This is a genomic window from Nocardia sp. alder85J (assembly GCF_020176955.2).
GTDB lineage: Bacteria > Actinomycetota > Actinomycetes > Mycobacteriales > Mycobacteriaceae > Nocardia.
In genome coordinates, this window is sequence record NZ_JAIUCZ020000010.1 from 226,188 (window position 1) to 282,408 (window position 56,221).

Below are 56,221 nucleotides of genomic sequence, written 5' to 3' on the forward strand. Positions count from 1 at the left end.
TTCCGGCCGGTCCGTGGGCGGCGACCAGGGATATTCGGTGATCCGCCGCCCGGTCAGGCTCTCGACCCGGGCGCGGCGCGGGGGCTTGCTCTCACCCGGGAGCGCCGGGATGTCCGCGTCCAGGCCCACCGCCCGGAACAGCTCCAGGGTGCGGGTGGTGTAGCCGAGCGCCCGCGGATGCGTGGCACTGCCGACATGCTTCTCCACCACCACGACCGGCACACCGTGCCAGGCCAGGAACACCGCGGCGGACAGCCCCACCAGGCTGCCGCCGACGATCAGTACCGAGGTCGTCTCGAGGTCGTTCGTCGAGGTCATCGCGATCACGTCCGTTCCGTCGAAGCCGTGTTGCACGGCTGGGCGCCGTAGTGCGCCCGCTTCGAGAAAACCATGACTCGGTAAAAAAGACAACTCAGTAAAGAAATTTTCTTGGTTAAGAAATATGCTATGCTGCGGCCCATGACCACCCCGACCATGGGCCGCCGGGAGCGCAAGAACGCCCAGACCCGCCGGGCGCTGTCCGAGGCCGCCGTGCGGCTGTTCCTGGAGAAGGGCTACGACCAGGTCAGCGTGAAGGAGATCGCCGACGCCGTGGATGTCTCGGTGCCGACGGTGTTCAAGCACGTCCCCGACGGTAAGGAGGCGCTGATGTTCGACGACGGCGTCGAGCGCCGCGAGAGCCTGCTCGCCGCCGTGCGCGACCGCCCACCGGGCCGATCGGTGATGGGCGCACTCCGTGAATTCATGTCCGGCCGTGGACCTTTCATCGCCGACCCACCCCCGGAACTCCGGGCGCGCACCGCCTTGATCATGAACACCCCCGCGCTGCGCGACTATTCGCGCAAGCTCTGGATCCGCTGCGAGGCCGACCTCGCCGCGGCGATCGCCACCGAACTCGGCCGCCCGGCCGACGATGTCACCGCCCGCGCGGCCGCCCGCTACGTGCTGGAGATCCCCGAATTCGCCGGCGCCCAGCCCGACCCCCGCCCCGCCCTCACCGCCGTCTTCGACCTGCTCGAACACGGACTTCCCCCGAGTCATGCTGCGGCAGAGGGTGGTTCGCCTCGTTCAGCGCAGTAGTGGCTGCTGTGGCGACTTCCCGCTCCCGCTCGCCGGTGGCTGCTGCATCGACGGGTTCGCCGGCCGGCGCGGCACGAGAATGCGCACGTTGTGGGCTCGTCACGGCCGGCCGCGCAGACGCAGGCCGCGTGGGGTGGCGGCGAAACCGGCGGCGGTGAGCAGCGGGGCGAACGAGCTGCCGTGGACGGATTCGCCGTCGATGCGGTCGATGACCAGCGAGTCGACGCGGCGGTCGTGGACCAGGGCGGCGACGGCGGTGGCGGCGTCGGTGCGGGCCTGCTCGTCCTCGGTGAAGGTGAGCAGGGTTTTGCCGCCGCGTTCCAGGTAGAGGGTCAGTTCGCCGCCGACCAGGACGACGATCGCCCCGGCCTTGCGGCCGGGGCGGTGGCCCGCGGATTCGGAGGCGCCCTTCGGCCAGGGCAGGGCGGCGCCGTACGGGTTGGCCGGATCGCAGGCGGCCAGGGCGAGGACCGGCGCCGGGGCCTGCTCGGATCGTTCGGTGTCGAAAGAACGCAGCCGGTCGACCACGTCGGTGGTGGAGAACTGCGCGCCGCCCAGCGAATCCACGAAATAGCCGCGGCGGCATCGGCCGCGGTCCTCGAATTCCGTGAGTACCCGGTACATCAGGGCGAAGCCACCCGGGACGCCCTCGCTCTGCACCGGGCCGCGGGTGAGCACGCCGTAGCGTTCGAGCAACAGATCGGCGGTGGCGTGCGCGCGAATCGTGTTGTCCGCCAATCGTTCCGGGAGCAGAGACCAGCGGCCCGACGCTGTCGGGGGACCGGTGCGGGTCGGCATGGTGGCGCGGGGCAGATAGGCCCGGCCGCGTGGGGCGCGCCGGGGTGCGCGGTGGGCGGTGGTACTGCGGGTGGTGCCGGACAGCAGGGCCCGGACCGGCGCGAAGGTGTCGCCGGATACGTATCCGGCCCAGACCAGCTCCCACAGCGCGGCCGCCACCGCGGTGTCGTCGAGTACTCCGGTCGCATCGGACAACTGCCGGAAGAAGTAGGCTCCCGCCGACATCGGCACGACCTGCCGCCCGCCGCCTGTCGCCACGGTCCGGTCCGGGTCCGGATTCGCATCCGGCGGGTGCATCGGACCTTCCGGGACGACGGTGGCGCCCAGCGCCAGCAGCAGGGCGAGGTGGAGTTCGGTGAAGTCGAGGTCGTCCGGCGGCGGCAGGGTGAACCCGGCCTGATCGGCCGGGTGCAGGGCGACCCAGCCGTCCTTGGCGGTGATCGACCCGTGCCCGGACCAGATCACCTCGCCGGTGGCGGTCAGCTCGTCGAGCATGGCGGGCGAGTAGTCGCGCACCCTGGCCGGCAGGATCAGCGATTCCCAGGCCGAGGCCGGAATCGGCACGCCCGCGAGCTGTTCCACCACCGCCGCGACACCGTCGACGCCGCGCAGCTCACCGGTGCCGATGTGCTGCCACACCGGCAGGAACCGGGCCAGCGCCGCCGTCGGGACCGGCTCGACCTCCTTGCGGGCGGCGGCCAGCGAGCGTCGCCGCAGCCGCCGCAGCACCTGGGTGTCGCACCATTCGCCCCCGCTCGCCCCCGGCGTGAATTCTCCCTCCACCACCCGCTTCTCGGCCGCCAGCCGATGCAGCGCGGTGGCGGCGACCGCCGGGCCGAGCCCGAATCGCTGTGCCACCGCGACCGTCCCGAACGGGCCGTGCGTGCGGGCATACCGGCCGATCAGATCGCCGAGTGGGTCGGCGACCGGCTCGATGAACGCCGCCGGGGTGCCGATCGGCAACGGCACCCCGAGCGCGTCGCGCAGCCGGGCCGCGTCCTCCACCGCGGCCCACCAGCGCCGGCCCGCGAACGAAACCTCCAGTGCCCGGCGGGCTCTGGACAATTCGTCGAACCACGGGCCCGGATCGCCGGTGCAGCGTAGCGCCGCCTCGCCCGCGGTGAGCGGGCCCAGCAGCCGCAGCAGGTCGGCGAGCCCTTCGGCATCGCGGGCCTGCCGCTCGGGAGTGAGCCGCTGCAACTCGTTCTCGGTGAGCTCCAGCACCGCCGGATCGAGCAGTTCCCGCAGTTCCACCCGCCCGAGCAGTTCGGCGAGCAATCCGGAGTCCAGCGACAGCGCGGCGGCCCGGCGTTCGGCCAGCGGGCTGTCGCCCTCGTACATGAACTGCCCGATGTAGTCGAACAGCAGCGAATTGGCGAATGGGGAGGGCGCGGCCGTCTCCACGGCCACCAGCCGTAACTTGCGGCGCGCGATACCGACCAGCAACTCGCGCAAGGCCGGCAGGTCGTACACGTCCTGAAGGCACTCCCGCACCGTCTCCAGCAGCATCGGGAAGTCCGGGAACTTCCGTGCCACATCGAGCAACTGCGCCGCGCGTTGCCGCTGCTGCCACAGCGGCGCCCGCCGCCCGGGATCGCGGCGGGGCAGCAGCAACGCGCGCGCCGCGCATTCCCGGAACCGCGAGGCGAACAGCGCCGAGGCGCCGACCTGTTCGGTGACGACCTCATCGATCTCGTCGGGTTCGAAGACGAACAGCTCCGGCCCCGGCGGCTCGTCGGTGGTATCCGGCAGCCGCACCACGATCCCGTCGTCGGCGGCGGTCGGCGCGGCATCCACCCCGAACCGCTCCCGCAACCGCGCCCCGACCGCCAGCGCCCACGGCGCGTGCACCGGCAACCCGTACGGCGAATGCAGCACCAGCCGCCAATCGCCCAACTCGTCCCGGAACCGCTCCACCACCAGCGTCCGATCGGTCGGCAACTGCCCCGTCGCCGCCTGCTGTTCCCGCAACAGCGCCACCAGATTGGCGGTGGCGAACGCGTCCAGCCCTGCCGCGCGAACAACCCGCTCCAACGCGTCGAGCCCCGCAGCCCCGGCCTCCGCGGGAGTACCCGCGCGGGGGCGCTCTCGCTCCGGGGAACCATCATCGACCCCGGAGTCGCTGCCCTGCCTCGGAGCGGCGCTCGGCCCGGAACGGCTGCCCGTCGCCGGGCTGCGGCCCACTCCGGAACCTTTTCTCGTCGCCGAGGTCGGATTCGAACCCGGGCCGTTGCTCGTCGCGTGGTCATGGACCACACTCGAACCGTCGCCCGAGGTGGAAACGGTGACAGGGTTGTCGTCCGCCGCGGCGGTGCCGAACGTCGTAACAGTATGTGGCGCAGACTTTTTCGCGTCCGTGGTGATTCGGTCGACCAGGGCGTCGAGGTCGGTGGGGCGGGCCCGTTCCACCGCCTGGCCTGCCGTGCGCACGAATTCGCCGAGGGCGGCACCCAATTCGGCCGGGCGGCCGAGGGAATCGCCGTGCCAGAACGGGAGTCGGCCGGGCTGGCCGAAGGCGGGGGAGACCAGGACCCGGTCGTGGGTGATCTCCTCGATGCGCCAGCTGGTGGCGCCGAGGGCGAACACATCGCCGACCCGGGACTCGTACACCATCTCCTCGTCGAGTTCGCCGACACGGGAGGCGCGCTCGCCGACCATGAACACCGGGAACAGCCCGCGGTCGGGGATCGCGCCGCCGGAGGTGACGGCCAGGCGTTGCGCACCGGGGCGCCCGGTCAGGGTGCCCGCGTCGCGGTCCCACACCACGCGCGGCCGCAGTTCGGCGAACTCGTCGGAGGGATAGCGGCCGGACAGCAGGTCCAGCACTGATTCGTAGGCCGAGCGCGGCAGTGTCGCATAGCTGCCGGTGCCGCGTACGGTGTCGAACCAGGCGTCGACATCGATCGGTTCCAGCGCGCAGGCGGCCACGGTCTGCTGGGCCAGGATGTCCAGGGGGTGCGCGGGTACCCGGAGGCGTTCGATCTGCCCGGCCGTCATCCGCATCGACGCCACCGCGCAGTGCACGACGTCGGTGCGATGCTTCGGGAAGATCACGCCGCGGGAGATCTCGCCGACCTGGTGCCCGGCCCGCCCGACCCGTTGCAGGCCGCTGGCCACCGACGGCGGCGCCTCCACCTGCACCACGAGATCGACTGCGCCCATATCGATTCCGAGCTCCAGGCTGCTGGTCGCCACCACACAGCGCAACCGGCCGGTCTTGAGATCGTCCTCGATGATCGCCCGCTGCTCCTTGCTGACCGAGCCGTGATGGGCACGGGCCAGCAACGGGGCGGCGCCGTGCGACACCTCGGTCGGGGCGCCGAGCTGGGCCGGCGGCGCGTGGGTGCGGTCGACGGGGCCGGGGGCATCCGGCAGGACCGGCTCGCCCAGCCGATCGGCGTAGAACTCGTTCAGCCGGGCGGTCAGCCGTTCGGCCAGGCGGCGGGAATTGGCGAACACGATCGACGACCGGTGCGCGAGCACCAGTTCGACGATCGCCGAATCCACATGTGGCCAGATGGATCCCGGCTGGGTGGAATCGGCCTCGGTATCCGGTTCGGTCATGTCGGGCACCGGCACCCGCACCGACAGGTCGAAGGTCTTCGGCGCCGGGGGTGCGACGATCGTGAGCGGGGCCGGGCCCACCAGGAATCGCCCCACCTCCTCCGGCGGCCGCACGGTCGCCGACAGCCCGATCCGCTGGGCCGGCCGCTCGGTGAGCAGATCCAGCCGGGCCAGCGACAACGCCAGGTGCGCACCGCGTTTCGACCCCGCGATGGCGTGCACCTCGTCGACGATCACGGTGCGCACCGTGGCGAGGGTGCTGCGGGCCGCGGAGGTCAGCATGAGATACAGCGACTCCGGGGTGGTGATGAGAATGTCCGGCGGGGTGCGTTGCAGGGCGCGCCGCGCGGTTGCCGTCGTGTCGCCGGAGCGCACCCCCACCCGGATCTCCGGGGCCGGTACCCCGAGCCGCTTCGCCGTCTGGGTGACGCCGACCAGCGGAGCGCGCAGATTGCGCTCCACATCCACCGCCAGCGCCTTCAACGGGGAGATGTACAGCACCGAGGTGCCCGCCGGCCCCTCCGCCGCCGGGCGGACGGCCAGCCGGTCGATCGCCCACAGGAAGGCCGACAGCGTTTTCCCGGACCCGGTGGGTGCGATGACCAGGGTGTGCTCACCTGCGGCGATGGCCTGCCACGCCCCCAGCTGAGCGGCCGTCGGCGCGGGAAACGCGCCGTCGAACCACTCCTGGGTGGCGCGGGAGAACTGCTGCATGCCCCCAGTCTGCACCGGGGTACCGACAGAAATATCCCGGCCCGGACACGGTGTCGAGCGAAGCCTGGGCAATCGCCGGACGAGTCCCGGTGTCGGGTCGTACGCTTCCCTGCGTGGAGAAGGTGCTCCGAGTCGACTTGGTCAGTCACGGGATGACCGAGGCGATGCGCACAGCACGATTTCCGGTCGACGAGCCGCTGACCGAGTCCGGTCGCCGCGCCGTCGCCGCGTGCGGCCGTCTGCACGCGGCCCGGGTGCTCACCGCCCCGGAGCGCCGCACGGTCGAGACCGCGGCCCTGCTGGGCCTGCTCGGCGACTCCGACGACCGGCTGCGCGACCTGGACGCCGGCGCATGGCGCGGCGGTGAGCTGCTGTCGGTGCCCCGGGGCGAGCTCTACGCCTGGCTCACCAACCCGAAGTTCCGCGGGCACGGCGGCGAGGCGGTCGTCGACGTGATCGAACGAACCCGGGACTGGCTCACCGACATCGCCTCGGAGGGCCTGCCGACCATCGCCGTCACCCATCCCGCGGTGATCCGCGCGGCCCTGCTGGTGGGCCTGGATGCGCCGCCGAAATCGTTCTGGCGCATCGACATTCCCCCGATCTGTGTCACCCGGTTGCACTATCGGCACGACTGGACGCTGCACCTCCGGGCGACGACCTGAGCGGTCACCCGAACGTGATGCCCTGGGCCAGTGGCAGATCGGCGGAGTAGTTGATCGTGTTGGTGGCCCGGCGCATGTACGCCTTCCAGGAGTCGGATCCGGATTCGCGGCCGCCGCCGGTGTGCTTCTCACCGCCGAAGGCGCCGCCGATCTCGGCGCCGGAGGTGCCGATGTTCACGTTGGCGATACCGCAGTCGGAGCCGTCGGCGGCGAGGAAACGCTCCGCCTCGCGCTGGTCCCCGGTGAAGATCGACGACGAGAGCCCCTGCGGCACACCGTTGTGCACGGCGATCGCGGTGTCCAGGTCGGTATAGGTCAGCAGGTACAGGATCGGCGCGAAGGTCTCCTCGCGCACGATCGCCGTCTGCGCGGGCATCCGGACGATCGCCGGGCGCAGATAGTAGGACTGCTCGCCCGCCACCTCGACTCGCTCACCGCCGCAGAGCAGTTCGCCGCCGTCGCGCTGCGCCCGGTCGAGGGCGTGCTGCGCGGCGGCGTACGCCCGGCCGTCGATCAGCGGCCCCACCAGCGTGCGCGGATCGAACGGATCACCCACGGGCAGTTGTCGATACGCGGTCACCAGGCGGTCGGCGAGCCGGTCCGCCACGTCCCGGTGCACGATCAGCCGCCGCAGTGTGGTGCAGCGCTGCCCGGCGGTGCCGGCGGCGGCGAAAACCACTGCGCGGGTGGCCAACTCGAGATCGGCGGACGCGGTGACGACGGCGGCGTTGTTGCCGCCGAGCTCCAGCAGGCAGCGACCGAACCGGGCCGCCACCCGTGGCGCCACCGCCCGGCCCATCCGCACCGATCCGGTGGCGCTGACCAGGGCCACCCGCTCGTCGTCCACCAGCCGCTCGCCCACCTCGGCGGTGCCGAGCACCAGCTGATGGATCTGCGGATCGGCGCCGGCGGCGGCCGCGGCCCGGCGCAGCAGCGCGTGGCAGGCGATCGCGGTCAGCGAGGTCGTCTCGGACGGCTTCCAGACCACGGTGTCACCGCAGACCAGGGCGATCGCGGTGTTCCACGACCACACCGCGACCGGGAAGTTGAACGCCGAGATCACCCCGACCACGCCCAGCGGATGCCAGGTCTCCTGCAACCGGTGCCCGGGCCGCTCCGACGGCATGGTGTACCCGTACAACTGCCGGGACAGGCCCAGCGCGAACTCGCAGACGTCGATCATCTCCTGCACCTCGCCGCGGGCCTCGGCGCCGATCTTGCCCGCCTCCAGCGTCACCAGTTCGGCGAGATCGTCGAGATGGTCGGTGAGCAGCCGGCTCAGCTGCCGCACCACCGCCGCGCGCTGCGGTGCGGGCACCGTGCGCCAGGACCGAAAGGCATTGGCGGCCTTCTCGATTGCCGCATCGACCTGATCCGGGGAGTGGGCCGCCGGCGCGGCCAGCTCGCCGCCGGTGATCGGCGTGCGGGCCGACAGTGTTCCGGCGGTTGGCAATTCGGCGCCGATGGCGCGCAACGCCCGCTGCGCGCGAGCGCGCAGCGCGGCGGTGTCCGCCACTGTCGTGGCGGGCGAGGTGGTGGCGTGGGTCATGCCTGCTCCTGGGGGTCGCTGGAATATTTCCGGCCACGATCCGGGCCGTCTGAGCTAGCCTTCGCTGATGGCTGACGTGCCGGGGAAACCCGTTCTGGACGACATCGACCGACTATTGATCCGCGAACTGATGGCCGACGGCCGCGCGACCCTCTCCAACCTCGCGGAAAAGGCCACGTTGTCGGTCTCGGCGGTGCAGTCGCGGGTACGGCGGCTCGAGGCACGCGGTGTGATCCGAGGGTATACGGCGAAGGTCGATCCCGAGGCGCTCGGACAGCTCCTGTCGGCATACGTCGCCATCACTCCTCTCGACCCCTCTCAGCCCGACGACGCTCCGGCGTTGTTGCAACACATCCCCGGCATCGAGGAATGCCATTCGGTGGCCGGTGACGAGAGCTACATGCTGCTGGTGCGGGTGGCCTCGCCGCGGCATCTGGAACAGCTGCTGCAGGAGATCCGCGCCACCGCGAACGTCCGGACCCGGAGCACGATCATCCTGCAGACATTCTATGACAGATGATGCATATTCGTAATTTATACGAAAATCCGTAGCGATAGCGTAAAAATTTGCGTAGTCTGCGGGTGTGACCATCGAACTGGAACGACCCGGGGTGGTTACCGACGAGCAGTTGGTCACCCCCGATCGGGTTCACGAGATCCTGTCCGCGAACATCCTGGCCGACGGGTTCGATCTGGTGCTGGATCTGCGCGCCTCGCGCGGTCGGCGCCTGGTCGACGCCCGGGACGGCGGCGAGTATCTGGACATGTTCGGTTTCTTCGCGTCGTCCGCGCTGGGTATGAATCATCCGGCGCTGCTCGACGACGAGGAGTTCCGCGACGAACTGTCGGTCGCGGCGCTGAACAAGCCCAGCAACTCCGACATCTACACCGTCGAGATGGCCCGGTTCGTCGACACTTTCGCGCGCGTGCTCGGTGATCCCCGGCTGCCGCATCTGTTCTTCGTCGACGGCGGCGCGCTCGCGGTCGAGAACGCGCTCAAGGCGGCCTTCGACTGGAAGAGCCGGCACAACGAAATGCACGGCCGCCCAGCCGAACTCGGCACCAAGGTGCTGCACCTGACCGGCGCGTTCCACGGCCGCTCCGGGTACACCATGTCGCTCACCAACACCGATCCGGTGAAGACCGCCCGCTTCCCGAAGTTCGCCTGGCCGCGCATCGACACCCCGTTCGTGGGCGAGGGGGTCGACATCGAGGCCGCCGAACGGCACGCGCTGACCCAGGCGCGCGTCGCGTTCACCGAAAACCCGCACGACATAGCGTGTTTCATCGCCGAGCCGATCCAGGGCGAGGGCGGCGACCGGCATCTGCGCCCGCAGTTCCTGCTGGCCATGCAGGAGCTGTGCCGGGAGTTCGACGCCCTGTTCGTGCTCGACGAGGTGCAGACCGGCGTCGCGGCCACCGGCTCCACGTGGGCGTACCAGCAACTGGGGCTGGCGCCCGATCTGGTCGCCTTCGGCAAGAAGACCCAGGTGTGCGGCGTGATGGCGGGCGGGCGCGTCGACGAGGTGCCCGACAATGTGTTCGCCGTCAGTTCGCGGCTGAACTCCACCTGGGGCGGCAATCTGACCGATATGGTCCGGGCCCGCCGGATCCTCGAGGTGATCGAGCGCGAGGAGCTCGCCGACCGGGCCGCCCGGCTCGGTGAACACCTGCTGCATCGGCTGGTCGGGCTCGCGGCCTCGCACGCCATGGTCAGTGAACCGCGCGGGCGGGGGCTGCTCTGTGCGGTCACCCTGCCCTCGGCCACCCAGCGGGATGTGGTGCTGACCGATCTGTGGCAGCGCGAGCGGGTGCTGCTGGTGGGCACCGGTCCGCGCGGCATCCGGTTCCGCCCGCCGCTGACCGTCACCACGGACGAACTGGACGAGGCGGTCGACGCCCTCGATCGGGTATTGCACGCCCTGTCGCACTGACCGCCGTGCGCTGTCGTACCTACTCGCACCTGTCGCACCGAGCCGGACCGCCGAACCCGGGCCGTGCGCGGCCGCGCCGGGCGCCACGGCCCGGCCCGCGAAATTGAGATTTGTCCCAATTTCCGGGTCGGCCCGGCAGCCGGTCGCGGGGCCGTCGTTCCGCCGCAATACGCTGGCGATCATCGGGTTTCACCAGCCGTTTTCTACTGGCGGGTAGCCAATAGCGGTACTCGTGAGTAGCCCCTACTGGAATTCCACGCGTCCGCGACGATGGTTACACTCCGGGACATGACGAGTGTCCAGCAGCAGTCTTCGCCGGATTCGGCGGGCGCCCCCGATATCCACACCACCGCAGGGAAGCTCGCCGATCTGCGGAACCGTCTGGAAGAGGCCAAGCACCCGATGGGTGAGGCCGCCGTCGACAAGGTGCACGCCAAGGGCAAGATGACCGCCCGGGAGCGCATCCTGGCGCTGCTGGACGAGGGCTCGTTCGTGGAGCTGGACGCGCTGGCGCGGCACCGCAGCGTCAATTTCGGCCTGGAGAGCAACCGCCCGCTCGGCGACGGTGTGGTGACCGGTTACGGCACCATCGACGGCCGGGACGTGTGCATCTTCTCGCAGGACGTCACCGTCTTCGGCGGCTCGCTCGGTGAGGTCTACGGCGAGAAGATCGTCAAGGTCATGGATCTGGCGCTGAAGACCGGCCGCCCGCTGGTCGGCATCAACGAGGGCGCCGGCGCTCGCATCCAGGAAGGCGTGGTCTCGCTCGGCCTGTACGGCGAGATCTTCCACCGCAACATCCAGGCCTCCGGCGTGATCCCGCAGATCTCGCTGATCATGGGCCCGGCCGCGGGTGGCCACGTGTACTCCCCGGCGCTGACCGACTTCGTCGTCATGGTCGACCAGACCAGCCAGATGTTCGTCACCGGCCCCGACGTGATCAAGACCGTCACCGGTGAAGAGGTCTCCATGGAGGAGCTGGGCGGCGCCCACACCCACATGGTGAAGTCGGGCGTCGCGCACTACGTCGCCTCCGGCGAGCAGGACGCGCTGGACTACGTCAAGGACCTGCTGAGCTACCTGCCCAGCAACAACCGCGCCGAGGCCCCGCGTTTCCCGGCCACCGACCCGATCACCGGTGCCATCGAGGACTCGCTCACCGACGAGGACCTCGAGCTCGACACGATCATCCCGGACTCGCCGAACCAGCCGTACGACATGCACGAGGTGATCCGCCGGCTGGTCGACGACGACGAGTTCCTGGAGGTGCAGGCCGAGCGCGCGATGAACGTCATCGTCGGCTTCGCCCGCATCGACGGCCGCAGCATCGGCATCGTGGCCAACCAGCCCACCCAGTTCGCGGGCTGCCTGGACATCGACGCCTCGGAGAAGGCCGCGCGCTTCGTGCGCACCTGTGACGCCTTCAACATCCCGATCATCACCCTGGTGGACGTGCCGGGCTTCCTGCCGGGCACCGGCCAGGAGTACAACGGCATCATCCGCCGCGGCGCCAAGCTGCTGTACGCCTACGGCGAGGCCACTGTGGGGAAGATCACAATCATCACCCGCAAGGCGTACGGCGGCGCCTACGACGTCATGGGCTCCAAGCACATGGGCGCCGACGTCAACCTGGCCTGGCCCACCGCGCAGATCGCGGTCATGGGCGCCTCGGGCGCGGTCGGCTTCGTCTACCGCAAGCAGTTGCAGACGGCCGCCAAGGAGGGCTCCGACGTCGACGCGCTGCGCCTGGAGCTCCAGAACGAGTACGAGGACACTCTGGTGAACCCGTATGTGGCCGCCGAGCGTGGGTATGTCGATGCCGTGATCCCGCCGTCGCACACGCGCGGACAGATCGTCTCCGCGCTGCGGCTGCTGGAGCGCAAGATGGTGTCCCTGCCGCCCAAGAAGCACGGAAACATCCCACTGTGATTTGAGCGATATGCGTAGGTGTGGTGTGGCGTCTTCTGAGAAGATCATGAGAAGCTTGAGAAGACAGTGAAACCGTACCGCGCAGAATTGCCTCATCCGCACCGAGATGGTAAGAACGGCTACTCGCCATCGAGGGTCGTGACGAATACCCGGGAGGCGGGCTCGGAGCATCCGGTCCCGCAGACCGCAAGTCGTCGGGGATCGAATCCCGGCGACGCCTGAACAGGAGGAACTGGCGCTGTGACGACTGTATCCGACGAAGAGGTGTTGAGCGCCGCCGAATTGGACCTGTCTGTCGACGAGCTCGTCGATACGATCGAGTCGGTGGTTTCCGAAACCGAATCGCCCGGGGGGCCCGTTATCCGGATTCTCAAGGGCTGGCCGAGCGCGGACGAGATCGCCGCCGTGGTGTGCGTGCTGTCCGCCGCGGCCGCCGGCACCGGCGTGGCCGCCGAGGCGGGTCCGGTCGATCTGTGGGGCCGCCCCTCGTACATGCATCGCGGTACCACGAGCTTCTCTCCCTACGCCTATCCATTTGTCTCGCATCTGCGCGACTGACGCGTGGGCGTCTTCGTACTCGCGTCCGCGTCTCCGGCGCGGTTGCAGGTGCTGCGTGCGGCCGGTCTGAACCCGCTGGTCCGCGTCTCGGACGTGGACGAGGACGCGGTGGCCGCCGCGTTGCCCGTCGGCACCGGCCCGGAACAGGTCGTGGTGGCGCTGGCGCGGGCCAAGGCGGAGGCCGTGGTCGCCGCCTACGCCCGCGAGGGCGCCGACCTCCTGACCGACTGTGTCGTCGTCGGCTGTGACTCCATGCTGCTGGTCGACGGCGTGCTGCAAGGTAAGCCGCTGACCGCCGACGTGGCCCGGTCACGCTGGGCGGTGATGGCCGGTCGCAGCGCTGATCTGCTGACCGGTCACTGCGTCCTGCGGATCGGTGCGGGCGCCGTCGTCGCGGCTTCCGACGATTGCAGCAGCACCACCGTGCACTTCACCAAGCCCGAACCGGAGGAGCTGGAGGCCTACATCGCCACCGGCGAGCCGTTGCAGGTGGCCGGTGCCTTCACCCTCGACGGTCTGGGCGGCTGGTTCGTCGACCGCATCGAGGGCGATCCGTCGAGCGTCATCGGGATCGGGTTGCCGCTACTGCGTCGGCTGCTGCGCGACGTGGGTGTCGGCGTTGCGCAGCTGTGGGTCGGCGGCCGCTGACTTCGGATCGTTGCCGCGCAACTGCGGGCCGACCCGGGATCCGGCCGGCGCCGCGATGCGTGGCTCGGCGGCCGGCATGGCCGCGTCGGGGACCAGCGAGCTGCCCAGCGCCTCCAGCCGGGCTACGCACAGCTCCGGCTCCACGAACGGATGCAGCCGGACATTCACCACGTCGCGGCCGCCGTTGCGGTCGAGGACCTCGCGCATGAGGCCCAGATGCACCCCGCACACCACCTCGGAGTGGGTGCGGGCCAGCTCCCGCAGCGGGCAGGCGGTGAGCCGGATCATGACCTGCTGGTCGGATTCGTTGCCGGGATCGCGCTCCGGCGCGAATCCGAGTTCCGACATGACGGTGACGGTCACGTCCTTGGCGTCGTCGAGGTTCTCGATGCCCTCCTCGATGGCGTCGAGTTTGGCGCCCCATACCCGACCGGCCGATACCGCCGCGTCCGAGCGGCGGCGTGGATCGCTACCGAGCTGGTCGGCCAGTACCTGGGCCAAATCCTGATAGCCCACCGATCGCTGTACCGCGGTATAACCGATACGCGGGCGGCCTCGTCCGCGCGGAGGTTGCTGGAACTGTCGTACCAGCGACTCGCGTGTGAGAACATCCAGATGAAAGCGGACCGTGGTGACGTGCTGTCCGGTAACTCGAGCCAGTTCCTGGGCGTCGAGAGGCTCGCTGGCGCCGCGCAGGATCGCGAGCAGGCGCCGTCGTGGCCAAGAATCGGACATAGCTCACCCCTCCTCCCGAGAGACTTTATCGGATGAAGCTGCGACTTATTCGCTCATTCACTCGATTCCTCGTGTGAAACAAGTTCTCGTATTTGTACGGACCTACCATCGGTGGGAACAACCGGCCAAATCGCCCATAGCGTCGGAAGGACCCGACATCGTGCCCGTAGCACCGGACTCTCATCCTTCCTTCGGTCTGTACGCACATCCTCACCGACTAGTAACCACACAGTGGCTGTCGGCAAACATCGGCGCGCCGGGATTACGGATCGTCGAATCCGATGAGGACGGTCTGCTCTACGACATCGGTCACGTACCCGGTGCCATCAAGATCGACTGGCGTGCCGAGCTTACCGAGCCCGGGACCCGCGATGTCGTGGATGGCGTACGTTTTGCCGAACTGATGCGGGAGAAGGGCATCGGCCGCGAGGACACCGTGGTGGTCTACGGGGACAAGGCCAACGGCACCGCCGCGGCGGTGCTCTGGGTGTTCGAACTGTTCGGCCATCCGGACGTGCGGCTGCTCGACGGCGGCCGCGAGGCCTGGATCTCCGAGGGACGCGACACCACCTTCGAGGTGCCGCGGGCGGGACTGGACGAATATCCCGTGCTCGAGCGCGATGACGCGGGCGCACGGGCATTCCTGTCCGAGATCCGCGAACGGCTGACGCGGGACGGCGACGAGCCGGGCGTGCTGCTGGATGTCCGCGCGGCCGGGGAGTACAGCGGCGATTTGGATCGGATCACCGACCGGCCCGAGGAACAGTCGCTGCGCGCCGGGCACATTCCGACCGCGATCAACATTCCGTGGACGGCCGCGGCCGGTCCGGACGGACGATTCCGGCCGCGGGCCGAACTCGATCGCCGATACGCCGCACTGGCCGCGGGTGGCGGGTCCGGCGCGATCGTCTACTGCCGCATCGGCGAGCGCTCAGCGCACACGCGCTTCGTGTTGACGGCGCTGCTCGGTCTGGACGATGTGCGGGTCTATGACGGGTCCTGGACCGAGTGGGCCAACGCGGTGCGCGCGCCGATCGTGCGCGGCGCCGAACCCGGTGTCCTACCGGCCGTCATGCGGCCCGCGGCACGGATTGTGTAGGAGCGCTGCACGTCGCGCTCCTTGTGACTACTCCTCAGTAGCCCCTAGTCGGGTTACGGCTTTGTTGGCAGACTGCCTACACTCGCCGGAAGACGAAAGATGTCCACAGCACAGGAGGCTCAGTGCCCAGCCATGCCAGCGCGCAGATCACGAAGGTCCTCGTAGCCAACCGGGGTGAGATCGCGGTGCGTGTGATCCGGGCAGCGAAGGATGCCGGGATCGCCAGCGTCGCGGTGTATGCCGAGCCCGATGCCGAGGCGCCGTTCGTGCGTCTGGCCGACGAGGCGTTCGCGCTCGGTGGGCAGACCTCGGCGGAGTCGTATCTGGTGTTCGACAAGATTCTCCAGGCGGCGGCGAAGTCGGGTGCGGACGCGATCCATCCGGGGTACGGGTTTCTGTCGGAGAACGCGGATTTCGCGCAGGCGGTGCTCGATGCGGGTCTGATCTGGATCGGCCCGTCGCCGCAGTCGATTCGGGATCTGGGTGACAAGGTGACCGCGCGGCACATCGCCGAGCGGGCGAGCGCGCCGATGGCGGCGGGTACCAAGGATCCGGTGAAGGATGCGACCGAGGTGGTCGAGTTCGCGGAGGAATTCGGTGTTCCGGTGGCGATCAAGGCGGCGTTCGGTGGTGGTGGTCGTGGCATGAAGGTCGCGCATACCATCGAGGAGATTCCGGAGTTGTTCGAGTCGGCGACGCGTGAGGCGACCGCGGCGTTCGGCCGGGGTGAGTGTTTCGTGGAGCAGTATCTGGACAAGGCCCGCCATGTGGAGGCGCAGGTGCTGGCCGATCAGCACGGCAACGTGATCGTGGTCGGTACTCGGGACTGCTCGTTGCAGCGCCGGTTCCAGAAGCTGGTCGAGGAGGCGCCCGCGCCGTTCCTGAGCGATGAGGTCCGGGCCGAGATCCACGAGTCGGCGAAGCGGATCTGCCGGGAGGCCGGTTATTACGGCGCGGGCACCGTGGAATATCTGGTGCAGGGCGAGACGGTGTCGTTCCTCGAGGTCAACACCCGCCTCCAGGTGGAGCACCCGGTCACCGAGGAGACCGCGGGCATCGACCTGGTGCGGCAGCAGTTCCGGATCGCCAACGGCGAGGAGCTGGAGATCAAGGAAGACCCGACCCCGCGCGGGCACGCCATCGAGTTCCGGATCAACGGTGAGGACGCCGGCCGCAACTTCCTGCCCGCGCCCGGCCCGGTGAAGGAGTACCGCGAACCGTCGGGTCCGGGTGTGCGCGTGGATTCCGGTGTGGTCGAGGGCAGCGTCATCGGCGGCCAGTTCGACTCCATGCTGGCCAAGCTGATCGTGTGGGGCGAGACCCGCACCCAGGCGCTGGAGCGGTCGCGTCGCGCCCTGGCCGAGTACCACATCGAGGGTCTGGCCACCGTGCTGCCGTTCCATCGGCACATCGTCGAGAACCCGGCCTACATCGGTGACGGCACCAAGTTCGATGTCTACACCAAGTGGATCGAGACCGACTGGGACAACCCGATCCCGCCCTATGCCGGCGCCGTGCCGATCGAGGAGGACGAGGAGTCGGCTCGGCAGACCGTCGTGGTCGAGGTCGGCGGCCGCCGCCTCGAGGTGTCGCTGCCGTCCCAGTTCAGCGTGGGCACCGGCGGTGGTGGCGCCGCCGCCAACGGTGGTGGCGTGATCCGCAAGAAGCCGAAGCCCCGCAAGCGCGGTGGCGGCGGCATGGGCACCGCGTCCGGTGACGCGGTCACCGCGCCGATGCAGGGCACCGTGGTGAAGGTCGCCGTCGAGGAGGGCCAGGCCGTCGAGGCCGGCGACCTGATCGTGGTGCTCGAGGCCATGAAGATGGAGAACCCGGTCAACGCGCACAAGGCCGGTGTGGTCACCGGTCTCGCGGTGCAGGCCGGCGCCGCCATCACCCAGGGCACCGTGCTGGCCGAGATCAAGTAGGTCCGCACGAAACACGTTCGCAGGCCCGCGCACTCGCTCGAGTGCGCGGGCCTGCGTCGTTTCGTCGCCGACCGGCGTCGGGATCGCCTCGTCCGATGCGTCGGCTAATTGCCTTGATTGTCGGGCGAATCGGAGCCGTGGGTGGGGGCGGCCCGGCCGGGGATGTGGAACTGGGTGGGGAATCCGGGCGGAATCGGGATCTGTAGCGGCGAGGGCAGTGGGAACGGCCTCGGAGCAGTGGTCGGCGGAATGGTCGCCGGGCTCGCCGCCGGACTCGTCACCGGAACGGATGCCGGAGAATCGGGCGCGGTGGTGGAGGACTGCCCGTGCCCGCCCGTGCTCGAGACCAGCGCCGTCACGACGGCGATCAGCGCCAGCGTCAGCACCAGGGCACCGAGGCCGACGGCCGCGACCTTGATGGACCGCCGCGCAGGCCGGACCTCGTCGGAGGTGGCGTGAGTCGGCCCGGTACGGACCGCGAGCAGGGCCGGATCGGAAGCGGGCAGCACCTGGGTCGGCAGCGGCCCGGTCTGCGGCCGCCCTGCCACGACCGGACCACCCCGAGGAGAACGAACTGCGGCTGGATCGGCCGGCCCTGGTTGTCGTGGGGGAGCCCCACGGTCGGGTTGTCCCGATGCCATCCCGTTGGGCCGCACCGGCCCCGTGCCGTACGGGCCCGGCGGCATCCCTGCACCGGACTGTCTCGAGGGGACCGAACCGTGCTGCCCCCATGGTGGTGCCAGGCCCGGTTGTCCTGACGACGGCGAGCCGTGCGGTCCCGGTAGCGCCCCTGAAGGGGGCTCTCCCGGCTGTGGTGTGGAACCTCTCGGCGGCCGCACCTCGGAGCCGACCGACTGCGGTGCCGGCCCGACCGGCTGTGCCTCACGTCCGTGGTCCGCCGGTGGCGTCGAGTTGTGCGGTCTCGGTGCGACTCCCGGGCTGTGTTGCACCGGCTGTGACCGCGGGCCGGGGGGACCCGAGGGCGATGCGGCCGGACCGGAGGTCGGTGTCGGCCGGTCGGGCGCGGACAGTCGCAGATCTCCGGTCGGAGGCCGGGTGGTCGCGGGCCGGTTGCGCGGTGCGGCCGCGCGGTCCAGGTCGGGTGGGGTGCGGGGGACCGGCCGGGTGAGGCCGACGGCCGTGAGGGCGGCCGTGGCCAGCGCGCCCGCCGTGGGATAGCGGTCCTCCGGTTTCTTCGCCATCCCGCGCGCGATGACCTCGTCCAGCGCGGCCGGAAGCGCGGGGTCCAGGGTGTGCACGGCGGGTGGCTGCTGGTGCAGGTGGGAGTGCAGTTGCCGGGCGGGGTCGGTGTCGCCGAAAGGTCTTTGGGCCGTGAGACATTCGTACAGCACGCAGGTCAGGGCGTAGATGTCGGAGCGCGCCTCGGCGTGCCCGGTGAAGCGTTCCGGCGCCATGTAGGCCAGCGTGCCGACCGTGAAACCCGTTGCGGTGATGGTGGTCTGGTCGGAGGCGCGGGCGATGCCGAAATCGATCAGGTATGCGAAACCGCTCGCATGCACGATGATGTTGGCGGGCTTCACATCTCGATGGATCAGGCCGGCGGCGTGCGCGGCGTCGAGGGCCTCGGCGACCTGGGACACCAGGTCCGCCGCCTCGGGCGCGCCCAGCGGGCCGACGTGCAGCCGCGCCGACAGGTCGATGCCGGGGATGTGCGTCATCGCGAGGAACAACCGGCCCTGGTGTTCGCCGAATGCCCGGATCGGCACCACATGGGGATTGCTCAGCCGGGCGCCGATCCGGGCCTCCCGCTCGAACCGGCGCCGATAGTCCTGATCCTCCGCGGCGGTGACGGAGAGGATCTTGAGGGCGACGGCCCGGTCCTCGGCGTCGCGGGCGAGCCAGACCTCGCCCGCCGAGCCGCGGCCGATCAACCGCTCCAGCCGATAGTCCCCGAACTGCCGTGTCGCCATCGTCACCCCCTGGTCCCGATGCCGCGGCGCCCCACACGAACTGCGGGAAGACCGATGCCACGGTGCCGGAACATGGCCCCGACAGTAGTCCGGCGGTACCGGGGCGAACCAGTGTGTCCCCGCCGACAGTGGGCCGGTGGCGGCACCTTTCGCGGGGGAAATCTCGGGGACGGGCGGTAACCTCGTCGTATGGCTGCAGATTCACCCGATATCCGCGTCGGCACGGCGGAGCGCGAGCAGGCCATGGCGCGTTTGTCGGACCATTTCGCGGCCGGGCGGCTGTCGATGGCCGAGTTCGACGAGCGCAGCGGTGTGGTCGCGGGCGCGGTCACCCGGGGTGATCTGGCGAAGGTGTTCGTCGATCTGCCCGAACCGGTCGTCGCGGCGCCGGTGCCCGCCGCGCCCGTGCAGCGGCCGGGTCCGCCGTCCGGGCTGGTGTTTCCGGCGATCGGCGTCGCGGTGGCGCTGGCGGTGGTGTTGTTCCTCGCCACCCATCTGTGGTTCTGGTTCCTGCTGATCCCGGTGATCGCGCTGGCCCGGGTCGGGCGCAGCCCGAACGAACGGGAGCGGCGCCGCCAGGCGCGCCGCGGACGGCGGCGGGGACACTGATCGGGTGGAACCCATCGAGATCAACGCCGGATCCTGGTACCTGCGCGCCCTCCGGGCCGACGACCGCGTCGACGACCGGCCCGCTCTGGCCGACGGCGGCATCACCGATCCGGACTACGTGGACCGGCGTACCCGGGAGTGGGCGGCCGAGTCACATCTGTCCTGGGCGGTCTGCGTCCCGACCACCGCGGAACTGGTCGCCGAGATCGGCGCCACCCCGCAGCCGGGCGACACCGTGACGATCTCCGGCTGGGCCCGGCCGGGTTACGACGACGCCTTGGCCGAGGGGCTCGCGGCGGTCCGCCGCTTCGCCGCGGGCGCACTCGGTTTGCAGCCGGTCTGAATTCGTGCTTCTCTCCTTCACATCTCTTGTGGCTGAGCGGCTTTCGATGGCAGGGGGTGGAAATTCGCTGTCTCCCTGCCGGGGTGGTCCGCTACCCTCGGTACGTCCGGCATACAGCGCTTGGGGAGGGTGCGAGATGTGGCAGTGGAGCACATTGTGCGCGGAACGCGCTGCGGCGGCCACCTGGCAGAGCCGGCGTGCCGCCGAACCGCGGCCGACGATCACCGATCCGCGGCCCTGGGACACCTACGACGGGGAGGACGAGCAGACCGACCGGGCCTCCGACTATCTGCTGATCGCTGATCCGTCTCGGCATCCGGTGTCGCCACGGCGGCACCGGATGGGAGCCGGGTAGCCTGCGGGGGTGCAGAGGCCCCCGTTGGATGTCGACCGGCTGCGGCGCGAGGTCGCCGAATCGCCGGACTTGGAGTTCTTCGCCCGGGTCGAGGTCGTGGAGTCGACCGGGTCGACGAATGCCGACCTGGTCGTCCGGGCCGCCGATCCGGCCGTCGACCGTCAGGTGCTGATCGCCGAGGAGCAGCGGGCCGGTCGCGGGCGGCACGAGCGCGTCTGGGTGAGTCCGCCGCGGGCACAGATCTCGATGTCGGCGGTGCTGCGACTCGGCGGCATCGATCCGGAGGTGCTGGGCTGGCTGCCGCTGCTCACCGGGATCGCGGTGGTCGACGCGGTCCGCGCGGTCACCGGACTGGATGCGAACCTCAAGTGGCCCAACGATGTTCTGATCGGCGGCCGGAAGGTGGCGGGCATCCTCGCCGAAATCGCCACCGGCACGGCCACTCCCGCGGTAGTGGTCGGCATCGGCCTCAACGTGAGCCTGACCGAGGCGGAACTGCCTGTCCCGCATGCCACCTCGCTCACCCTGGCCGGGGCGCCCGATGCCGACCGGACCGCGGTGATACTGGGCATCCTGACCGAATTCGCGCGGCGCTTCACGGCGTGGCGGGCCCGGGAGTGGAAAACCACCGACCTCGCGGCCGCGTACCGCGAACGCTGTGCCACTCTCGGCGCCACCGTGCGTGCCGAGTTGCCCGGCGGCGAGGTGCTCACCGGAGTCGCCACCGATGTCGACGAGCACGGCCGCCTGCGCATCGGCGACCGCGCCGTCTCCGCGGGCGACGTGACCCACCTGCGCGCCGGGTACTGAGCCGCGACCGGCGCGGTGCTGAGCCGCGACCGGCGCAGTGTGCACTGAGCCCGCGACCAGCGCAGCGGCTACCGAGCGCATGCCGCGCAGCGGCTACCGAGCGCGAACAGTGCAGCGGTGTCGAGCGCGAACAGGACAGTGGCGCTGGGCGCGAACAGGACAGCGGTGTCGAGCGCGAACAATGCGGTGTTGCCGGGCGCGAAGGAGCGCAGCGGGTGCCCGGCGTGAACAGGACAGCGGGTGCCGGGCGCGAACAGCGCCGGGTACCTCGCCGCGGATATCGGTACCCGGCACCGCTACCGGATACCGATCGCGGCGGTACTAGGCGATCTGCATGTCGCGCTTGGCTTCGCGGGCCAGCATGCGGTCGCGCTGCTCCTCGAAACGGCCTGCGTCCTCGCGCAGCTTCTCCAGGTAGGCGGCCAGCTCCTCGCGGGCCCGCTCGCCGCGCGGCCCGAAATCGGTGCGCTCGAAGATGTTCCAATGCTTCAGCACCGGCTCGATGACCTCCTCCAGGTGCTGGCGGGGGTCGTAGATCCCGTGCTTGGCCATCATCACGCTGTATCGGCGGAAGTTGGGCATGGTGCGGCCCGGCATCTCGAATCGCTGGATCAGATAGCTGATGTCGTCCATCATGCGGTCCGGCACCAGATCCAGCGCCGCGCCCGTGACCGAGCGGTAGAAGATCATGTGCAGGTTCTCGTCGGCGGACACCCGTTGCAGCATGCGGTCCGCGATCTGGTCGTCGCAGACCCGGCCGGTGTTGCGGTGGCTGAGCCGGGTGGCCAGCTCCTGGAAGGTCACGTACGCGACCTGCATCAGGACCCCGCCCCAGCGCGGATCGGTGGGAGTGGGGACGCCGGTGGTCATGTGCGCCATCCGGGCCCGCTCCAGCGCCACCGGATCGACGCCGCGGGTCACCATCAGGTAATCGCGAATCACGATGGCGTGCCGATTCTCTTCGGCGGTCCAGCGGCCCACCCAGGTGCCCCACGCGCCGTCCTGCGAGAAGTTCGCGGCGATCTCGCGGTGGTAGGCGGGCAGGTTGTCCTCGGTGAGCAGGTTGGTGATCATCGCGACCTTCGCGATCTCGCTCAGCCTGGACTGGGAAGGCTCCCAGTCGACTCCGCCCATCGCGGCGAAGTTCCGGCCCTCGTCCCACGGGACGTAGTCGTGTGGATGCCAGTCCTTGGCCATCTTCAGGTGGTGGTTCAGGTGCTGCTCGGCTACGGGTTCGAGCTCCCGCAAAAGCTCGAACTGCGTCAGTTCCTCGGTCACACGCGCCTCCGCTGTCGTACATCGACGAAACGAAAAAAGGGTGGTCGAACTCGAGTCGAGCGAATGAGCTGCCTGGCATTGTTGCACCTTCGGGCGCTTCGGCTCCACTGTCCCGCGCGGTAGGGTTTGTACATGGGTTATCCGGAGGAGCTGCTCGCGCCGGACGAGCAGTTGCTGCTGCATCGTCATCCGCACTGGAAGATGTTGTTCTGGCCCGCGGTCACTTTCATCGTCGTCACCGCGGTCGCAGGATTCGCCGGGGGCGTCGCGTACCCGCACACCACCGGCACCGCGCGCGACGCGGTGCTGATCGCCGTGGTCGTGCTCTGGGCCGCGATTGTGCTGTGGCGCTGCCTCGGTCGGGTGTTGCATTGGAAGTCAACGCATTTCATCGTCACCGACCGGCGGGTGATGGTGCGCGAAGGGGTGTTCACGCACACCGGAATCGACATCCCGCTGAATCGGATCACCAGTGTCCAGTTCCGCAACGGTGTGTCCGATCGGTTGCTGGGCACCGGCACCCTGATCATCGAATCGGCCTCGGGCGAGCCGCTCGAGTACGACGACATCCCCGATGTGCTCGCGGTGCACAACCTGCTGTACCACGAGGTCTTCGATCAGGACCACTACGATCCGCGCTACGACCCGCCCGGATCGGGCCACCGGCACGGCTCGTGAGCGGAACGGGACAATCGCGACCGGGTACGGGCAACAGGGCATATCGAACACCCACTACCACCGGAGTCAGTAGTCTTTATCCGTGACCGCAGTACTGCTCGCCGAAGACGACGAGGCCATCGCCGCCCCGCTGTCCCGGGCACTGGGCCGCGAAGGCTACGCCGTGACCGTGGAGAGCTTCGGCCCCGCGGTGCTGCAACGCGCGCTGGAGGGTGAACACGATCTCCTGATCCTGGACCTGGGCCTGCCCGGGATGGACGGCCTGGAGGTGTGCCGGCAGGTCCGGGCGCGCGGCGCCGATCTGGCGGTGCTCATGCTCACCGCCCGCACCGACGAGGTCGACTTCGTCGTCGGGCTGGACGCCGGGGCCGACGATTACGTCGGCAAGCCGTTCCGGCTGGCCGAGTTGCTGGCCCGGGTGCGAGCGTTGCTGCGCCGCAGCGGTATCGGCGACGAGGCGGTCGAGATCGGTGGCGTCCGGCTGGAGCCGCAGGCCCGCCGGGTGCTCGTCAACGGCCACGAGGTGAATCTCGCCAACAAGGAGTACGAGCTGCTCAAGGTGCTGATCGACCGGGCCGGCCAGGTGGTGCCGCGGGAGACCATCCTGCGCGAGGTGTGGGGTGACGCCGACCTGCGCGGCTCCAAGACCCTGGACATGCACATGTCCTGGTTGCGCCGCAAAATCGGCGACGAGGGCCCGGTGGCCGAGCGCCGCATCGTCACCGTCCGGGGTGTCGGCTTCCGGTTCAACGCCGACTAGATGCGCCGCCGAATCCTGCTGTCGATGCTGGCCGCGTTGACCCTGACCACGGTGGTGCTGGGCATCCCGCTGGCTTATACGGCCTGGCAGTGGGTCGCCGACATCACCCGCAACGATCTGCGCGCCCGGCTGGACCGGATGTCGGTGGAGATCGTCGCCCAGGAACGCGACGACGGGCTCGTGCACGGCACGCTCGACCTGCGGTCGGTGCGGCCACTGATCCCGCCCGGCGGTCGGCTCACGGTCATCTACCCGACACCCGAGGACGCCGCGCTGCGCATCGATGCGGGCGTGTCCCGGGTGCCCGCGCCGATCGTGGAGTCGCTGTCGATGGGCACCTCCGGATCGCTGCGGCTGGAGGCGCCGTCCGGGCAGATGCACAACATGCAGCGGCAGGCCGTCGGCGCGGTCGCGCTGGTGGCGCTGGCCTCACTGGCCGCCGGCGCGGCGGTGGCGGTGGTGACCGCGCGCCGGGTGGCCGATCCGCTGCGCGATGTGGCCGCCCGCGCGGCCCGGCTGGCCAAGGGCGATTTCCGGGCCGATTCGCGCCGGCACGGCATCACCGAGCTGGACCGGGTCTCCGACGTGCTGGATTCGGCGACGGTCGAGATCGCGGGCCGGCTGCAACGCGAGCACGCGCTGGTGGCCGACGTCTCGCATCAGTTGCGCAGCCGGTTGACCGCGGTGCGGTTGCGGCTGGACGAGTTGTCGGCGCACACCGATCCGGCGGTGGTGCACGAGGCCGAGGAGGCGATGGCGCAGGTCGACCGGCTCACCGCCGCCATCGACGAATTGGTGCGGGCCTCGCGCGACGACGGCGCCGCCGATCGCGATCCGGTGCCGGTGGTGGCCGAACTGCGGAAGGTGATCTCGGAGTGGCGGCTGCCGTTCAGCGAGGCCGGGCGGATGCTGATGCTGTCCGGCGATCCGCTGCTGCGGGCGCCGGTGACCGCCTCCCGGCTGCGCGAGGCGGTGGCGGTGCTGGTGGACAACGCCCTGATGCACGGTGGCGGTGACTGCACGGTGTCGGTGCGCGCGGTGTACGGCGGTCCGGATCTCACGCCGCTGGTCGCGGTGGAGGTCGCCGACGAGGGCGAGGGGGTCAGCGACACGCTGGCGCCGCACATCTTCGACCGGGGTTTCTCCAGCGCCGGGTCCACCGGTGTCGGCCTGGCGCTGGCCCGGGCGCTGATCGAGGCGGACGGCGGACGCCTGGAGCTGCAACGACGCCGGCCCGCGCTGTTCAGCGTGTTCCTGGGCAAACCCGGGCAGCAACGCTCGACCGCGATCGGGAACGAGCCGCGCTGAGGCGGAGCCTCATGTTCGGTACCGAGGCGGAGCCTCATGTTCGGTACCGAGGCGGAGCCTCATGTTCGGTACCGAGGCGGAGCCTCATGTTCGGTACTGCGGCGGGGCCGGTACCGCGGCGGAGCCTCACGTCCCCCGCCGCGCTCAGCTGTGGCCGAGCTGCTCCTCCTCGTAGAGCCCTTCGAACTCCTCGACCAGGGTGTCGATCTCGTTGGGGAACACCCAGCGGCGCATCGCCCAGAAGCGGAAGACCATCTGCAGGATGTTGCCGATGAGGAAGGCACTGACGAAGTCGGCGATGTTCTCGGTGGTCAGGCTGACGGCCGGCACCTGGAGATCGAAGATGTAGCGCGAGGCCCACAGCGGAATATTGCTGAGCAGCACGCCGATCCCGCTGACCGCGAAGAACAGCAGCGCCTCGTGATGCTTCTCGCGCCCGCCGCGGCCCTTGAACGACCACTCCCGATTGAGGATGTAGGACGCGATGACCGCGATGACACCGGAGATGATCTTCGCGGTGATCGGCTTGGACGACAGCACGGTCAGCTTCAGCAGATAGAAGATACCGCTGTCGATGACGAACGTGGTGCCGCCCACGATCGCGAACTTGATCAGCTCGCGATGCCGGTAGGCGAACTCGCGCACGGCCGGCGGCAGCACTTTGACCACGTTGTCCAGGAATGACACGGGGCGAGTTTATGCCTGTGCGCCGGGGGCCCGCCCCGGCCCCCCGGAGAATCGGAACCAGTTCCACCTCGATACCGCCTCCGACGGGCGGCGGTTGCCCGAGGTTGCCCCGTCGGCAGGCCGGTGGGCAGGGGATGACAACATTGTGTGACGTGAGCCCTCGTTCTTTCGACTCGTCGGGAATGCCGACGGTAACCATGATCGGTGGCGGCCAGCTGGCGCGGATGACGCATCAGGCTGCGGTCGCGCTGGGGCAGTCGCTGCGGGTGCTGGCCGAGCGGCCCGACGACCCGGCCGCCCAGGTCTCGCCCGAGGTGGTGCTCGGCGCGCACACCGATCTGGCGGCGCTACGCAAGGCCGCGATCGGCTCCCACGCGCTGACCTTCGACCACGAACACGTTCCCACCGAACATCTCGAGGTCCTGATCGCCGAGGGCGTGAACGTGCAGCCGCCGCCGCAGGCCCTGGTCTTCGCCCAGGACAAGTTGGCCATGCGGCGCAAACTGGCCGAGCTCGGCGTGCCGGAACCGCCGTTCGCGGTGGTCGAATCGGTGGCCGACGCCGTCGGCTTCGGTGACGCGCACGGCTGGCCGTTCGTGCTGAAGGCGGTGCGCGGCGGCTACGACGGCCGCGGAGTGTGGATGATCGACGACCGCGCCGAGGCCGAGCGGATCACCGCCGGGCAGCTGGCCGCGGGGGTGGGCCTGCTCGCCGAGCAGAAGGTGGATCTGAAGCGGGAACTGTCCGCGATGGTGGCCCGCTCGCCGTTCGGCCAGGCCGCCGCCTGGCCCGTGGTGGAGACCGTGCAGCGCGAGGGCCAGTGCGCGGTGGTGATCGCCCCCGCCCCCGATCTGTCGTCCGCCGCGGCGACCGAGGCGGCCGGGCTGGCCCTGCGGCTGGCCGCCGAACTCGGCGTCACCGGCGCGATGGCGGTCGAACTGTTCGAGACCCACTCCGGTGAACTGCTGGTCAACGAGCTGGCCATGCGTCCGCACAACTCCGGCCACTGGGGCATGGACGGCGCGGTCACCGGCCAGTTCGAACAACATCTGCGCGCGGTGCTGGACTACCCGCTGGGCAGCACCCGCCCGCTGGCCCCGGTCACGGTGATGGCGAACATCCTCGGCGCCCCCGAGGCCCCCGCCATGTCGATGGACGAACGCCTGCACCACCTGTTCGCCCGCCTGCCGGAGGCCCGGGTGCACCTCTACGGCAAGGGCGAACGCCCGAAACGCAAGATCGGGCACGTCAACATCCTCGGTGACGACGTGGCCGAGGTACGCGAGAAGGCGGAACGCGCGGCGTACTGGATGTCGCACGCCGTATGGACCGACGGATGGGACCCCCATGGCCACTGACGACACCGCCACCCCTTCCGGGCATTCCTCCGCAGGCGCCACGCCCGGCCCGCAGGTCGGCCTGATCATGGGCAGCGACTCCGACTGGCCCACCATGGAAGCGGCCGCCGAGGCCCTGGCCGAGTTCGGTGTCCGCTTCGAGGTCGGCGTGGTCTCCGCACACCGCACCCCGCAGCGCATGCTCGACTACGCCCGCAGCGCCGCCACCCGTGGCCTGCACGTGATCATCGCCGGCGCCGGCGGCGCCGCCCACCTGCCCGGCATGGTCGCGTCGGCCACCGCACTCCCGGTCATCGGCGTCCCGGTCCCGCTGAAGTACCTCGACGGCATGGACTCGCTGCTCTCGATCGTCCAGATGCCCGCCGGCGTCCCGGTCGCCACCGTTTCCATCGGCGGCGCCCGCAACGCCGGCCTGCTCGCGGTCCGCATCCTCGCCGCCACCGACCCGGCCCTGCGCGCCCGCATGGAACAGTTCCAGGCCGAGCTGGAGAAACTCGTGCTGGAAAAGGACGACGCCCTTCGCACCCGCCTGCTCGGCTGAGCCCGGTCGGAGCCGTCCGTCCCGCGGCGCGGCGGCCGACTCGACCAGACCCGCCCGTTCGAGCCCCTCGAGGACATCCTCGACGGTTTCGGGCGGGTCGGTCCGCGAGTTCGGCGATCTGCTGCACGCATGCCCGAACGACCCGATCATCGAGCCTGGGTGGTCAGCTCCGCGTGCGCGGGGACGGCCGAGACCCCTCGGCGGCCCGGGCAGCGATGGCCCCGGGTTCGGTGCGTTCGGCGGTCTGTGGTCCGGCCATGATTCCTCCTTCGATATTCGAATCCTGCGCAATAAACGAAACGGGAAGGTCCTGGGGCGGCGCGTCGGACGAGGGCGTGGGGGGCGTCGGTGGGGGCGGGTAGGTTGCAGTGGTGGAGGTCGAGACGCTCGCAGGGCTGTTGCCGGACGGCGCCGTGGTCACCGATCCGGACATTCTTGTCGGGTATCGGCAGGATCGGGCGCAGGATCCGAAGGCGGGGATGCCGTTGGCGTTGGTGCGGCCCACCGATACCGCGCAGGTCGCGACGGTGGTGCGGTGGGCTCGGGAGCGTCGGGTGCCGATCGTGCCGCGGGGGGCGGGGACCGGGTTGTCCGGTGGGGCGACGGCGCAGGACGGTGCGTTGCTGCTGAGTACCGAGCGGATGCGGGATATCGCCGTGGATCCGGTGACGCGGACCGCGGTGGTGCAGCCGGGGCTGTTGAATGCCGAGGTCAAGGCGGCGGTGGCGGAGTACGGGCTGTGGTATCCGCCGGATCCGTCGTCGTTCGAGATCTGTTCCATCGGAGGGAACGCGGCGACCAACGCGGGTGGGTTGTGCTGTGTGAAGTACGGGGTGACCACCGATTATGTGCTCGGCATGGAGGTGGTGCTGGCCGACGGGACCGTGGTGCGGCTGGGCGGTCCGCGGTTGAAGGATTCGGCGGGGTTGTCGCTGACCAAACTGTTCGTGGGCAGCGAGGGGACCCTCGGCATCATCACCGAGCTGACCCTGCGGTTGCTGCCCGCGCAGTCGCCGCAGGCCACGGTGGTGGCGACGTTCGCCACGCTGGAGGCGGCCTGTGACGCGATCCTGGCGATCACCGGGCGGTTGCGGCCGTCGATGCTGGAGTTCATGGATGCGGTCGCGATCAACGCGGTCGAGGACGAACTGCGGATGGGGCTGGATCGGGCGGCCGCGGCGCTGCTGGTCGCGCGGTCGGACGCGCCGGGCGAACATGCCGAGCGGGAGGCCGCCGAGATCGCCTCGCTGTGCGAGAAGGCCGGGGCCACCGAGGTTTTCGCCACCGACGACCCGGACGAGGGGGAGGCGTTCACGGTCGCCCGGCGGTTCGCGATCCCGGCGCTGGAGCGCAAGGGGCCGCTGCTGCTCGAGGACGTCGGGGTGCCGCTGCCGAAACTCGGCGATTTGGTGACCGGTATCGCGGATATCGCGCGCCGGCTGGAGGTGGTGGTGTCGGTGATCGCGCACGCCGGTGACGGCAACACCCATCCGCTGATCTGTTACGACCCGGCCGACGCGGACGAGACGGCGCGCGCTCAGCGGGCCTTCGGTGAGATCATGGATCTGGCGATCACCCTCGGCGGCACCATCACCGGCGAGCACGGTGTCGGCCGCCTCAAGAAGGCGTGGCTACCGGATCAGCTCGGCCCCGACGTGATGGCGCTGACCCGCCTGATCAAGAACGCGCTCGACCCGGAGGGCATCCTCAATCCCGGGGCCGTACTGTAGCCGGAACAATCGTCGCTACCAAGGAGTTCCACCGAGCATGACGACCAGGCTCGAACACAACGCCGACGCCACCCGGTACGAGATATACATCGACGGCACGCTCGCGGGCTACGCGGACTACAACGAGCGCACCGTCGGTGACACCCCGGCCCGGGATCTCCAGCACACGCTGACCTTCCCCGAATTCCGGGGCCGCGGGGTCGCGGCGCAGGTGGTCGAATTCGCGCTGCGGGACTCCCGGGACAATGGCTTCGCGATAATACCGACCTGCTGGTACGTCGAGAAATTCATCGCGGAACATCGGGAATACGCCGATCTGGTGGCCTAATTCCGCCGCCACAGGCGCTGGTTGACGCCGGTGCCCAGCGCATGGGCGACCTTGCTGCCGTCGAAACCCGGCAGTCGGCGCAACCGATCCAGGAATTTGCTGTCGGCCGCGGAACGCGGTACGACGCAACCGTTTCCGCGCGTGCCGATGAGCACGTAGAACACCACGTCGGTGAACGGGCCGTCCGACGTGCTGATGATTCGAACCTCCGAAAGATCCTGCCACGCAACCTCTTCGATCCGCCCGTTGTCGAGGGTGCGCCGGACGAACCTGTCGTTGATCTCGACTCCGGCCATGAGTCAATAGTGCGCTATGAGCCGCACGTATGCATAGACCCTAATTCGCCCGATTGCGAATGAAACGCCAAATGCAAGAACAACTCTGGCGACGCGGCCGGCCGGGAATCCACGAAATCGCCGTCCGGGCCGGACCGCCGTCGCCGAGCGGGGAACTCAGCCCTTCAGCAGTGCGCGCGACATGACCACGCGCTGAATCTGATTGGTGCCCTCGTAGATCTGGGTGATCTCTCGGCGCTTGTGGGCGACCTGGGGAAATAACAGAAAAAGCCCTCTTGAGCTGGGTCGGAGCATCTTTCCGCTTCTGCCCAGTTCTCTGCTGTTCCGGGACCATTACGGCCTGTGGACGGCCTGGCCTTCTGGCTGATTCGGGCCGTGACCTGTCGTTTCACGTGAAACCGTTGTACCACAACGCTTTTCGGCGGATAGGTTGTCTATCCGCACGTCCTGACTGCTTTTCCCCGGCCTTCCTCATACATGCCGCCCTCTGTGGAGCTCGTGCGTGTCAAGGATGCGCAGCACCGCGTAGCGGACGCCCGGAGGGTGGTCCTTGACTCGTGCGGGCGGAGCGAGACCATTCGGGCATGAGGAAGGGTGGGGGGTTGCTAACGCGATCCGATGCCACTCCGGGAACGTGCCGGGTGCTCGGGTACTTCGGCTCGGCAATCTGGACCGCGTTGCGGGATGGCCTGATTCAGGGGCTGGGCGGGTTCGGCCTGGAGGGTTGCCGCCGACGCGCCGGTGTGCCTGAGCGGAGCTTGCGCAGGGAAGGTGCGCCGTAGCGTGGCGGCGGCGGCCCGTAGGGCCGCTGCCGCTCTTGAACCTATATAGGCAAATTCGGCAACAACTGCATTGAGACGTGAGTCATGTCGTGAAACGGGGAACGGCTGGATCTCCGGGCCTCTGAGGTCAGAGACATAGATACCAGCCGTTCGAGGTGTTCTTCGGATCAAGCCGTTACGCAGCGTGCCCCGGCCCTGAAATGGCCCGAAGCTGCTCATGGTAATCGAGGGAGGCAGTCTCATTCGGATACTCAGAATCGAGTACCGAAGTCAGATCGCGGGCAACCAGCAGCAGCGACGGTACCGACTTTCGAGGCGTCTCAAGAGCGGCGGTGCCAAAGTGTATTGCTCCATCGAGGTCACCTTCTCGGGCGGCGGCGACGGCCAAGGTAATGCGCGCTTCGGCGTTGCGCATGGGAGTTCGCTCGTAGCCGTTGAAATCCGTTCCGGCCCGAATCACTTCATCGGCCAGGGTTCGAGAAAGGCGAGTGTCTCCGACGTGGCGGTAGCAGTCCATCGCATAGAAATCGAACTTGCCCGGGTCGACTACGAAATGGTTCTTGATGTTCTCGGGGTACGGCATGCCGTCAAGCGCTGATCGGCCACGCTCAAGCGCCTTCTCCATCTCGGACTGTCGCCCCATGCGTGCCCAAGCCTTGGCTTCCTGCGCGATGAGCTGGACGAGGACGCCGTTGTTGCCTGCTGCGCCTTGCCCGGTCTCTGCGGCGGCGATCACACCGCGGTAGTCGCCGGCGGTGAGAGCGAACCATGCTTGCATCTCGTAGGCCCATCCGATGATCCCGGCGTTGTCGATCTCGATTCCGAGTTTCAGAGCCATTCGCCGAGTCGCGTCGGCTGCCTGACTTTCGCCAAGATCGTATTCAAGGCATCCCACCAGCAGCGCCAACCATCCCCCGAATTCGAGCGTCCGGCGTCGCTGGCTGAACGTGAGGTGCCGGTCTTGAAGCTCAACGATTCGACGGAGCCATTGTCGCCCTTCGATGATCAATTCTCGCGGCGGGGTAAACGCATATTCAGAGCACAGCTTGTCAACCGTGACATGAAGTGCGTCGATTGTTGCTTCGTTGATGTCGGATGTTTGAAGACGACTGACGATTTCCAGCGTGTCCATACCGGTCGCGGACAGGACAGCAAGGTCGGCGGGCTGATTGGATTCGGGCGGAAAAAGTGAGTCTGTAGCTGTTCCAAGCGTGGCCGCTATAACCCAATGCCACGTAGGGTAAGTGGTGCGTCCGTGTGGTTTGGTTGTGCTGTTTGATTTTTCGGGTGCTTGTGGTGGGGGTGTGGCAGTGTCTCGGGGGTGACGGACGTGGTGGTGGCGACGCCGGACATGGTGTCGCTGGGTGTGCTGGCAGGGGTTGTGGACCGGGCTCGGGTGGAGGATGCGGTCATGGTGTGCGGGGCGCGTGCGCAGCGGTCGGGCGGGAAGTTGCCTCCGCATGTGGTGGCGTATCTGACGATGGCGTTGTGCCTGTTCGGCGGCGATTCCTATGAGGAGGTCGCGGTGAAGGTGACCGGGGCGCTGACCCGGTGGGGTTGCTGGGATGCGGGCTGGTCGCCGCCGACGGCATCGGGGATCACCCAGGCGCGTAAACGGTTGGGGCCCAAGGTTCTCGAGCGGGTGTTCGAGTCGGTTGCCGCACCGGTGGCGACTCCGGCGACGCGGGGGGCGTGGCTGGCGGGGCGCCGGCTGGTGGCCATCGACGGTTTCGATGTGGACGTGGCTGACACCGAATCGAATGTGGCCGAATTCGGGTATCACGGGTCCGGGGACAACCGCTCGACCTATCCGAAAGCGCGGGTGGTCGCGTTGAGCGAGTGCGGTACGCATGTTTTTCTGGCCGCGGAGGTTACCGCGATCACTGTCGGGGAACGTGCCGCGGCTGCCCGGTTGTATCCGCGGCTGCTCGGTGACGAGATCTTGTGCGCGGACCGGGGTTTCTACTCCTTCGATGCGTGGGCGGCCGCGAAAGCCGGTGGGGCCGAACTGGTGTGGCGAGCACCGACCAATCTGCGCCTGCCGGTGGTGCGGGTACATGCGGACGGCACCTACGTGTCGGTACTCATCGATCCTGCCGTGCAGTCGAAACGGCGGCGTGCAGCGATCCTGGCCGCCGCGGCCGCGGGCGAGGACCTCGACGAAGCCGAGGACGCGCACCTGGTGCGCGTCGTGGAATACGATGTGCCCGACCGTAATCCCGACGGTGAGCTGATCGTGCTGCTGACCACCCTCACCGATCCCGCGGCCGTGCGCGCCGACCAGATCGCCGGCGCCTACCACGAGCGCTGGGAACACGAAACCGCGAACGACCAGCTGAAAACCCACCTCCGCGGCCCCGGCGCCGTACTCCGGTCGAAGTCGCCGGAATTGGTCCATCAGGAGATCTGGGCGTGGCTGACCGTCCACTACGCCATCGCCGCGGTCATGGCCCGCGCCGCCGAAGCCGCCGACCTGGACCCCGACCGAATATCGTTCATCCACGCACTCAACATCATCCGCCGCACCGCCACCGGCACGGCGGCTTTTCCCCCCTCACCGCTGGACCGACCCCGACGTGACCGCCTCGGTCGCCACTGAGATCACTACCCGGCTCAACCCACCCCGGCGCCACCGCAGCTACCCACGCAAGATCAAACGCGGACGTCACAACGCCTACCTGATAAAACGCAAGTGCGACAAAGGAATCCGACACACCGGCCCGGCCACCATCAACCTGCGACGCCTACCCGCCGCATGACAAACCACACGGACGCACCACTTACCCTACGTGGCATTGCGCTATAACCCGAGCGTATTCACGACTGGGCTTGTTCTCTCCCAGCTCCCAAGCCTTCCATCGCCGAAGGAGGTGATCAGCTTCGGGGAGTTGACGGTCTGAGTGCCGCCGCATCGTCTCTGCGGCCTCGGACTGCGAGTATCCGCGGGCCTCGCGCAGTGCCCGTATGCGCCGTGCCCATTCCGGTTGGTTGCCCACTGGTAACCCACTCCTCAAGGTAGGACTTGTTCACTTTGGCTTAGCGGGTTAGATTCTCTCCGCCGCGCCGTTGCTGGGCATAGTGTTGAGCGATGGTGACATCTGGGTGACACGATCACATCACCCCCGGATAGCACCGTGTCCGCACCCTCTCGACACTGGTTGACGGTTGTAGCTACCCGAGATAGTTGCTTCATGGAAGCGATGCGTAGTCACCGGTGGTCCAGGGCCTCGGCGTAGTCGGGTACCGATCCGCTGATCTGGGGAAACTGGTTGCGTGACACACGGTTTGAGATGCTGGGCGGACACGAGTGACTCGAGGAAGATGAAGGTTCCTACGCCTGACATCACTCTCGGAGACCCGTGCCCGCCGTACAAGTATGCCCTGCCGCGCCCACCACGATCGAGCTGGACAACGTTCCGCTCGAACAGGATCCGGCCAACGCTGCCGGCAGTTTGCTCGATGTCCTCCGACAGGTCCCCGATCCCCGCGACGCCCGCGGCCGCCGCTACGACCTGACCTCGGTCCTGCTGCTCGCTCTGGCCGCTACCGCCGCCGGCGCTCGCTCGTTCACCGCGATCGGCGAGTGGGCTGCCGACGCGTCCACCGCGGTGTCGGCCCGGCTCGGGTTCACCCGTCGCGCGCCGAGCGAGTCCGCGATCCGGCGGTTGCTGCAGCGCCTGGACACCGACCAGCTCGACCAGCTGATCGGCGCGTGGATGTGGTTGCGGGTCAGCGTGATCGGCGGCGCGAAAGTCATCTCCTTCGACGGGAAAGCCCTGCGTGGTGCCCGTGACGCCGCCGGGCATCTGACCTATCTGTTGTCGGGGATCTGCCAGGCCACCGGCGTGGTCGTGGCGCAGGTCGCGGTAGCGGACAAGACCAGCGAGGTGCCGATGCTGCGGAAGCTGTTGTCCGCGTTGAACATCGCCGGATGCGTCATCACCGCTGATGCCGCCCATACCTGCCGTGAGACGGCGCATTCGATCGTCGAAGCGGGCGCCCACTACATCCTCTGCGTGAAGGGAAATCAGCCCAACCTGCGTAAACAGTTGAAGCAGCTGCCGTGGGACGACGTGCCGGTGCTCGACAAGTCGACCGGCAAGCCCGCGCACGGCCGCCGGGAGACCCGCACGGTGAAAGCGACCGGGATCGCGTCGGGGATCGGATTCCCCGGTGCGGCACAGGTTCTGCGGATCCACCGCACTCGCACCGTGATGTCGAAGCATCGAAAGATGCGGCGCCAGACCCGGGAGACGGTGTTCGTGGTGACGAGCCTGACCGTCGGTGACGCCGCTCATCACGTGATCGCCGACTATTTGCGGCGGCACTGGTCGATCGAGAACCGAGTGCATCACGTCAGGGACGTGACGTTCGACGAGGACCGGCACCAGGCCCGCACCGGTGCCGCCGGGCATGTCATGGCGATCCTGCGGAACACGACGATGTCGCTGCTGCGGCTGGCCGGACACCGCCACGTCGCGCCGGCGTTGCGGTACTACGGCCGGGACTACAACAGGCCGGTGGAATTACTGCTGGCCTGCTGAAACCCGACTACGCCGAGGCCCTGACCGGTGGTCAACTTTCGTTGGCCTGATTGGCGATTCGGTCGACACGCGCGGTCAGTCCGGTAACCAGGTCTCGAAGTTCACGGACCTCATCGCGCAATTCCTCGACGGATGCCGCTTCGGATGCCGGCGGGGCCTCGCTGACGAAGACGCCAAGCGACGGCACCGACGTGGCCCATCCTCCGTCGCACAAAGTACGGATCGCCTTCGAGGCGGTCATGGGGGCTACCTGGTAGTCGGTAGCAATTGTTCGTTGCGACGGAATCCTGTCGCCCGGTCTGAGCTGGCCGGACTCTATCTTCTTGCGAATGTCCGCAACGACCTGGAGATATGGCGCGGTGGCGCCTTTCGGGGTGGTCACAATCTGAGTATAGCGAACCTGACCTAGGCCGCCATATATCGGTTAGGTCACCCCCATTGCGTTCTGCACTATGGTGCACTAGGGTGGTATATAACAGCTAGAGGGGATGGAACCGATGAGCGCCTTGACGACACAATCGACTGACAATTTGGGGGCTGTGATCATGAGCCCCGCGAAGCTGATCCCGCTGCCCGCTCGGGCTGAGGCGGTGCTGCGTCCTCCTCGGTTGACGTTCGCCAACCGCTGCATCTGGTGCGGCATCGCGGATTGCGCGGACCCGGATTGTGTTGCCTTGCACGAGGTTTCCCAGTGGCGGACCTGCCGCCAGTGTGACGGTACCGGGCTGGCGTTCTCCGGTCCCCAGGGCTGCACGTGCGCTTTCGGCCTGGTCCATGTGGCCCCGGTGGTGCGGCGTCGGCTGCGGGTGTCGGCGAAGGGGGTGGAGGTGTTCGAGGACGGGCATTGGTCCGGCTATAACGAGCGGACCTACTACGACTTCACGCACCGGGTGCAGGAGCCGAAGCGGTTCCGCCCGGTCACTCCGGTGGAGGAGGTGGCGTGACCGATCCGGTGGATCTGGACGGAGACACCCCGGTCCGTCTCACGGCGGCGGACCGGCGTGCCCGGCCGAACATGCTGGAGATTGCCCAGGGCGCGGCGGAGAAGTTCAAGGTGTGCAAGCGTCCGATCCCGATGCGCGCGTTCCATCCTGCCTCCGGTGACTCGAAATATGTGGGGGCGGCGTGTAAGACGACACGCGAGTCGGATTGCCCGGCGTGTGCGGCGAAGGCGAAGGCGTTGCGGGTGACCCAGTGCCACGAGGGCTGGCACATGACCGCCAATCCCACCGACGAGCACCAGCCACCGACCGAGCACCAGACAGCGCTGTTGGTCGCGCGGGCGGACCTGCTCGCCGAGTACCGCGCTGCTCGTGAAGCCGATGACGAGCCGACCGCGCAGGGCTTCCGGGAGGTGATCGCCGACCTGGACCGGGAACTCCGCGACACGGGACTGCGTGGCCGTATCCCCGGTATCGACGCGGTGGCGAAACGGCGTGCGGTGAAGTCGACCCGTCGCCGGCAGGACGCCCCGGATCTGCCTCGCAAGAAGGTGTCGAAGGACACGACCGGCCGGACCTATGCGGGCCGGTATCAGCCGTCGATGTTCGCGACGTTCACCCTGGGCTCGTATGGCCGTTGCCATTCCACGGGCGCGGTCAACAGGAAGGGTGAGCCCTGCGGCGACGGGTCGCCGGTGGACCCGGACAGCTACGACTACCGGCAGGCGGCCCGGGATGCGATCTTCTTCCCTCAGTTGTTCGATCGGACGATCCAGAATTGGCGGCGGGCGACCGGCCGTGATGTGCAGTACTTCGCCGCGATCGAGCCGCAGCGTCGCGGTGCCCCGCACGTCCATCTCGCGGTCCGCGGCACCGACCCGCACGAGCTGATCGGCCAGATTCTCGCGGCGACCTATCACCAGGTGTGGTGGCCGCACTTCGACCACGAGGTCTACACCGGCGACCGGATGCCCGAATGGGACCACCGGGCGGGCGGATTCGTGGACCCCGACACCGGCCACCCGCTGACCTCTTTCGATGACGCCCGCGCGGTGATGGATTCGGTGGACGAGGTGGAACCGGCGCACGTGATCCGCTGGGGTGTCCAGGCCGACACCCGCGACATCGGCGTCGATGACCATGTGGACGCGGACGGGGAATACGGCCCGGTCCGGCCGAACAAGGCCAAGGGCGTGCTCGCCGGGACGAAGGACGCGAACCGGCTGATCGGCTACCTCACGAAGTACCTGACCAAGTCCATCGGGGAAGTGCTGGAGCCGCCGAACGAGCGGACCCGGCGGCACTACGACCGGTTGCATGCGGAGTTGCAGCGGACCCCGTGTTCTCCGACGTGCGCGGTGTGGCTGCGGTACGGGATCTCTCCGCGGAACGCGAAGGCCAAGATGCAGCCGGGCCGGTGCAAGAGCAACGCGCACAAGCGCGACACCCTCGGTATCCGGGGTCGGCGGGTGCTGGTGTCGCGGCGGTGGAGCAACAAGACCCTGCCCGATCACAAGGCGGACCGGATCGAATTCGTTCGGCAAGTCCTGGCGAAGGTCGGGAAGGTCAAGCAAGCCCAGTCCGAAGGCTGGATCATCCGCCTCGCCGAACCTGCGGACCCGGACGTCCCGACCCGTGAGCAGTTCATCTTTGGTGCCATCGCGGACCGGACGACATGGCAGAACGACTACAACCAAGCGCTCGGACTCATGGGTCCACCAGGGGCGCAACAGGTTTCGGATATACCGGCTGCGGCATAGGGGAGGGTTGGAATGGAGCTACCGGACAACCGGCTGTGGACAGCCGCGGAAGCGGCGTACTTCCTGGGGATGTCGGTCAAGACGCTGTACCAGTGGAAGTGGCTCGGCGAAGGTCCGCCGGTCACGACGGTAGGTCGGAGTCTCCGCTATCACCCGGGCAAGCTCAGGGCATGGGTGGACTCGAATTCGAGGGCTGCCTGAGATGGCACATGTAGAAGATCGCTGGTACCGGCCGAAGCGTGACGACGCGGGAAACGTCATGCTCAACCGGCGTGGCAAACCGGAACTTGAGCCGACTGAGCTGTTCGGCAAGGGTCTCCGTTACCGTGTGCGGTACATCGATCCTGATGGCGCGGAACGCTCAAAGTCGTTCGCGGACAAGAAGAAAAAGCAGGCCGATGACTTCCTGATCGAGATCGAATCCGATAAGCGCGAGGGCAAGTACATCGACCCGCGGGCTTCGCGGAAGACCTTTCGGCAACAGGCCGAGAACTGGTTCAAGGGACAGTCGCCGGACCCGGCCACTCGTGAGGCGCTGCGGAGTCGGCTTGAGCGGCAGATCTATCCGACGTTCGGTGACATGTTCATCGGCCGCATGAATCCGGCGGCGATTCGCGATTGGCTGGGCAAGCTGGAGGAACGCAAGCTCTCCGAGAACTACAAGGCGGCGCTGTTCACGATTGTGTCGGCGGTGCTGGACTCCGCCAGGGAGGATCGGCTGATCCGCGACAATCCCTGTCAGGCCAAGACCGTGCGCCGGCCTGAGGCTTCATCGCCGAAAGTTGTTGTGTGGAAAGAGGATAAGCTTCGATCGGTCCGTGGTGGATTGGATGATCGGTTCTCGGTGATCGTGCCTCTCGGGTCCGGTCTCGGACTTCGGCAGGGTGAGATACTCGGCGTTTCGCCGGACGACATCGATCGCAATGGCCTGATTCTGACCGTGGCGCGCCAGATCAAGACCGTTGGCGGTGTGATGATGTTCGCGTTGCCCAAGGGGGGCAAGACCCGGACCGTGCCGTTGTCGGTGGGTGTGCTCGCCGAACTCGACGCGCATATGAAGAAGTACCCGCCGGCCACCGTGAATCTGCCGTGGGCGCGTGCGGATGGGGACCAGGTGACTGCTCGGCTGATGGTGACCGGAGCGGATGCACGGCTGTACACAGGAGACCTGTTCACCAAGGTCGTGTGGCAGGCCGCGTTTCGGGAAGCTGAGATCGAGTACCGGAAGCGCGCCGATGGCATGCACGCGCTCCGGCACTTCTACGCCTCGACGCTGCTCTCTCGCGGGGTGTCGATCAAGGAACTCGCTGAGTACCTGGGCCACGCCGATCCTGGCTTCACCCTGCGCACGTACACACACCTCGTGTCGTCCAGTCACGACCGGGCACGCCAGGCCGTTGATGCTGTGTTCGGACGGCCTACGTCAGATGACGGCCTGGAGGCGGCCTGAGATGCGAACCCAGGTCTGCCACCAAGCCGTCAAGATCAGCGAATCAGCCCTTGAGCAGAGCCCGGGACATGACCACGCGCTGAATCTGATTGGTGCCCTCGTAGATCTGGGTGATCTTGGCGTCGCGCATCATCCGCTCCACCGGGAAGTCGGTGGTGTAGCCGGCGCCGCCGAACAGCTGGACCGCGTCGGTGGTGACCTCCATGGCCACGTCGGAGGCGAAACACTTGGCGGCCGCGGAGATGAAGCCGAGGTTCTTCTCACCCCGTTCGGCGCGGGCGGCCGAGGTGTAGACCATGAGCCGGGCGGCCTCCACCTTCATCGCCATGTCGGCGAGCATGAACTGGGTGTTCTGGAAGTCGGCGATGGCCGTGCCGAACTGCTTGCGGTCCTTGGTGTAGGCCAGCGCGGCGTCCAGGGCGCCCTGGGCGATGCCGACGGCCTGGGCGCCGATGGTCGGGCGGGTGTGGTCGAGGGTCTCGAGCGCGGTCTTGAAGCCGGTGCCCTCGGCGCCGATGATCCGGTCGCCGGGGACGCGGCAGTTCTCGAAGTACAGTTCCGCGGTCGGCGAGCCCTTGATGCCGAGCTTGTGTTCCAGCGGGCCCACCACGAAGCCCTCGTCGTCCTTGTGCACCATGAACGCGGAGATGCCGTTGGCGCCCTTCTCCGGGTCGGTCACGGCCATGACCGTGTACCAGGTGGACTGGCCGCCGTTGGTGATCCAGCACTTGGAGCCGTTGATCACCCAGTCGTCGCCGTCGCGGCGGGCGCGGGTGCGCATGCTGCCGGCGTCGGAACCGGCCTCACGCTCGGACAGCGCGTAGGAGGCCATCAGGCCGCCCGCGATATCGGGCAGCACGCGCTGCTTCAGCTCCTCCGAACCCTTCAGGATCAGGCCCATGGTGCCGAGCTTGTTGACCGCCGGGATCAGCGAGGACGAACCGCAGACGCGGGCCACCTCCTCGATCACGATGCAGGTCGCGACCGAGTCGGCGCCCTGGCCGCCGTACGCCTCGGGGACGTGCACGGCGTTGAAGCCGGCCGCGTTCAGCGCGTTCAGCGCCTCCTGCGGGAAGCGGGCCTGCCCGTCGACGTCCTTCGCGTAGGGCGCGATCTCCTTCTCGGCGAGGGCGCGGATGGCCGCGCGCAGCTCGTGGTGGACGTCGTCCAGCTGAAAGAGTCCGAAGTCGGGATTGCCCGCCATGGGTTCACTCCTGGTCGTGGGTCGGATCGCGTGACGACGCGAAGCTCCAGCATGTCGGCACCGAGTGCCATTGCATTCGAGTATACGCCGCCAGGTGGTGACCCTGCGCGCGGAGACTGCCCTGCACTGGCTGGCACTGAGTGCCATGTCTACCTAGCGGGTGGTTGTGAGCACCGTCACAGGCTACCCAGGCGGTACGACAGCAACTCGGCGACCTGCCGCGGCGGCATGTCGCGCGGGAACACCGCCACCACCACCTCCTCGGCCCCGCGATCGCCGCGCGGGACGGCCGCCAGGGCCGCCCGCAGATCCGCCGCCGTCGCCTCGCTCTCGCCGCGCACCATCCGGCGCAGCAGATAGTTGTGGGTGGCCGTCACGGCGGCGCTGAACTGCACCATCGCCAGATCCGGCGCCTCGGGCAGGCGATCGCGCAGATAGTCGGTGAACAGGCGCTCGTACCGGAACACCGTCACGATCTCGCGATCCCGCAGGGCCGGGACCTGCCGCACCACCCGGTACCGTTGTGCGGCCAGTTCCCTTGTCCGCGTGAACCTCTCGAAAACCCCGACCACGGCCTCGCACACCGCTGTCCACGGATCGGATCGGGCCGCTTCCAGATCCGCGCGCGCCTGCGCCAATTGTGCTTCGTGGTCGGCGAAGACGACGTCCTCCTTGGACCGGAACTGCCGGAAGAACGTCCGCCGCGACACCCCGGCCGCCTCCGCGATCTCGTCGACCGAGGTGGCCTCGTAGCCCTGCTCCGCGAACAGGCGCAGCGCCTCCCCGGCCACCCGCAACCGGAACCGGGCGGCCTCCGCGGTGACCTCGGCACGAGCATTGTCGTCAACAGGCACCACTCAACGGTAGCGAGTACCGACCGGCTCGACTGGCGACGAGTCGGCAAAACCGTCAGACTCCGTGCAAGGTGGGTTGTTTCGGGGCGGGACAGCCGCTCGGGTCAGCGACGGAAGGATGCCTGCGTCATGGGAACGGCTTCGCCCGGAATCCGGGATCTGGTGGTGGCGCTGTTCGACGGCGACGAGGTCGACGGCGCGGTCGTGCAGCGGATCCGGGTCGGGGACATCGGGCCGTGGGCCGAGGCGGTGGACCGGTCGGGCCTGTTCGGCCGCGAGGTGGCGGCGCAGTTGCGACAGCAATGGACCGAGGAGCCGCGGGCGCTGCTCGACGTGCTGCTCGGCACCGCCGGCGACCTCACCCGACGGCGGTGGTTCGGCGAATGGGAAACCCGTTCGGTGAGCGAGCGCTTGATTTCCTAGTCGGTGCGCCGCGCTAGACTGCCGCGATGTCCGATTCGAAGCTCGAAATTCAGATGCTGCACGATCGGGTGATGGTCCGTGTGTCCGCCGAGGAGGGCGAGCGGCGCAGCAGCGGCGGCATCCTGATCCCGGCGACCGCACAGGTGGCGAAGCGTCTGAGCTGGGGAGAAGTGTGCGGCGTGGGTTCGCACGTGCGCGCGGTGGGTGTGGGGGACCGGGTGCTGTTCAGCGCCGACGACCAGTTCGAGGTCGAGGTGCAGGGCAAGGCGTACCTGGTGATGCGCGAACGCGATCTGCACGCCGTCGCCAACGAACGGCCCGAGCACGGCACCGGCCTGTACCTGTAGCGATCCCGGCACCCTGCCGCGAGCGGCCTCGGAAACCCTGCCGCGAGCGGCCTCGGAAACCCCGGCGACAGTGCCCGGCCGCGACGGCCTGCGGTAGTACGAGGCCGCGACACCCCCGGTAATGCACGGCCGGACCCCGGACCCGCCCTGGGCCCGGGTTCCGGCCGATGCACGATCAGCGCTCGGCTGCCGCCGGGCGGGGCAGCGCCAGCGCCGCGGCCAGCACCAGCAGGAGCACCACGCCGCCACCCAGCGCGGACCATTCCATCGCGGTGACGTAGCGACCGCTGTGGTGTCCGGCGCCCAGGGCGGAGAAGAAGATCACTCCGAGGACGGTGGCGCCGATCGCGTTGCCGAACTGCTGGGCGGTGGTCAGCACGCCGGCGGCCATCCCGGCCTGCCGCTGCGGGATGCCCGAGGACAGCACCGCGCCGACGACCGAGGGGATGGTCAGCCCGTTGCCGGTGCCGACGATCATCATGCCCGGGATCAACGCCGGCGTCCCCAGGTGCGGTTCACCGAAGTGCAGCACCGCGAGGGTGATCGCCAGCCCGGTCAGGCTGGTGCAGGTGCCGACCACCATGACCCGGGTGCCGATCCGTGCCGCCAGCCGCGGGGCCAGGAAGAACGAGCTGCTCGCGAAGCAGGCGCCCAGCGGTGCGAACGCCAGTCCGGCCGCCAGCGGCGACAGCCCGAGCCCGTTCTGCAACAGCAGGGTCAGGCACAGCATGAACCCGGCGAAGAATGTGAGGTATCCACCCGCGATCACCAGCCCGAGGCCGAACCCGCGAGCGCGGACCATCGAGATGTCCAGCACCGGTTCGCCGCCGCGCTCGGTGAGCCGGCGCTCGTAGCGGACGGTGAGCGCCAGCACCGGCGCGGCCGCCGCCATCGACAGCCAGGTCCACAGCGGCCAGCCCTCCGGGCGGCCCAGCGTGATCGGCACCAGCAGCAGGGCCAGCGCCGCGGAGAATCCCAGCGCGCCGATCGGATCCAGCTTCGGGTGCGCGGACTTCTCGTGCGCGGGCAGCCAGCGCGCGGCCAGCGCCGCCGCGGCCAGCCCGATGGGCACGTTGATGTAGAAGATGCTCCGCCAGCCCCAGCCGAACAGGTTGGCGTCCAACAGGATTCCGCCGAGCACCTGACCGGACACCGCGCCGATGCCGATGGTGGCGCCGAAGGCGGCCATCGCCTGCGGCCGTTCCCGCACCGGGAACATGATGTTGATCAGGGCCAGCATCTGCGGCACCATCAGCGCCGCCGTGGCGCCTTGCAGGACGCGGAACGCCACCAGTGCCCAGGCGTTGGGCGCCAGCCCGCACAGCAGCGAGGCGACGGTGAAGGCCAGCATGCCGAGCACGAACAACCGCCGGTGACCGAACAGGTCGCCGAGCCGGCCGCCGGTGATCAGCCCGGAGGCATAGGCGAAGCCGTACCCGCCGACGATCAGCTCCAGCGCGGATTCCCCGGCGTGCAGATCGTGTTGCAGGGAGGAGGCGGCGACGTTGACGACGAACCAGTCGAACATCGCCATGAACATGGCGCTCAGGACGACCGGCAACACCCGCCGCCGGGCGGCGAAGCCGTCGTCGGCCGGAGCTCGTGCGGCAGTGCAGGGGACGGAACGGGTTTCGAGGACTGACACGTCGTGCTCCCGAACATGGAGTCGAGGGGGGCGGCGCCACGTTGCGCCGTGCGGGGTGGATCGGCCACGCGTCGACCGGGTCGGCAATCGTCCGGATATCGGGATCGGTTCCGCTCCGGCGGGTTCCGGTCGTCGCGGTGGCTGGTCCGAGGTCTGTAACTAACCGGTTGGTTGCAACTATTCCCTCGCCGCGAATCTCCTGTCAACTGGTTGGTTGTTTACCATCGGTACATGCCGCCGAGAGACCCCGAGGCGACCAAGGCCCGCATCTTCGAGGCGGCGACCCAGGAGTTCGCCGCCTACGGGATCGCCGGCGCCCGCGTCGACCGCATCGCGCGCAACGCGCAGGCCAACAAGCAGCTGATCTATGCCTATTTCGGCGACAAGGAGCAGCTGTTCCACCAGGTCCTGGAGAAGGCCATGGTGCATGTGGCCGCCGCGGTCGGCACCGACATCGACGACCTCGACAAGTGGGTCGACCAGCACGTCGACTACCACCGCGACCACCCGGAATTCCTGCGGCTGCTGATGTGGGAGGCGCTCGAACTCGGCCAGGAGGGCGCCTCCGCCGGCGAGACCCGGGCCGGGCGCTATCTGGAGAAGAAGACCAAGGTCGACTCCGCCCAGCGGCGCGGGCTGATCCGCCCGGACCTGCCGCCCGGCCATCTGCTGATGCTGCTCATGAGCCTGATCAACTACCCCTCCGCGGTGCCGCAGGTGCGCGGCTTTCTGCTGGGTCCCGACGGCGATCCGGAGCAGGCCCGCGCGGTGGTCAAGGACGCGGTGCGCCGGATCGCCGCACCCGGCGACCGTCCCACCGGCGACAACGGCTGAGGGATCGCCGGAGCACCGCCGCTCACCTCGAACCGGCGGGAGATCTGCCGGTTCGCGCCGGGCGCTGGTGGCCGACCGGCCCGGGTGCGCCGCCGGCGATCGTCAGCGTGGTCCGGTGAGGACCTCGACCCGATCGCCGTCGACGATCACCGCATCGTCGTCGGTGAGCGCCCAGTGCGCGATGCCCTCGGCGCGGTAGCGGGCGGCGATGCCGTCGCAGCTGCCGTCCGGATCGGTGCCGGGCGAGCGGACGTGCGGCACGATCCGGTGATCCACCAGACCCAGCCCGTCCCAGCGTGGTTCGATGCCGCAGGCGGGCAGCACCTCGGCCGGGTCGTCGGCGGCCTCGATGCCGTGCAGGTCCGGGGTGAGCAGGCAGGCGCCGGCGCTGTAGCCCGCGTAGGCGAGGGCGTCCGCGGCCAGTAGCCGGGGTACGACGACATCGGCTCCGCTGCAAGCGAATCGGGCCCGCAGCACGAAGGTGTTGCCGCCACGCACCCAGAGCAGCGGGAACCGGGCCAGCGTCCGCTCCAATTCACCTGCACGCCCGGTGAAATCGCGCAGGTCCACGATCTCTGGCCGGAAACCGCGGTCCCGCAGCGGTTTCAGATCGCTGGTGATCGCGCCCTGCCAGGCCGCCGGCCAGGCATCGCAGGCATTGGGGATCACCGCGACCGGACCCGGCGGCCCGGCCAGCGCGGTGAACCGGTCCTCGTGCGCGCCGAAACGGTAGCTGGACAGAAAAAGTCGCATCAGATCGTGAAGGCCAGGTGGTGCACGATCCGCAGTGCGGTCGCCCGGTCGCCGGACAGTTCGATGCGATCGAGTTCCGCCTCGGCGGCGACCCGGCCGCCGCAGAGCCGGGCGAACAGCCGGGCATCCAGGCGAATCACCGTGTCGGCCGGGCGATCCGGGGTCGCGACCACCTCCCCGCGGCCCTCGACCCGGACGTGCACGGTCCGCGCGTTCGGCCCGGTGAGCTCGAAATCCAGCCGGAGGCCGTCGGGCGCGCCGCCACGCTTGACCACCGTCCGGCCGATCCCGGCCTCCAGTTCGTCCAGGGCCAGATCGCCGCGCAACTCCGCGGCCGGGCCGCTCGGCGCGAGGCCGAGCGCGTCGGTGATGTCGAGTTCGTGCATCCAGCAGTCGAAGACGCGGGTGCGCATGAAGCGCACATAGGGAACCACACCCACCGGCGACGGCATCGACTGCTGCCAGCCGGTCTCGTCGAGGGCGGTCAGCGCGGTTCTGCGCCGGGCCGTGACCGAGTCGAACCGGTCGGCCAGTTGTGTTCCGGTCAGCGGCCGCAGCGTGTCGAGCCAGGCCTCGTTCAGCGCGCCGATGTCGTTGCGCACATGCGCTCGGGTGCGCACACCGGCGTCGATGTCGGGATTCGGCTCGCCGAGCAGCATGGACTCGATGCCGACCACATGGGCCAGCACGTCGAAGACCGTCCAGCCGGGCAGTGGTGACGAGGTGCGCCACTGCTGCTCCGAGAGTCCGGAGACGGTGTGCGACAACGTGGTCCACTGCGCGTCCAGGGCGGTGGACATGGTGGCGGGTTCGATCGGGAGGTTCCTCACGGCCGGCTGCCGTCCGATCGCTCCAGGCCGGTCCGGATCGCCGCGGCCGTGGACACGGGTTCGTGCGGCCGGCGCAGCAGGAAGCCCTTGGCGAAGGTGAGCTTGTCGCCGTGGCGGCGCGGCACCACGTGCAGGTGGACGTGTGGCACCGTCTGGAACGCCGCCCGGCCGTCGTTCATCAGCAGATTGGCGCCGTCGGCGGCGAGTCCGCTGCGGCGCACGGCCTGCGCGAGGCGGTGTCCCAGCGTGAAGATCGCGGCGCCGGTGTCATGGTCGAGTTCGTCGAGATCGGTGGCGTGCCGCTTGGGAACCACCAGCGTGTGGCCCCGTGTGATGGGGCGGATGTCGAGAAACGCGACCAATGTGTCGGTCTCGTGGACCACGGTGGCGGGCGCGTTGCCCGCCACGATCCGGCAGAAGATACAGCCCGTCACTGCTGTGACCCTACGGCATAGGGGTGTGGCCCAGGTCATGCCGAATAAGGGGCAATTGGGAGAATACTCACTTGGATATGTGATGTTGATCTCGGCTAGGCTCACCGCGAGCCGGGTACAGTTGCGACAATCGTCACTAACTTACCGAGGAGTAAGTTACGAAACGCCCGATCGGCCGCCGGCGGCGGCCCACCACCGAGGTGGGGGCCAGCTAGGCCGTTACGAGTAAGGAAGATGACCAGTGGAGACAACGCAGAGCGTTCCCCACGGCACACGCGTCGGTGTGGTTCGGGAGTCGAATCCTGATGAGCGTCGGGTGGCGTTGGTGCCGAAGATCATTCCTGTCCTGGTGAAGCTGGGTGTGGATGTGGTCGTGGAGTCGGGTGCCGGTCTCGGTGCGCTGATTTCGGATGAGGCGTATGTGGCCGCGGGTGCGGTGATCGGTGATCCGTGGTCTGCGGAGGTGGTGGTGAAGGTCGCTCCGCCCAATGATTCGGAGATCGCGAGGTTGTCGGCGGGGCAGACGCTGATCGGCTTCCTGGCGCCGCGTGATGCGGATACCAAGATCGGTGTGTTGAAGGCTGCCGGGGTGCAGGCGTTTGCGGTGGAGGCGATTCCGCGGATTTCGCGAGCGCAGGTGATGGATGCGCTGTCGTCGCAGGCGAATGTGTCCGGGTATAAGGCGGTGTTGCTGGCGGCGTCGGAGTCGACGCGGTTCTTCCCGATGTTGACCACGGCGGCGGGGACGGTGAAACCGGCGACGGTGCTGGTGCTGGGGGTGGGGGTGGCGGGGTTGCAGGCGTTGGCGACGGCGAAACGGCTCGGTGGCCGGACGACGGGGTATGACGTGCGGCCGGAGGTGGCTGATCAGGTGCGGTCCGTCGGTGCGCAGTGGCTGGATCTGGGGATCGATGCCGCTGGTGAGGGTGGGTATGCCCGTGAGCTGACCGAGGAGGAGAAGGCGCGGCAGCAGCAGGCATTGGAAGACGCGATCAAGGGTTTCGATGTGGTGATCACGACCGCGCTGGTGCCGGGCCGTCCCGCGCCGCGGTTGGTGACCGCGGCGGCGGTGGAGGGGATGAAACCGGGCAGCGTGATCGTGGATCTGGCCGGTGAGACCGGTGGCAACTGTGAGCTGACCGAGCCGGGTAAGACGGTGGTGAAGCATGGTGTGACGATCTGTTCGCCGTTGAATCTGCCGGCGACGATGCCGGAGCATGCGTCGGAGTTGTATTCGAAGAATGTTGCGGCGTTGCTGGAGTTGATGGTGAAAGACGGTGTGCTGGCACCGGATTTCGGTGATCAGGTGCTGGCCGACTCGTGCGTGACCCGCGACCGGGAAACTCCGGCCGCGCCTGCGGCCCCGGCCGCGGCGACTGCTGCTGTGGTCGAGGTCGATTCCGCTGCGACGGTTGATTCGCCTGCGGTGGAGTCGGGTTCGGGGTCTTCTTCTGCTTCTGATTCGAAGGCGGGTAACTGATGTATACGGAGTTGCTGGCGAATATCGCGATCCTGGTGTTGTCCGGGTTTGTCGGGTTCGCGGTGATCTCGAAGGTTCCCAACACTCTGCACACGCCGTTGATGTCGGGCACGAACGCGATCCACGGGATCGTGGTGCTGGGTGCGCTGGTGGTGCTGGGCAAGATCGCGCACCCGTCGATCGCGGAGCAGGTCATCTTGTTCGTCGCGGTGGTGTTCGGGACGTTGAACGTGATCGGTGGTTTCGTGGTGACGGACCGGATGCTGGGCATGTTCAAGGCGAAGAAGCCCGGTGCACAGGGTGATTCCGCTGGTGAGAAGGCGGGGAAGTAGATCATGGACAATCTGGTCAATATTCTCTATATCGTCGCGTTCGCGTTGTTCATCTACGGTCTGATGGGTTTGACCGGTCCGAAGACGGCGGTGCGCGGGAATCAGATCGCCGCGTTCGGCATGTTGCTGGCGGTGGTGGCGACGTTCATCTCCATCCGGCACACGAACAACTGGATTGTGATCGTGGCTGGTCTGGTGGTGGGTGTCGGGTTGGGGGTGCCGCCGGCGCGGTTCACGAAGATGACGGCGATGCCGCAGTTGGTGGCGGCGTTCAATGGTGTCGGTGGTGGCACGGTCGCGTTGATCGCGTGGTCGGAGTTCCTGGACACGCACAGTTTCTCGCGGGTGCCCGAGCAGCCGAGTGTGCATATCGTGATCGCGTCGCTGTTCGCGGCGATCATCGGGTCGATCTCGTTCTGGGGGTCGTTGATCGCGTTCGGGAAGTTGCAGGAGATCCTGCCGGGCAAGCCGATCGGGATCGGGAGACTTCAGCAGCCGTTGAACCTGTTGTTGTTCGTGGTCGCGGTCGGTTCGGCAGTCGTGATCGGTGTCGGCGCCACCAAGGAGGGGGTGTCGGGCTGGTGGATGGTGCTGCTGCTGGTGGCCGCCGCGGTGCTCGGGTTGATGGTGGTGCTGCCGATCGGTGGCGCGGACATGCCGGTGGTTATCTCCCTGCTCAACGCGCTCACCGGGTTGTCGGCGGCGGCGGCGGGTTTGGCGTTGAACAACACGGCGATGATCGTGGCGGGCATGATCGTGGGTGCGTCGGGCACGATCCTCACGAATTTGATGGCGAAGGCGATGAACCGGTCGATTCCGGCGATCGTGGCCGGTGGCTTCGGTGGTGGTGGCGCGGTCGCCTCGAGCGGTGGTAGTGGTGAAGCGAAGCAGGCCAAGGCGACTTCGGCCGCGGATGCGGCGATCCAGATGGCGTATGCGAATCAGGTGATCGTGGTCCCCGGGTACGGGATGGCCGTGGCGCAGGCCCAGCACGCGGTGAAGGAGATGGCGTCGCTGCTGGAGGCCAAGGGGGTGGAGGTGAAGTACGCGATCCACCCGGTGGCCGGTCGTATGCCCGGGCATATGAATGTGCTGCTGGCCGAGGCGGAGGTCTCCTATGACGCGATGAAGGAGATGGACGATATCAACGGTGAGTTCGGTCGCACCGATGTCGCGTTGGTGATCGGCGCCAACGATGTCACCAATCCGGCCGCGCGCGAGGATGCGTCCAGTCCGATCTACGGGATGCCGGTGTTGAATGTGGATCAGGCCAAGAGTGTGATCGTGTTGAAACGCTCGATGAACTCCGGTTTCGCCGGTATCGACAATCCGTTGTTCTATGCCGAGCACACCTCGATGCTGTTCGGTGACGCCAAGAAATCCGTCGGCTCCGTCACCGAAGAACTCAAGGCACTGTAATCGATTGCGCGAGGGCCTCGTTCGATCTCGAACGAGGCCCTCGCCGCTGTCCGCCATAAGATCGGCCCAGCATGCCGAGTGGTGTGCGAAAGGGGAGGGATCGGATGACCATTCGTGAATTCTTCCGGCTGCCGGAGACGGTGGCGGACGCACCGATCTACGGCGCTCCGGTCGAGACCGCCGACGGGACCACCGTGATCACCGTCGCGCGTCCGGGCGGCTGGCCGCGAGTGCCGATGCGGCCGGTGGGGATTTTCGTCGTGCGCGAGGGCACGGTGACCTGGGCACCGGCCGAGGACCATACGCGAATCGCGCTGCTCGGCGAGACGATCGGCCTGGTGGCCGCCACGATCGCCACCCTCGCGATCCTGCGGCGCCCGCCGTGGCCGGACCTGGTGCTGCGGCGCGACGTCGGCGCCGGGCCACACTGAGGCGGTAGCGGACGAGACGCGCGGTCCGAGCACCGAGGCCGCGGCACCGTGCCGAATCCGGATGTGACGACGCCGTGTTCGTCGGCCGCTCGCCCGTTCAGCGCGTCTGCTGATCGTCCGCGCTGCTCAGGAAGTCGTCGACCATCCGATGATTGAGCCGGGCCAGGGCGGCGAGGTCCTCGAAGGTCCAGGTGCTCAGGCAGTCCTGGATGACCCGGCGGCCCACCGCCCGGATCGCGTCCACCGCATCGGCGCCGGCGGTGGTCAGCCGCACCCGTTGCGCTCGGCGGTCGCACGGATCCGGCACCCGGGTCACGAATCCGGTGCGTTCCAGCCGCTGCACCTGGCGGGTGACGTGCGGGGCCTCGACGTCGAGGCGGGCGGCGATCTCGCCGAGCCGCAGCGGTTCGTCGGCCTCGGCGAGCAGCCGTAACAGCGGCACGTTGGCGCGGTCGACCTCCACGCCGGCCTCCGCCGCGGTCCGGTCGTGGCGGCGGGCCCGGGTCAACATGTGCGCGATTCTGGTCAGTGCGCGTTCCAGTTCCGCGATGTGATCGGCGTCGACGCTTGTCCGGGCAGGTGTCTCGGCGTCGGCATCGAGATCGTTCTCAGGGGTAGCTGGAGACCGGCGCATGGGGTTATTCTACGAGGCGGGTTACTTAAGTTAGGTAAGTATGGCGGGATCCGCCGGGACGACGACGTGCCGAAGCGAGACGCCACGAGGGGACCCGGATTCCGGGATGACGATGAGGACACAGAGATGACGTCGACCGTCGAGGGCCGGCCCGGCGCCGGCGCGACCGAGACCGGCGCCGCCGAGGCCGGCAACAAGGCCAACCTCGGCCTGACCCTGCTCGCGCTCTGCGCCGCCGGCCTGGTCGTGTCGTTGCAGCAGACGATGGTGATCCCGTTGCTGCCGCGGCTGATCACCCAGTTGCACACCAATGTCTCCGGGGTGACCTGGCTGTTCACCGCCTCGCTGCTGACCGGAGCGGTGGCGACGCCGCTGCTGTCGCGGTTCGGCGACATGTACGGCAAGAAGCTCATGGTCATGGTGTGCATGGGCCTGCTGCTGGCGGGTTCGGTGATCTGCGCGCTGGCCACCACGCTCGACGTGTACGTCATCGGGCGGGCGTTGCAGGGTGTGTCGTCGGCGCTGATCCCCTTGGCGATCGGCATCATCCGCGACACCTTCCCGCCGCAGCGGCTCACCACCGCCATCGGCGTGATCAGCGGCACCATGGGCGTCGGCGGCACCGTCGGCATGCTGGTCACCGGTGTGATCGCCAACCACACGACCAGCCCGCATCCGGTCTTCTGGATCACCGCGGTGATGGCGCTGCTGTCGACCGTGCTGGTCGCGGTCACCGCGAAGGACACCGGCATCCGGCACGGCGGGCAGCCGGACTTCCTCGGCGCCGGGCTGCTGGCGGGCCTGCTGATCTGCCTGTTGCTGGCGATCAGTGAGGCGCCCGACTGGGGCTGGGGTTCCGGCAGGGTGATCGGGCTGTTCGCCGGGGCCGTGGCGCTCACCGTGGTGTGGGTGTTCGCGGAGCTCAAGGTGTCCCAGCCGTTGGTGCGGCTGCCGTTGCTGGTCGGGCCGCGGTCGCTGTCGGCGAACCTGGCCTCGGCGCTGCTCGGTTTCGCGATGTTCGGCTCGTTCTCGCTGATCTCGAATTTCGTCGAGACCCCGGCGGACAAGGTCGGTTACGGGTTGTCGGGCACGGTGCTGGACGTCGGCCTCTACGGCATCCCGAGCACGGTGATGATGACCTACTTCTCGTTCCGGACCGGGCGCATCGCGGCCCGCCTCGGCGCGGCCCACACGCTGGCGCTCGGCTCGGCGGTCGCGGCGCTGGCGCCGTTGACGCTGGTCTTCTTCCACACCCACGGGTACGAGCTGATCATCTCGAATATGTTGCAGGGCATCGGTTTCGGTATCAGCTACGCGGCCCTGGGCACGCTCGCGGTGCAGCATGTGGCGATGAGCGAGAGCAGTATCGCCAGCGGTATCAACTCGCTGGTGCGGACGGCGGGCGGCAGTATCTCCGGCGCGATCACCGGCTCGATCCTGTCGGCGTACACCATCGGGCACTCCGGCGTGCCGCAGTTGCACGCCTACGTGCTGAGTTTCGCGTTGCTCGGCATCGGCGCGCTGCTGGCGGCCGCGACCGCCTTCGGAAACGGGCTGCGGCACAAGCACGTCGCGCACTGACGGTCAGCGTCTGCGCGGCTCCCGGGCCTCCACGGCGAGCTTCGCCTCCCGTAGCGAGGCCCGGGGGTACAGCTCGCGGTACCGCTTGATCGCCACGATCTTCTTGCCCTGGGCCAGCAGTTGGTCCACCTCGGCCAGGCCGAAGCCCGCGGTGTCGACCGGCAGCGGCCGGGGCGGGCGGTAGCCGGCATCGGTGCTCTCCGCGTCGATCTCGGCCGGGCCGGGGGCGTCGGTGAGGCCGAGATGGGCGATGATCGCGTCCAGTTTGCGTTCGATGCGATCGAGTCTGCGGTCCAACCGCTCGTCGGCGAACATGTTCCGACTGTAACCGCGCTCAGGCCGGTGTCGCGACCATACAGGCGAACCAGGCGCACAACAGGATCGTCACCAGCGGAAAGATCAGCGCGGCGGTCAGCGAGGTGAACTTCGCCAGCCACCCGATCGCCGACGGCCCGACGAGGAAACCCAGATAGCCCAGGGTGAACACGTGCGACATGTCGGTGGTCGCCGTCTCGGTGCCGAGATTGCCCGCGGCGCTGAAGATCTGCGGCACGCCACCGGCCAGGCCCACGCCCAGCAGCGCCCAGCCGGCCAAGGTCACCGGCACCCAGGCCGATCCGACGATCAACGCCAGCCCGGCCGCCGCCAGCAGCGCTCCCCAGCGCACCAGCGCGACCCGCCCGAACTGTCCGTTGATCCGATCCGCCGCGAACCGCCCGATGGTCATGGTGGTCGAGAACGCGCCGAAGGCCAGCGCCGCGGTGGCGTCGGCGACGTGCAGCCGCTCGTGCACCTGGAGGGCGCTCCAATCGTTGGCCACCCCTTCGGTCATCAGGAATGCGAACGCGATCGCCCCGAGCGCCACCACCCGGCGGACATCCCGTCGCCGCCCCGGTACGCCGTCCCCGGCGCCGTCGGCCGATACGCCACTGCCGGAAGCGGTTGCCCCCCACTCGGTGTCGTGGACCCGGCCCCGGCGGACCCGGCTGTGCACCGCGTCGTGATCGGTGCCGTGGTCCGGGACACCGTCGCGGTCGGGCATCGCACCGCTCGCGGCACGCAGGTCGTATGCGTTGCCGAGGTCGGTCGCGGATTCGGCCACCGTGGTCGCGGCGGTGTCGGCTTCGGGCCGGGCCGCGTCGGTGGCCTGCCGCCGGTCGGGCGGGAGCAGTCGCGGGATACAACCCGTGATGAGCACCAGGCCCAGGGCGGCGGCGAACGTGACGGTCACGCGCGGGTCCAGCCCGGCGTGCAGTGCGGCCGAACCGGCGAGCGAGCCGACCAGCCCGCCGCAGGAGAACAGTGCGTGGAACGCGGACATGATCGGCCGTCCGTAGCGCCGTTCCACCTGTACCGCTTGGCTGTTCATCGACACGTCCAGGGCGCCGTTGCCGAATCCCAAGGCCGCCAGCGCGATCGCCAGTGACGCGGGGCCCGTGGCATTGATCGGCCCCAGCACCACGAAGGATACGAAGACGCCGGCGGCCGCGACCATGGTCCGGCTGCCGACGCGGTCGGCCACCGGCCCGGCGGCCTGCATGCCGAGGATGCCGCCGCCGGCCATCAGCAGGATGAGCATGCCGAGGGTGGCGTGCGAGACTCCGGTGCGCGCGGTGATGGCGGGGATGTGCACCACCCACATGGACATCGTGAAGCCGTTGAGGCAGAACACCGTGAAGACGGCGGCACGCGCGAACCGGGTGGCGGGGGCGACCGTCGACGTGTCCACCGATTCGACGGTACCGCCTTCCGCAGTGTCACCATCGGGACAAGCACCGGTTGTCGATATGGCAAACATGCAGCTACCTTGAACGGGCAGCCCGGATCGGCGATTCGGGACCTCGCTCGGCAACCGCACAGAAGGAGGCTCTCCCGATGCCTGTGTGTACCACGCGCGACGGAGTGGACATCTACTACAAGGACTGGGGCTCCGGGCGCCCGGTCGTGTTCATCCACGGCTGGCCCCTGAGCGCCGATGCCTGGGACGACCAGATGAAGGCGGTCGCCGACTCGGGCTTCCGTGGCATCGCCCACGACCGGCGTGGTCACGGCCGTTCCGCGCAGCCCTGGAACGGGTACGACTTCGACACCTTCGCCGACGATCTGAACGATCTGATGACCCAGCTGGACCTGCACGACGTGACGCTGGTCGCGCATTCCATGGGCGGCGGTGAACTGGCCCGCTACATCGGCCGGCACGGCACCGCGCGGGTCCGCTCCGCGGTGCTGCTGGCCGCGGTGACGCCGAAGATGCTGAAGGGTGCCGACAATCCGGCGGGTGTGCCCGAGGACGCCTTGATGCAGATCAAGAACGGCATCCTCACCGAGCGGTCGCAGTACTGGCACGATGCGTCCGAAGCATTCTTCGGCGCGAATCGGCGCGGCTCCAGGGCAACCCAGGGCAACCGGGATGCCTTCTGGTTCATGGCGATGCACGAATCGATCGAGGCCGGGGTCAAGTGCGTGGATGCCTTCGGCTACGACGATTTCACCGCCGACCTGAAGAAATTCGACATCCCGACGCTGATCGTGCACGGCGACGACGACCAGATCGTGCCGATCGACGCCACCGCCCGGCAGGCGGCGAAGCTGATCCGCGACGCGAATCTGATCGTCTACGAGGGCGCTTCGCACGGCCTGGCCATGGTGCCCGGCGACAAGGAGCGCTTCAACAAGGATCTGACCACCTTCCTGGGGGTCTGATCCCGGGCCGTCCGGATCGCTGGGCGACCGGACCCGGCCGCACCGGCCACCGCGACTCCGCGGCGGTGGCCGGTGTGGCCTCACCGTCGGATGCCGGCCCGCTCTCCCTTCTGGGGGCCGATGCGGCCGGGGGTGCCGCTCCGTTTCCGTCGGCCGGTGCCCCCTCGCGCTCCGATGCCGATGCGCTTTCGGGCGTTCACGCCGCGGCGTGCCCGGATGTGCTCGGAGCCGATGTCGCGTCGTGTCCGACGGTTGCCACGGTCTCGCGCCGGGGCGCGAGCACCCAGCGGACCAGCAGCCCAGCGGCCAGTGCCCAGAAGGCCGCGCCGATACCCGCGACCGTGATCGCCGAGGCCGAGACGAGGAATGTCACCACGGCGGCGGTGCGATGCTCGGCGGGTGCCAGGGCCGAGGTGAGCGCGCTCGCCAGGGTGGCCAGGAGGGCAAGGCCCGCAACGCTTTCCAGCGCGCCCTTCGGCGCCGCGGCGACCAGTGTCACCAGTGCCGCGGTGGCGGGGGCGATGAGCAGATAGGTGCCGCCGGTGCCGAGCGCCGCGATCCACCGGCGGCGCGGGTCCGGATGCGCGGCGGGCGCGGCGGTGAGCGCGGCGCTGATCGCGGCGAGGTTCA

Annotated in this window: 55 protein-coding genes and 1 pseudogene (2 of these 56 only partly in view); 35 read left to right on the top strand and 21 right to left on the bottom strand. The window is 68.6% G+C overall.

The annotated features are described in order from the left end of the window. On the bottom strand, positions 1 to 318 hold the 5' portion of the coding sequence (locus LBW94_RS33435; protein ID WP_225059496.1) for an FAD-dependent monooxygenase. The gene continues 1,272 nt to the left of window position 1, outside the view; only the first 318 of its 1,590 coding nucleotides appear in the window; the start codon lies at positions 316 to 318; its stop codon lies beyond the left edge, outside the window. A 141-nt stretch (positions 319 to 459) separates the two neighbouring features. Between LBW94_RS33435 and LBW94_RS33440 the strand changes: the two genes are divergently transcribed. Beyond that, entirely contained in the window at positions 460 to 1,080 is a 621-nt protein-coding gene (locus LBW94_RS33440; protein WP_225059495.1) for a TetR/AcrR family transcriptional regulator, read from the top strand. A 99-nt stretch (positions 1,081 to 1,179) separates the two neighbouring features. Here the strand turns inward: LBW94_RS33440 and LBW94_RS33445 are convergent, their stop codons facing one another. Beyond that, positions 1,180 to 6,156 (bottom strand): DEAD/DEAH box helicase, encoded by a 4,977-nt coding sequence (locus LBW94_RS33445; protein ID WP_225059494.1) that lies wholly within the window; start codon positions 6,154 to 6,156, stop codon positions 1,180 to 1,182. Between the two features lie 113 nt (positions 6,157 to 6,269). Here LBW94_RS33445 and LBW94_RS33450 point away from each other — a divergent pair, with 113 nt between their 5' ends. Continuing rightward, positions 6,270 to 6,821, top strand: a complete 552-nt coding sequence (locus tag LBW94_RS33450) for a histidine phosphatase family protein (RefSeq protein WP_225059493.1) — start codon at positions 6,270 to 6,272, stop codon at positions 6,819 to 6,821. A gap of 4 nt (positions 6,822 to 6,825) precedes the next feature. Here the strand turns inward: LBW94_RS33450 and LBW94_RS33455 are convergent, their stop codons facing one another. Further along, positions 6,826 to 8,370, bottom strand: coding sequence for an aldehyde dehydrogenase family protein (locus LBW94_RS33455; RefSeq protein ID WP_225059492.1), 1,545 nt, complete (start codon positions 8,368 to 8,370; stop codon positions 6,826 to 6,828). A gap of 67 nt (positions 8,371 to 8,437) precedes the next feature. Between LBW94_RS33455 and LBW94_RS33460 the strand changes: the two genes are divergently transcribed. The 5 genes from LBW94_RS33460 to LBW94_RS33480 all read left to right on the top strand — a co-directional run bounded on the left by LBW94_RS33460 (position 8,438) and on the right by LBW94_RS33480 (position 13,439). Further along, positions 8,438 to 8,890 (top strand): Lrp/AsnC family transcriptional regulator, encoded by a 453-nt coding sequence (locus LBW94_RS33460; RefSeq protein WP_019932986.1) that lies wholly within the window; start codon positions 8,438 to 8,440, stop codon positions 8,888 to 8,890. 64 nt (positions 8,891 to 8,954) lie between these two features. Beyond that, a complete protein-coding gene (lat, locus tag LBW94_RS33465) occupies positions 8,955 to 10,304 on the top strand; it encodes an L-lysine 6-transaminase (RefSeq protein ID WP_225059491.1) in 1,350 nt (449 codons plus the stop codon). Between the two features lie 288 nt (positions 10,305 to 10,592). Further along, complete coding sequence (locus LBW94_RS33470; protein WP_225059490.1) at positions 10,593 to 12,233, top strand: acyl-CoA carboxylase subunit beta; 1,641 nt, start codon at positions 10,593 to 10,595, stop codon at positions 12,231 to 12,233. A gap of 264 nt (positions 12,234 to 12,497) precedes the next feature. Continuing rightward, positions 12,498 to 12,791: an acyl-CoA carboxylase epsilon subunit gene (locus LBW94_RS33475; protein WP_225059489.1), complete on the top strand. Its 294-nt coding sequence runs from the start codon at positions 12,498 to 12,500 to the stop codon at positions 12,789 to 12,791. A gap of 3 nt (positions 12,792 to 12,794) precedes the next feature. After that, on the top strand, positions 12,795 to 13,439 hold the full coding sequence (locus LBW94_RS33480) for a Maf family protein (RefSeq protein ID WP_225059488.1): 645 nt from the start codon (positions 12,795 to 12,797) through the stop codon (positions 13,437 to 13,439). On the opposite strand, the gene LBW94_RS33485 is transcribed toward LBW94_RS33480, so the two are convergent. Then, positions 13,374 to 14,174, bottom strand: a complete 801-nt coding sequence (locus tag LBW94_RS33485) for a helix-turn-helix transcriptional regulator (protein ID WP_225059487.1) — start codon at positions 14,172 to 14,174, stop codon at positions 13,374 to 13,376. The genes LBW94_RS33480 and LBW94_RS33485 overlap by 66 nt on opposite strands. Positions 14,175 to 14,334: 160 nt before the next feature. Between LBW94_RS33485 and LBW94_RS33490 the strand changes: the two genes are divergently transcribed. Both LBW94_RS33490 and LBW94_RS33495 read left to right on the top strand, forming a co-directional pair. Beyond that, complete coding sequence (locus tag LBW94_RS33490) at positions 14,335 to 15,273, top strand: sulfurtransferase (protein ID WP_225059486.1); 939 nt, start codon at positions 14,335 to 14,337, stop codon at positions 15,271 to 15,273. 122 nt (positions 15,274 to 15,395) lie between these two features. Then, positions 15,396 to 17,198 carry an acetyl/propionyl/methylcrotonyl-CoA carboxylase subunit alpha gene (locus LBW94_RS33495; RefSeq protein WP_266272767.1) on the top strand — a complete coding sequence of 601 codons (1,803 nt, stop codon included), beginning with the start codon at positions 15,396 to 15,398 and terminating at the stop codon, positions 17,196 to 17,198. Between the two features lie 104 nt (positions 17,199 to 17,302). Here LBW94_RS33495 and LBW94_RS33500 read toward each other — a convergent pair whose 3' ends face one another. Continuing rightward, positions 17,303 to 19,129 carry a serine/threonine-protein kinase gene (locus LBW94_RS33500; protein WP_225062627.1) on the bottom strand — a complete coding sequence of 609 codons (1,827 nt, stop codon included), beginning with the start codon at positions 19,127 to 19,129 and terminating at the stop codon, positions 17,303 to 17,305. Between the two features lie 189 nt (positions 19,130 to 19,318). Between LBW94_RS33500 and LBW94_RS33505 the strand changes: the two genes are divergently transcribed. From LBW94_RS33505 to LBW94_RS33520, 4 genes are all read left to right on the top strand, one after another. Beyond that, positions 19,319 to 19,738 (top strand): DUF1707 SHOCT-like domain-containing protein, encoded by a 420-nt coding sequence (locus tag LBW94_RS33505; RefSeq protein WP_225062626.1) that lies wholly within the window; start codon positions 19,319 to 19,321, stop codon positions 19,736 to 19,738. A 4-nt stretch (positions 19,739 to 19,742) separates the two neighbouring features. Beyond that, on the top strand, positions 19,743 to 20,081 hold the full coding sequence (locus LBW94_RS33510; RefSeq protein WP_225062625.1) for a hypothetical protein: 339 nt from the start codon (positions 19,743 to 19,745) through the stop codon (positions 20,079 to 20,081). Between the two features lie 136 nt (positions 20,082 to 20,217). Beyond that, positions 20,218 to 20,436 carry a hypothetical protein gene (locus LBW94_RS33515; RefSeq protein WP_225062624.1) on the top strand — a complete coding sequence of 73 codons (219 nt, stop codon included), beginning with the start codon at positions 20,218 to 20,220 and terminating at the stop codon, positions 20,434 to 20,436. A gap of 9 nt (positions 20,437 to 20,445) precedes the next feature. After that, positions 20,446 to 21,246: a biotin--[acetyl-CoA-carboxylase] ligase gene (locus tag LBW94_RS33520; protein WP_416276999.1), complete on the top strand. Its 801-nt coding sequence runs from the start codon at positions 20,446 to 20,448 to the stop codon at positions 21,244 to 21,246. 321 nt (positions 21,247 to 21,567) lie between these two features. Here the strand turns inward: LBW94_RS33520 and LBW94_RS33525 are convergent, their stop codons facing one another. After that, positions 21,568 to 22,524 (bottom strand): acyl-ACP desaturase, encoded by a 957-nt coding sequence (locus LBW94_RS33525; protein ID WP_225062623.1) that lies wholly within the window; start codon positions 22,522 to 22,524, stop codon positions 21,568 to 21,570. Positions 22,525 to 22,656: 132 nt separating this feature from the next. Between LBW94_RS33525 and LBW94_RS33530 the strand changes: the two genes are divergently transcribed. The 3 genes from LBW94_RS33530 to LBW94_RS33540 all read left to right on the top strand — a co-directional run bounded on the left by LBW94_RS33530 (position 22,657) and on the right by LBW94_RS33540 (position 25,270). After that, positions 22,657 to 23,202 (top strand): PH domain-containing protein, encoded by a 546-nt coding sequence (locus LBW94_RS33530; protein ID WP_225062622.1) that lies wholly within the window; start codon positions 22,657 to 22,659, stop codon positions 23,200 to 23,202. Between the two features lie 82 nt (positions 23,203 to 23,284). Continuing rightward, complete coding sequence (locus LBW94_RS33535; protein ID WP_225062621.1) at positions 23,285 to 23,962, top strand: response regulator transcription factor; 678 nt, start codon at positions 23,285 to 23,287, stop codon at positions 23,960 to 23,962. After that, entirely contained in the window at positions 23,963 to 25,270 is a 1,308-nt protein-coding gene (locus LBW94_RS33540; protein WP_225062620.1) for a sensor histidine kinase, read from the top strand. 144 nt (positions 25,271 to 25,414) lie between these two features. Here LBW94_RS33540 and LBW94_RS33545 read toward each other — a convergent pair whose 3' ends face one another. Then, entirely contained in the window at positions 25,415 to 25,957 is a 543-nt protein-coding gene (locus LBW94_RS33545; protein WP_225062619.1) for a GtrA family protein, read from the bottom strand. 182 nt (positions 25,958 to 26,139) lie between these two features. Here LBW94_RS33545 and LBW94_RS33550 point away from each other — a divergent pair, with 182 nt between their 5' ends. The 4 genes from LBW94_RS33550 (at position 26,140) to LBW94_RS33565 (ending at position 29,914) form a co-directional block, all read left to right on the top strand. Beyond that, the gene (locus LBW94_RS33550; protein WP_225062618.1) at positions 26,140 to 27,315 is read left to right on the top strand and encodes a 5-(carboxyamino)imidazole ribonucleotide synthase; all 1,176 of its coding nucleotides are present in this window, start codon (positions 26,140 to 26,142) and stop codon (positions 27,313 to 27,315) included. After that, the gene (purE, locus tag LBW94_RS33555) at positions 27,305 to 27,856 is read left to right on the top strand and encodes a 5-(carboxyamino)imidazole ribonucleotide mutase (RefSeq protein ID WP_266272773.1); all 552 of its coding nucleotides are present in this window, start codon (positions 27,305 to 27,307) and stop codon (positions 27,854 to 27,856) included. Before LBW94_RS33550 ends, purE begins: the two co-directional genes overlap by 11 nt. Positions 27,857 to 28,227: 371 nt before the next feature. Next, positions 28,228 to 29,586: an FAD-binding oxidoreductase gene (locus tag LBW94_RS33560; protein ID WP_225062617.1), complete on the top strand. Its 1,359-nt coding sequence runs from the start codon at positions 28,228 to 28,230 to the stop codon at positions 29,584 to 29,586. A 37-nt stretch (positions 29,587 to 29,623) separates the two neighbouring features. Then, positions 29,624 to 29,914, top strand: coding sequence for a GNAT family N-acetyltransferase (locus tag LBW94_RS33565; protein ID WP_225062616.1), 291 nt, complete (start codon positions 29,624 to 29,626; stop codon positions 29,912 to 29,914). Here LBW94_RS33565 and LBW94_RS33570 read toward each other — a convergent pair. The 3 genes and pseudogenes from LBW94_RS33570 to LBW94_RS33580 all read right to left on the bottom strand — a co-directional run bounded on the left by LBW94_RS33570 (position 29,911) and on the right by LBW94_RS33580 (position 32,124). After that, positions 29,911 to 30,210: a hypothetical protein gene (locus LBW94_RS33570; RefSeq protein ID WP_225062615.1), complete on the bottom strand. Its 300-nt coding sequence runs from the start codon at positions 30,208 to 30,210 to the stop codon at positions 29,911 to 29,913. The genes LBW94_RS33565 and LBW94_RS33570 overlap by 4 nt on opposite strands. Before the next feature lie 156 nt (positions 30,211 to 30,366). Beyond that, a pseudogene (locus LBW94_RS33575) lies at positions 30,367 to 30,441 on the bottom strand (hypothetical protein); the annotation flags it as partial. Positions 30,442 to 31,167: 726 nt separating this feature from the next. Beyond that, a complete protein-coding gene (locus tag LBW94_RS33580) occupies positions 31,168 to 32,124 on the bottom strand; it encodes an XRE family transcriptional regulator (protein ID WP_225062614.1) in 957 nt (318 codons plus the stop codon). 189 nt (positions 32,125 to 32,313) lie between these two features. On the opposite strand from LBW94_RS33580, the gene LBW94_RS33585 reads away from it, so the two are divergent. Beyond that, a complete protein-coding gene (locus LBW94_RS33585) occupies positions 32,314 to 33,591 on the top strand; it encodes an IS4 family transposase (protein WP_225062805.1) in 1,278 nt (425 codons plus the stop codon). 760 nt (positions 33,592 to 34,351) lie between these two features. After that, complete coding sequence (locus LBW94_RS33590; protein WP_266271868.1) at positions 34,352 to 35,536, top strand: ISAs1 family transposase; 1,185 nt, start codon at positions 34,352 to 34,354, stop codon at positions 35,534 to 35,536. Between the two features lie 31 nt (positions 35,537 to 35,567). On the opposite strand, the gene LBW94_RS33595 is transcribed toward LBW94_RS33590, so the two are convergent. Next, positions 35,568 to 35,918, bottom strand: a complete 351-nt coding sequence (locus LBW94_RS33595; RefSeq protein WP_225062589.1) for a GntR family transcriptional regulator — start codon at positions 35,916 to 35,918, stop codon at positions 35,568 to 35,570. A 115-nt stretch (positions 35,919 to 36,033) separates the two neighbouring features. Between LBW94_RS33595 and LBW94_RS33600 the strand changes: the two genes are divergently transcribed. The 4 genes from LBW94_RS33600 to LBW94_RS33615 all read left to right on the top strand — a co-directional run bounded on the left by LBW94_RS33600 (position 36,034) and on the right by LBW94_RS33615 (position 39,687). After that, on the top strand, positions 36,034 to 36,480 hold the full coding sequence (locus tag LBW94_RS33600) for a hypothetical protein (protein ID WP_225062588.1): 447 nt from the start codon (positions 36,034 to 36,036) through the stop codon (positions 36,478 to 36,480). Positions 36,481 to 36,551: 71 nt separating this feature from the next. Further along, positions 36,552 to 38,237, top strand: a complete 1,686-nt coding sequence (locus LBW94_RS33605; RefSeq protein ID WP_225062591.1) for a replication initiator — start codon at positions 36,552 to 36,554, stop codon at positions 38,235 to 38,237. 12 nt (positions 38,238 to 38,249) lie between these two features. Continuing rightward, positions 38,250 to 38,438, top strand: coding sequence for a helix-turn-helix transcriptional regulator (locus LBW94_RS33610; protein WP_225062587.1), 189 nt, complete (start codon positions 38,250 to 38,252; stop codon positions 38,436 to 38,438). A 1-nt stretch (position 38,439) separates the two neighbouring features. Next, on the top strand, positions 38,440 to 39,687 hold the full coding sequence (locus tag LBW94_RS33615; protein ID WP_225062586.1) for a tyrosine-type recombinase/integrase: 1,248 nt from the start codon (positions 38,440 to 38,442) through the stop codon (positions 39,685 to 39,687). A 43-nt stretch (positions 39,688 to 39,730) separates the two neighbouring features. Here the strand turns inward: LBW94_RS33615 and LBW94_RS33620 are convergent, their stop codons facing one another. Together LBW94_RS33620 and LBW94_RS33625 are read right to left on the bottom strand one after the other, a co-directional pair. Then, on the bottom strand, positions 39,731 to 40,891 hold the full coding sequence (locus LBW94_RS33620) for an acyl-CoA dehydrogenase (RefSeq protein ID WP_225062585.1): 1,161 nt from the start codon (positions 40,889 to 40,891) through the stop codon (positions 39,731 to 39,733). 176 nt (positions 40,892 to 41,067) lie between these two features. Continuing rightward, positions 41,068 to 41,745, bottom strand: coding sequence for a TetR family transcriptional regulator (locus LBW94_RS33625; protein ID WP_225062584.1), 678 nt, complete (start codon positions 41,743 to 41,745; stop codon positions 41,068 to 41,070). A gap of 129 nt (positions 41,746 to 41,874) precedes the next feature. Here LBW94_RS33625 and LBW94_RS33630 point away from each other — a divergent pair, with 129 nt between their 5' ends. Together LBW94_RS33630 and LBW94_RS33635 are read left to right on the top strand one after the other, a co-directional pair. Beyond that, positions 41,875 to 42,168 (top strand): hypothetical protein, encoded by a 294-nt coding sequence (locus LBW94_RS33630; protein WP_225062583.1) that lies wholly within the window; start codon positions 41,875 to 41,877, stop codon positions 42,166 to 42,168. A 26-nt stretch (positions 42,169 to 42,194) separates the two neighbouring features. Beyond that, positions 42,195 to 42,515: a GroES family chaperonin gene (locus LBW94_RS33635; protein WP_225062582.1), complete on the top strand. Its 321-nt coding sequence runs from the start codon at positions 42,195 to 42,197 to the stop codon at positions 42,513 to 42,515. A gap of 175 nt (positions 42,516 to 42,690) precedes the next feature. On the opposite strand, the gene LBW94_RS33640 is transcribed toward LBW94_RS33635, so the two are convergent. Further along, positions 42,691 to 44,160: an MFS transporter gene (locus LBW94_RS33640; protein ID WP_225062581.1), complete on the bottom strand. Its 1,470-nt coding sequence runs from the start codon at positions 44,158 to 44,160 to the stop codon at positions 42,691 to 42,693. A 231-nt stretch (positions 44,161 to 44,391) separates the two neighbouring features. On the opposite strand from LBW94_RS33640, the gene LBW94_RS33650 reads away from it, so the two are divergent. Then, a complete protein-coding gene (locus LBW94_RS33650; RefSeq protein ID WP_323137992.1) occupies positions 44,392 to 44,994 on the top strand; it encodes a TetR family transcriptional regulator in 603 nt (200 codons plus the stop codon). A 102-nt stretch (positions 44,995 to 45,096) separates the two neighbouring features. Here the strand turns inward: LBW94_RS33650 and LBW94_RS33655 are convergent, their stop codons facing one another. From LBW94_RS33655 to LBW94_RS33665, 3 genes are read right to left on the bottom strand one after another with little or no spacing between them, the layout of a single operon-like run. After that, positions 45,097 to 45,747 (bottom strand): Type 1 glutamine amidotransferase-like domain-containing protein, encoded by a 651-nt coding sequence (locus LBW94_RS33655; RefSeq protein ID WP_225062580.1) that lies wholly within the window; start codon positions 45,745 to 45,747, stop codon positions 45,097 to 45,099. Then, positions 45,747 to 46,577, bottom strand: coding sequence for a maleylpyruvate isomerase family mycothiol-dependent enzyme (locus LBW94_RS33660; protein WP_225062579.1), 831 nt, complete (start codon positions 46,575 to 46,577; stop codon positions 45,747 to 45,749). The genes LBW94_RS33655 and LBW94_RS33660 overlap by 1 nt, the downstream gene beginning before the upstream one ends. Then, positions 46,574 to 47,011, bottom strand: a complete 438-nt coding sequence (locus LBW94_RS33665; protein WP_225062578.1) for an HIT family protein — start codon at positions 47,009 to 47,011, stop codon at positions 46,574 to 46,576. Before LBW94_RS33665 ends, LBW94_RS33660 begins: the two co-directional genes overlap by 4 nt. A 241-nt stretch (positions 47,012 to 47,252) precedes the next feature. Here LBW94_RS33665 and LBW94_RS33670 point away from each other — a divergent pair, with 241 nt between their 5' ends. From LBW94_RS33670 to LBW94_RS33685, 4 genes are all read left to right on the top strand, one after another. Continuing rightward, positions 47,253 to 48,491, top strand: coding sequence for a Re/Si-specific NAD(P)(+) transhydrogenase subunit alpha (locus LBW94_RS33670; RefSeq protein ID WP_225062577.1), 1,239 nt, complete (start codon positions 47,253 to 47,255; stop codon positions 48,489 to 48,491). Continuing rightward, positions 48,491 to 48,823, top strand: coding sequence for an NAD(P) transhydrogenase subunit alpha (locus LBW94_RS33675; protein WP_225062576.1), 333 nt, complete (start codon positions 48,491 to 48,493; stop codon positions 48,821 to 48,823). Before LBW94_RS33670 ends, LBW94_RS33675 begins: the two co-directional genes overlap by 1 nt. A gap of 3 nt (positions 48,824 to 48,826) precedes the next feature. Next, positions 48,827 to 50,242 carry an NAD(P)(+) transhydrogenase (Re/Si-specific) subunit beta gene (locus LBW94_RS33680; RefSeq protein ID WP_225062575.1) on the top strand — a complete coding sequence of 472 codons (1,416 nt, stop codon included), beginning with the start codon at positions 48,827 to 48,829 and terminating at the stop codon, positions 50,240 to 50,242. A 104-nt stretch (positions 50,243 to 50,346) separates the two neighbouring features. Beyond that, entirely contained in the window at positions 50,347 to 50,673 is a 327-nt protein-coding gene (locus LBW94_RS33685) for a hypothetical protein (RefSeq protein WP_225062574.1), read from the top strand. 97 nt (positions 50,674 to 50,770) lie between these two features. Here LBW94_RS33685 and LBW94_RS33690 read toward each other — a convergent pair whose 3' ends face one another. Further along, a complete protein-coding gene (locus LBW94_RS33690) occupies positions 50,771 to 51,307 on the bottom strand; it encodes a MarR family winged helix-turn-helix transcriptional regulator (protein ID WP_225062573.1) in 537 nt (178 codons plus the stop codon). A 126-nt stretch (positions 51,308 to 51,433) separates the two neighbouring features. On the opposite strand from LBW94_RS33690, the gene LBW94_RS33695 reads away from it, so the two are divergent. Then, on the top strand, positions 51,434 to 52,888 hold the full coding sequence (locus LBW94_RS33695) for an MFS transporter (protein ID WP_225062572.1): 1,455 nt from the start codon (positions 51,434 to 51,436) through the stop codon (positions 52,886 to 52,888). A gap of 3 nt (positions 52,889 to 52,891) precedes the next feature. Here the strand turns inward: LBW94_RS33695 and LBW94_RS33700 are convergent, their stop codons facing one another. After that, a complete protein-coding gene (locus LBW94_RS33700) occupies positions 52,892 to 53,203 on the bottom strand; it encodes a hypothetical protein (protein ID WP_225062571.1) in 312 nt (103 codons plus the stop codon). Positions 53,204 to 53,222: 19 nt separating this feature from the next. Next, a complete protein-coding gene (locus LBW94_RS33705; RefSeq protein WP_266272782.1) occupies positions 53,223 to 54,617 on the bottom strand; it encodes an MFS transporter in 1,395 nt (464 codons plus the stop codon). Between the two features lie 146 nt (positions 54,618 to 54,763). Here LBW94_RS33705 and LBW94_RS33710 point away from each other — a divergent pair, with 146 nt between their 5' ends. Beyond that, on the top strand, positions 54,764 to 55,591 hold the full coding sequence (locus tag LBW94_RS33710) for an alpha/beta fold hydrolase (RefSeq protein WP_225061416.1): 828 nt from the start codon (positions 54,764 to 54,766) through the stop codon (positions 55,589 to 55,591). Between the two features lie 196 nt (positions 55,592 to 55,787). Here LBW94_RS33710 and LBW94_RS33715 read toward each other — a convergent pair whose 3' ends face one another. Continuing rightward, positions 55,788 to 56,221, bottom strand: partial view of a benzoate/H(+) symporter BenE family transporter gene (locus tag LBW94_RS33715; protein WP_225061417.1) — the 3' end only. The gene runs 1,012 nt beyond the window's last position; 434 of the gene's 1,446 nt are visible here — the last part of the coding sequence; its start codon lies beyond the right edge, outside the window; the stop codon is at positions 55,788 to 55,790.

Coding starts and splice junctions, on each gene's coding strand:
- LBW94_RS33440 (WP_225059495.1), top strand. CDS start 460: ATGACCACCCCGACCATGGGCCGCCGGGAGCGCAAGAACGCCCAGACC.
- LBW94_RS33445 (WP_225059494.1), bottom strand. CDS start 6,156: ATGCAGCAGTTCTCCCGCGCCACCCAGGAGTGGTTCGACGGCGCGTTT.
- LBW94_RS33455 (WP_225059492.1), bottom strand. CDS start 8,370: ATGACCCACGCCACCACCTCGCCCGCCACGACAGTGGCGGACACCGCC.
- LBW94_RS33460 (WP_019932986.1), top strand. CDS start 8,438: ATGGCTGACGTGCCGGGGAAACCCGTTCTGGACGACATCGACCGACTA.
- LBW94_RS33470 (WP_225059490.1), top strand. CDS start 10,593: ATGACGAGTGTCCAGCAGCAGTCTTCGCCGGATTCGGCGGGCGCCCCC.
- LBW94_RS33485 (WP_225059487.1), bottom strand. CDS start 14,174: ATGTCCGATTCTTGGCCACGACGGCGCCTGCTCGCGATCCTGCGCGGC.
- LBW94_RS33500 (WP_225062627.1), bottom strand. CDS start 19,129: ATGGCGACACGGCAGTTCGGGGACTATCGGCTGGAGCGGTTGATCGGC.
- LBW94_RS33505 (WP_225062626.1), top strand. CDS start 19,319: ATGGCTGCAGATTCACCCGATATCCGCGTCGGCACGGCGGAGCGCGAG.
- LBW94_RS33515 (WP_225062624.1), top strand. CDS start 20,218: ATGTGGCAGTGGAGCACATTGTGCGCGGAACGCGCTGCGGCGGCCACC.
- LBW94_RS33530 (WP_225062622.1), top strand. CDS start 22,657: ATGGGTTATCCGGAGGAGCTGCTCGCGCCGGACGAGCAGTTGCTGCTG.
- LBW94_RS33540 (WP_225062620.1), top strand. CDS start 23,963: ATGCGCCGCCGAATCCTGCTGTCGATGCTGGCCGCGTTGACCCTGACC.
- LBW94_RS33550 (WP_225062618.1), top strand. CDS start 26,140: ATGCCGACGGTAACCATGATCGGTGGCGGCCAGCTGGCGCGGATGACG.
- purE (WP_266272773.1), top strand. CDS start 27,305: ATGGCCACTGACGACACCGCCACCCCTTCCGGGCATTCCTCCGCAGGC.
- LBW94_RS33565 (WP_225062616.1), top strand. CDS start 29,624: ATGACGACCAGGCTCGAACACAACGCCGACGCCACCCGGTACGAGATA.
- LBW94_RS33570 (WP_225062615.1), bottom strand. CDS start 30,210: ATGGCCGGAGTCGAGATCAACGACAGGTTCGTCCGGCGCACCCTCGAC.
- LBW94_RS33580 (WP_225062614.1), bottom strand. CDS start 32,124: ATGGACACGCTGGAAATCGTCAGTCGTCTTCAAACATCCGACATCAAC.
- LBW94_RS33600 (WP_225062588.1), top strand. CDS start 36,034: ATGAGCGCCTTGACGACACAATCGACTGACAATTTGGGGGCTGTGATC.
- LBW94_RS33605 (WP_225062591.1), top strand. CDS start 36,552: ATGCTGGAGATTGCCCAGGGCGCGGCGGAGAAGTTCAAGGTGTGCAAG.
- LBW94_RS33610 (WP_225062587.1), top strand. CDS start 38,250: ATGGAGCTACCGGACAACCGGCTGTGGACAGCCGCGGAAGCGGCGTAC.
- LBW94_RS33615 (WP_225062586.1), top strand. CDS start 38,440: ATGGCACATGTAGAAGATCGCTGGTACCGGCCGAAGCGTGACGACGCG.
- LBW94_RS33620 (WP_225062585.1), bottom strand. CDS start 40,891: ATGGCGGGCAATCCCGACTTCGGACTCTTTCAGCTGGACGACGTCCAC.
- LBW94_RS33630 (WP_225062583.1), top strand. CDS start 41,875: ATGGGAACGGCTTCGCCCGGAATCCGGGATCTGGTGGTGGCGCTGTTC.
- LBW94_RS33635 (WP_225062582.1), top strand. CDS start 42,195: ATGTCCGATTCGAAGCTCGAAATTCAGATGCTGCACGATCGGGTGATG.
- LBW94_RS33650 (WP_323137992.1), top strand. CDS start 44,392: ATGCCGCCGAGAGACCCCGAGGCGACCAAGGCCCGCATCTTCGAGGCG.
- LBW94_RS33655 (WP_225062580.1), bottom strand. CDS start 45,747: ATGCGACTTTTTCTGTCCAGCTACCGTTTCGGCGCGCACGAGGACCGG.
- LBW94_RS33675 (WP_225062576.1), top strand. CDS start 48,491: ATGTATACGGAGTTGCTGGCGAATATCGCGATCCTGGTGTTGTCCGGG.
- LBW94_RS33680 (WP_225062575.1), top strand. CDS start 48,827: ATGGACAATCTGGTCAATATTCTCTATATCGTCGCGTTCGCGTTGTTC.
- LBW94_RS33685 (WP_225062574.1), top strand. CDS start 50,347: ATGACCATTCGTGAATTCTTCCGGCTGCCGGAGACGGTGGCGGACGCA.
- LBW94_RS33690 (WP_225062573.1), bottom strand. CDS start 51,307: ATGCGCCGGTCTCCAGCTACCCCTGAGAACGATCTCGATGCCGACGCC.
- LBW94_RS33695 (WP_225062572.1), top strand. CDS start 51,434: ATGACGTCGACCGTCGAGGGCCGGCCCGGCGCCGGCGCGACCGAGACC.
- LBW94_RS33700 (WP_225062571.1), bottom strand. CDS start 53,203: ATGTTCGCCGACGAGCGGTTGGACCGCAGACTCGATCGCATCGAACGC.
- LBW94_RS33710 (WP_225061416.1), top strand. CDS start 54,764: ATGCCTGTGTGTACCACGCGCGACGGAGTGGACATCTACTACAAGGAC.